The sequence below is a fragment of the Bacillus halotolerans genome (assembly GCF_001517105.1).
Taxonomy (GTDB): domain Bacteria; phylum Bacillota; class Bacilli; order Bacillales; family Bacillaceae; genus Bacillus; species Bacillus halotolerans.
Genome location: NZ_LPVF01000009.1, coordinates 1 through 57671, shown reverse-complemented (window position 1 = coordinate 57671; position 57671 = coordinate 1). Strand labels below are relative to the sequence as shown.

General features: G+C 45.3%; 60 protein-coding genes and 4 pseudogenes (1 of these 64 running past the window's edge). 54 read left to right on the top strand and 10 right to left on the bottom strand.

Annotation, left to right across the window (positions count from 1 at the left end):
• Both AU387_RS07930 and AU387_RS07925 read right to left on the bottom strand, forming a co-directional pair.
• A pseudogene (locus AU387_RS07930) lies at positions 1 to 259 on the bottom strand (SA1362 family protein); it reaches 136 nt to the left of the window's first position.
• A 39-nt stretch (positions 260 to 298) separates the two neighbouring features.
• Positions 299 to 1252 carry a DUF1385 domain-containing protein gene (locus AU387_RS07925; protein ID WP_059335403.1) on the bottom strand — a complete coding sequence of 318 codons (954 nt, stop codon included), beginning with the start codon at positions 1250 to 1252 and terminating at the stop codon, positions 299 to 301.
• 231 nt (positions 1253 to 1483) lie between these two features.
• Here AU387_RS07925 and AU387_RS07920 point away from each other — a divergent pair, with 231 nt between their 5' ends.
• The 28 genes and pseudogenes from AU387_RS07920 (at position 1484) to AU387_RS07785 (ending at position 24603) form a co-directional block, all read left to right on the top strand.
• Positions 1484 to 2017, top strand: a complete 534-nt coding sequence (locus AU387_RS07920; protein ID WP_044154633.1) for a YqhR family membrane protein — start codon at positions 1484 to 1486, stop codon at positions 2015 to 2017.
• 87 nt (positions 2018 to 2104) lie between these two features.
• Complete coding sequence (gene aroQ, locus AU387_RS07915) at positions 2105 to 2545, top strand: type II 3-dehydroquinate dehydratase (protein WP_024122024.1); 441 nt, start codon at positions 2105 to 2107, stop codon at positions 2543 to 2545.
• Positions 2546 to 2547: 2 nt separating this feature from the next.
• Positions 2548 to 3609, top strand: coding sequence for an aminopeptidase PapA (gene papA, locus AU387_RS07910; protein WP_059335402.1), 1062 nt, complete (start codon positions 2548 to 2550; stop codon positions 3607 to 3609).
• Between the two features lie 24 nt (positions 3610 to 3633).
• Positions 3634 to 4191 carry an elongation factor P gene (efp, locus tag AU387_RS07905; RefSeq protein ID WP_024122022.1) on the top strand — a complete coding sequence of 186 codons (558 nt, stop codon included), beginning with the start codon at positions 3634 to 3636 and terminating at the stop codon, positions 4189 to 4191.
• 143 nt (positions 4192 to 4334) lie between these two features.
• A complete protein-coding gene (locus AU387_RS07900; RefSeq protein ID WP_010334901.1) occupies positions 4335 to 4616 on the top strand; it encodes a YqhV family protein in 282 nt (93 codons plus the stop codon).
• Positions 4617 to 4691: 75 nt separating this feature from the next.
• Positions 4692 to 5615, top strand: a complete 924-nt coding sequence (gene spoIIIAA, locus AU387_RS07895; protein ID WP_059293615.1) for a stage III sporulation protein AA — start codon at positions 4692 to 4694, stop codon at positions 5613 to 5615.
• Complete coding sequence (spoIIIAB, locus tag AU387_RS07890; RefSeq protein ID WP_024122020.1) at positions 5609 to 6124, top strand: stage III sporulation protein SpoIIIAB; 516 nt, start codon at positions 5609 to 5611, stop codon at positions 6122 to 6124. Before spoIIIAA ends, spoIIIAB begins: the two co-directional genes overlap by 7 nt.
• A 22-nt stretch (positions 6125 to 6146) precedes the next feature.
• A complete protein-coding gene (spoIIIAC, locus tag AU387_RS07885; protein ID WP_003153142.1) occupies positions 6147 to 6353 on the top strand; it encodes a stage III sporulation protein AC in 207 nt (68 codons plus the stop codon).
• A gap of 12 nt (positions 6354 to 6365) precedes the next feature.
• The gene (spoIIIAD, locus tag AU387_RS07880; RefSeq protein ID WP_081638335.1) at positions 6366 to 6761 is read left to right on the top strand and encodes a stage III sporulation protein AD; all 396 of its coding nucleotides are present in this window, start codon (positions 6366 to 6368) and stop codon (positions 6759 to 6761) included.
• 18 nt (positions 6762 to 6779) lie between these two features.
• Positions 6780 to 7979 (top strand): stage III sporulation protein AE, encoded by a 1200-nt coding sequence (gene spoIIIAE, locus AU387_RS07875; protein ID WP_059335401.1) that lies wholly within the window; start codon positions 6780 to 6782, stop codon positions 7977 to 7979.
• A 13-nt stretch (positions 7980 to 7992) separates the two neighbouring features.
• Positions 7993 to 8614, top strand: a pseudogene (gene spoIIIAF, locus AU387_RS07870) (stage III sporulation protein AF).
• Positions 8607 to 9296, top strand: coding sequence for a stage III sporulation protein AG (gene spoIIIAG / locus AU387_RS07865; protein WP_059293618.1), 690 nt, complete (start codon positions 8607 to 8609; stop codon positions 9294 to 9296). The pseudogene spoIIIAF and the gene spoIIIAG overlap by 8 nt, the downstream one beginning before the upstream one ends.
• On the top strand, positions 9297 to 9947 hold the full coding sequence (gene spoIIIAH / locus AU387_RS07860; RefSeq protein WP_024122016.1) for a stage III sporulation ratchet engulfment protein SpoIIIAH: 651 nt from the start codon (positions 9297 to 9299) through the stop codon (positions 9945 to 9947).
• 151 nt (positions 9948 to 10098) lie between these two features.
• Complete coding sequence (accB, locus tag AU387_RS07855) at positions 10099 to 10581, top strand: acetyl-CoA carboxylase biotin carboxyl carrier protein (RefSeq protein WP_024122015.1); 483 nt, start codon at positions 10099 to 10101, stop codon at positions 10579 to 10581.
• 11 nt (positions 10582 to 10592) lie between these two features.
• Positions 10593 to 11945, top strand: a complete 1353-nt coding sequence (accC, locus tag AU387_RS07850; protein WP_059293619.1) for an acetyl-CoA carboxylase biotin carboxylase subunit — start codon at positions 10593 to 10595, stop codon at positions 11943 to 11945.
• Positions 11946 to 11965: 20 nt separating this feature from the next.
• Complete coding sequence (gene yqhY, locus AU387_RS07845; protein WP_059293620.1) at positions 11966 to 12373, top strand: fatty acid biosynthesis protein YqhY; 408 nt, start codon at positions 11966 to 11968, stop codon at positions 12371 to 12373.
• Between the two features lie 264 nt (positions 12374 to 12637).
• Entirely contained in the window at positions 12638 to 13033 is a 396-nt protein-coding gene (gene nusB / locus AU387_RS07840; protein ID WP_024122013.1) for a transcription antitermination factor NusB, read from the top strand.
• Positions 13034 to 13044: 11 nt separating this feature from the next.
• Complete coding sequence (gene folD / locus AU387_RS07835) at positions 13045 to 13896, top strand: bifunctional methylenetetrahydrofolate dehydrogenase/methenyltetrahydrofolate cyclohydrolase FolD (protein WP_024122012.1); 852 nt, start codon at positions 13045 to 13047, stop codon at positions 13894 to 13896.
• 138 nt (positions 13897 to 14034) lie between these two features.
• The gene (gene xseA, locus AU387_RS07830) at positions 14035 to 15381 is read left to right on the top strand and encodes an exodeoxyribonuclease VII large subunit (protein WP_059335400.1); all 1347 of its coding nucleotides are present in this window, start codon (positions 14035 to 14037) and stop codon (positions 15379 to 15381) included.
• Positions 15378 to 15632, top strand: coding sequence for an exodeoxyribonuclease VII small subunit (locus AU387_RS07825; protein ID WP_024122010.1), 255 nt, complete (start codon positions 15378 to 15380; stop codon positions 15630 to 15632). Before xseA ends, AU387_RS07825 begins: the two co-directional genes overlap by 4 nt.
• On the top strand, positions 15622 to 16512 hold the full coding sequence (locus AU387_RS07820) for a polyprenyl synthetase family protein (RefSeq protein WP_059293622.1): 891 nt from the start codon (positions 15622 to 15624) through the stop codon (positions 16510 to 16512). The genes AU387_RS07825 and AU387_RS07820 overlap by 11 nt, the downstream gene beginning before the upstream one ends.
• 177 nt (positions 16513 to 16689) lie before the next feature.
• A complete protein-coding gene (gene dxs / locus AU387_RS07815) occupies positions 16690 to 18591 on the top strand; it encodes a 1-deoxy-D-xylulose-5-phosphate synthase (protein ID WP_044154645.1) in 1902 nt (633 codons plus the stop codon).
• Positions 18588 to 19433, top strand: coding sequence for a TlyA family RNA methyltransferase (locus AU387_RS07810; protein ID WP_044154647.1), 846 nt, complete (start codon positions 18588 to 18590; stop codon positions 19431 to 19433). The genes dxs and AU387_RS07810 overlap by 4 nt, the downstream gene beginning before the upstream one ends.
• 96 nt (positions 19434 to 19529) lie before the next feature.
• On the top strand, positions 19530 to 19979 hold the full coding sequence (gene argR, locus AU387_RS07805; protein ID WP_010334883.1) for an arginine repressor ArgR: 450 nt from the start codon (positions 19530 to 19532) through the stop codon (positions 19977 to 19979).
• A gap of 35 nt (positions 19980 to 20014) precedes the next feature.
• Positions 20015 to 21745 (top strand): DNA repair protein RecN, encoded by a 1731-nt coding sequence (recN, locus tag AU387_RS07800; RefSeq protein WP_059335399.1) that lies wholly within the window; start codon positions 20015 to 20017, stop codon positions 21743 to 21745.
• Positions 21746 to 21919: 174 nt separating this feature from the next.
• Positions 21920 to 23197, top strand: a complete 1278-nt coding sequence (spoIVB, locus tag AU387_RS07795) for a SpoIVB peptidase (protein WP_024122004.1) — start codon at positions 21920 to 21922, stop codon at positions 23195 to 23197.
• Between the two features lie 275 nt (positions 23198 to 23472).
• Entirely contained in the window at positions 23473 to 24276 is an 804-nt protein-coding gene (spo0A, locus tag AU387_RS07790; protein ID WP_010334880.1) for a sporulation transcription factor Spo0A, read from the top strand.
• Positions 24277 to 24423: 147 nt separating this feature from the next.
• Positions 24424 to 24603, top strand: coding sequence for a hypothetical protein (locus AU387_RS07785; RefSeq protein ID WP_024122003.1), 180 nt, complete (start codon positions 24424 to 24426; stop codon positions 24601 to 24603).
• Between the two features lie 253 nt (positions 24604 to 24856).
• On the opposite strand, the gene AU387_RS07780 is transcribed toward AU387_RS07785, so the two are convergent.
• The gene (locus AU387_RS07780) at positions 24857 to 25975 is read right to left on the bottom strand and encodes an NADH-dependent flavin oxidoreductase (protein WP_059335398.1); all 1119 of its coding nucleotides are present in this window, start codon (positions 25973 to 25975) and stop codon (positions 24857 to 24859) included.
• A gap of 72 nt (positions 25976 to 26047) precedes the next feature.
• Entirely contained in the window at positions 26048 to 26182 is a 135-nt protein-coding gene (locus tag AU387_RS21570) for a hypothetical protein (protein WP_024122000.1), read from the bottom strand.
• Between the two features lie 327 nt (positions 26183 to 26509).
• Here AU387_RS21570 and AU387_RS07775 point away from each other — a divergent pair, with 327 nt between their 5' ends.
• The 9 genes and pseudogenes from AU387_RS07775 (at position 26510) to prpB (ending at position 35156) form a co-directional block, all read left to right on the top strand.
• A complete protein-coding gene (locus AU387_RS07775; protein ID WP_059335655.1) occupies positions 26510 to 26803 on the top strand; it encodes a hypothetical protein in 294 nt (97 codons plus the stop codon).
• Between the two features lie 22 nt (positions 26804 to 26825).
• Positions 26826 to 27446: an N-acetylmuramoyl-L-alanine amidase family protein gene (locus AU387_RS07770; protein WP_082687862.1), complete on the top strand. Its 621-nt coding sequence runs from the start codon at positions 26826 to 26828 to the stop codon at positions 27444 to 27446.
• Positions 27447 to 27535: 89 nt separating this feature from the next.
• Positions 27536 to 28280: pseudogene (locus AU387_RS07765) on the top strand (glycerophosphodiester phosphodiesterase).
• 123 nt (positions 28281 to 28403) lie between these two features.
• On the top strand, positions 28404 to 29585 hold the full coding sequence (locus tag AU387_RS07760) for an acetyl-CoA C-acetyltransferase (protein ID WP_059335397.1): 1182 nt from the start codon (positions 28404 to 28406) through the stop codon (positions 29583 to 29585).
• Between the two features lie 25 nt (positions 29586 to 29610).
• On the top strand, positions 29611 to 30477 hold the full coding sequence (locus AU387_RS07755; RefSeq protein WP_059293629.1) for a 3-hydroxybutyryl-CoA dehydrogenase: 867 nt from the start codon (positions 29611 to 29613) through the stop codon (positions 30475 to 30477).
• A 28-nt stretch (positions 30478 to 30505) separates the two neighbouring features.
• On the top strand, positions 30506 to 31645 hold the full coding sequence (locus AU387_RS07750) for an acyl-CoA dehydrogenase (protein ID WP_059335396.1): 1140 nt from the start codon (positions 30506 to 30508) through the stop codon (positions 31643 to 31645).
• A gap of 31 nt (positions 31646 to 31676) precedes the next feature.
• Complete coding sequence (gene mmgD, locus AU387_RS07745) at positions 31677 to 32801, top strand: citrate synthase (RefSeq protein WP_059335395.1); 1125 nt, start codon at positions 31677 to 31679, stop codon at positions 32799 to 32801.
• A 14-nt stretch (positions 32802 to 32815) separates the two neighbouring features.
• Entirely contained in the window at positions 32816 to 34234 is a 1419-nt protein-coding gene (locus tag AU387_RS07740) for a bifunctional 2-methylcitrate dehydratase/aconitate hydratase (RefSeq protein ID WP_059335394.1), read from the top strand.
• 16 nt (positions 34235 to 34250) lie between these two features.
• Positions 34251 to 35156, top strand: a complete 906-nt coding sequence (gene prpB / locus AU387_RS07735) for a methylisocitrate lyase (protein ID WP_059335393.1) — start codon at positions 34251 to 34253, stop codon at positions 35154 to 35156.
• 35 nt (positions 35157 to 35191) lie between these two features.
• Here prpB and AU387_RS07730 read toward each other — a convergent pair whose 3' ends face one another.
• Positions 35192 to 35434 carry a DUF2627 domain-containing protein gene (locus tag AU387_RS07730; protein ID WP_024121990.1) on the bottom strand — a complete coding sequence of 81 codons (243 nt, stop codon included), beginning with the start codon at positions 35432 to 35434 and terminating at the stop codon, positions 35192 to 35194.
• Positions 35435 to 35585: 151 nt separating this feature from the next.
• Between AU387_RS07730 and AU387_RS07725 the strand changes: the two are divergent.
• The 8 genes and pseudogenes from AU387_RS07725 (at position 35586) to AU387_RS07690 (ending at position 45646) form a co-directional block, all read left to right on the top strand.
• Positions 35586 to 37665 (top strand): annotated as a pseudogene (locus AU387_RS07725) (sigma 54-interacting transcriptional regulator).
• A gap of 124 nt (positions 37666 to 37789) precedes the next feature.
• On the top strand, positions 37790 to 38689 hold the full coding sequence (gene yqiS, locus AU387_RS07720) for a phosphate butyryltransferase (protein ID WP_044154664.1): 900 nt from the start codon (positions 37790 to 37792) through the stop codon (positions 38687 to 38689).
• Positions 38690 to 38700: 11 nt separating this feature from the next.
• Positions 38701 to 39795, top strand: coding sequence for a branched-chain amino acid dehydrogenase (bcd, locus tag AU387_RS07715; protein WP_059335392.1), 1095 nt, complete (start codon positions 38701 to 38703; stop codon positions 39793 to 39795).
• Between the two features lie 23 nt (positions 39796 to 39818).
• Positions 39819 to 40904: a butyrate kinase gene (gene buk / locus AU387_RS07710; RefSeq protein ID WP_044154667.1), complete on the top strand. Its 1086-nt coding sequence runs from the start codon at positions 39819 to 39821 to the stop codon at positions 40902 to 40904.
• A 19-nt stretch (positions 40905 to 40923) separates the two neighbouring features.
• Positions 40924 to 42348 (top strand): dihydrolipoyl dehydrogenase, encoded by a 1425-nt coding sequence (gene lpdA / locus AU387_RS21490; RefSeq protein WP_059335391.1) that lies wholly within the window; start codon positions 40924 to 40926, stop codon positions 42346 to 42348.
• A 21-nt stretch (positions 42349 to 42369) separates the two neighbouring features.
• Complete coding sequence (gene bfmBAA / locus AU387_RS21485; protein ID WP_044154670.1) at positions 42370 to 43362, top strand: 3-methyl-2-oxobutanoate dehydrogenase subunit alpha; 993 nt, start codon at positions 42370 to 42372, stop codon at positions 43360 to 43362.
• Between the two features lie 13 nt (positions 43363 to 43375).
• Entirely contained in the window at positions 43376 to 44359 is a 984-nt protein-coding gene (gene bfmBAB / locus AU387_RS07695) for a 3-methyl-2-oxobutanoate dehydrogenase subunit beta (protein WP_059335390.1), read from the top strand.
• A 21-nt stretch (positions 44360 to 44380) separates the two neighbouring features.
• Positions 44381 to 45646, top strand: a complete 1266-nt coding sequence (locus tag AU387_RS07690) for a dihydrolipoamide acetyltransferase family protein (RefSeq protein ID WP_059335389.1) — start codon at positions 44381 to 44383, stop codon at positions 45644 to 45646.
• Between the two features lie 61 nt (positions 45647 to 45707).
• Here the strand turns inward: AU387_RS07690 and AU387_RS07685 are convergent, their stop codons facing one another.
• The 3 genes from AU387_RS07685 to AU387_RS07675 form a co-directional block, all read right to left on the bottom strand.
• Positions 45708 to 46544, bottom strand: a complete 837-nt coding sequence (locus AU387_RS07685) for a MerR family transcriptional regulator (RefSeq protein ID WP_059335388.1) — start codon at positions 46542 to 46544, stop codon at positions 45708 to 45710.
• 71 nt (positions 46545 to 46615) lie between these two features.
• On the bottom strand, positions 46616 to 47785 hold the full coding sequence (gene bmr / locus AU387_RS07680) for a multidrug efflux MFS transporter Bmr (protein ID WP_059293638.1): 1170 nt from the start codon (positions 47783 to 47785) through the stop codon (positions 46616 to 46618).
• Between the two features lie 123 nt (positions 47786 to 47908).
• Positions 47909 to 48802 carry a YegS/Rv2252/BmrU family lipid kinase gene (locus AU387_RS07675; protein WP_059335387.1) on the bottom strand — a complete coding sequence of 298 codons (894 nt, stop codon included), beginning with the start codon at positions 48800 to 48802 and terminating at the stop codon, positions 47909 to 47911.
• A 161-nt stretch (positions 48803 to 48963) separates the two neighbouring features.
• Between AU387_RS07675 and brxB the strand changes: the two genes are divergently transcribed.
• The 6 genes from brxB (at position 48964) to AU387_RS07645 (ending at position 53515) form a co-directional block, all read left to right on the top strand.
• Positions 48964 to 49401 carry a bacilliredoxin BrxB gene (gene brxB, locus AU387_RS07670; protein WP_024121978.1) on the top strand — a complete coding sequence of 146 codons (438 nt, stop codon included), beginning with the start codon at positions 48964 to 48966 and terminating at the stop codon, positions 49399 to 49401.
• Positions 49402 to 49670: 269 nt separating this feature from the next.
• Positions 49671 to 50438: an arginine ABC transporter substrate-binding protein ArtP gene (gene artP, locus AU387_RS07665; RefSeq protein WP_059335386.1), complete on the top strand. Its 768-nt coding sequence runs from the start codon at positions 49671 to 49673 to the stop codon at positions 50436 to 50438.
• Positions 50439 to 50518: 80 nt separating this feature from the next.
• On the top strand, positions 50519 to 51178 hold the full coding sequence (gene artQ, locus AU387_RS07660; protein WP_014664528.1) for an arginine ABC transporter permease ArtQ: 660 nt from the start codon (positions 50519 to 50521) through the stop codon (positions 51176 to 51178).
• Complete coding sequence (gene artM / locus AU387_RS07655; protein WP_059335385.1) at positions 51171 to 51893, top strand: arginine ABC transporter ATP-binding protein ArtM; 723 nt, start codon at positions 51171 to 51173, stop codon at positions 51891 to 51893. The genes artQ and artM overlap by 8 nt, the downstream gene beginning before the upstream one ends.
• A 71-nt stretch (positions 51894 to 51964) precedes the next feature.
• The gene (locus tag AU387_RS07650) at positions 51965 to 52933 is read left to right on the top strand and encodes an aromatic acid exporter family protein (RefSeq protein ID WP_044156725.1); all 969 of its coding nucleotides are present in this window, start codon (positions 51965 to 51967) and stop codon (positions 52931 to 52933) included.
• A 51-nt stretch (positions 52934 to 52984) separates the two neighbouring features.
• On the top strand, positions 52985 to 53515 hold the full coding sequence (locus AU387_RS07645; protein ID WP_059335384.1) for a L,D-transpeptidase: 531 nt from the start codon (positions 52985 to 52987) through the stop codon (positions 53513 to 53515).
• A gap of 20 nt (positions 53516 to 53535) precedes the next feature.
• Here AU387_RS07645 and prli42 read toward each other — a convergent pair whose 3' ends face one another.
• Positions 53536 to 53628, bottom strand: coding sequence for a stressosome-associated protein Prli42 (gene prli42 / locus AU387_RS21565; protein ID WP_003226489.1), 93 nt, complete (start codon positions 53626 to 53628; stop codon positions 53536 to 53538).
• An 89-nt stretch (positions 53629 to 53717) separates the two neighbouring features.
• Here prli42 and mce point away from each other — a divergent pair, with 89 nt between their 5' ends.
• From mce to AU387_RS07630, 3 genes are read left to right on the top strand one after another with little or no spacing between them, the layout of a single operon-like run.
• Positions 53718 to 54140, top strand: a complete 423-nt coding sequence (gene mce, locus AU387_RS07640) for a methylmalonyl-CoA epimerase (protein ID WP_059293642.1) — start codon at positions 53718 to 53720, stop codon at positions 54138 to 54140.
• Positions 54133 to 55656: an acyl-CoA carboxylase subunit beta gene (locus AU387_RS07635; RefSeq protein ID WP_082687879.1), complete on the top strand. Its 1524-nt coding sequence runs from the start codon at positions 54133 to 54135 to the stop codon at positions 55654 to 55656. The genes mce and AU387_RS07635 overlap by 8 nt, the downstream gene beginning before the upstream one ends.
• 17 nt (positions 55657 to 55673) lie before the next feature.
• The gene (locus tag AU387_RS07630) at positions 55674 to 56789 is read left to right on the top strand and encodes a tripeptidase T (RefSeq protein WP_044154721.1); all 1116 of its coding nucleotides are present in this window, start codon (positions 55674 to 55676) and stop codon (positions 56787 to 56789) included.
• A 48-nt stretch (positions 56790 to 56837) separates the two neighbouring features.
• Here AU387_RS07630 and AU387_RS07625 read toward each other — a convergent pair whose 3' ends face one another.
• Complete coding sequence (locus AU387_RS07625; protein ID WP_059335382.1) at positions 56838 to 57566, bottom strand: YqjF family protein; 729 nt, start codon at positions 57564 to 57566, stop codon at positions 56838 to 56840.
• Positions 57567 to 57671: the final 105 nt, after the last annotated feature.

The following is a 57671-nucleotide window of genomic DNA, read 5'->3' as shown; positions in this document are numbered from 1 at the left end:
TATGCCCGGCGCGGTGCTTTGCTTTTTGTTCTTTCAGCCGGCGCCGCGATTGTTTGGCCGCTTTTTTAAAAGCCGCTCCTTCACTGCCAGTATTTCGCTTCATTACATATTTCACAATAAAATAAATAATGATACCTGCCAAGATGACGGTTATCGCCATTTTTGCCATTTCTCCGGGATTGGTTACCAGCACATAGAGGAAACCGAACGCTCCCAGCGCAATTAATACAGCAATAATAGGTTGTACACGATGATTCATAACTGTCCACCTCCGAAAGTAATAGCAGGGCAACGGATATTAGATGACGTTGTGAGAGGGCTGCTCTTTTTGTTCAGATCTTTCTTCGAGTCTGAGAAGCTCGTTAAAGCTTTCGATTGCAACTTCTACTTGGTCATCCTTAGGTTCTTTCGTCGTTAACAGCTGAAGCCAGAGGCCCGGGTACCCGAGACATTTCAAACCGGGAATATCACGCACTTTATTTGTCAGCTGCAGCACTTCAAAGGAAATCCCAAGTACAATCGGTATGAGAGCGACACGATCTATAACACGCAACCAAAGCGGATCTGTCGGAACAAGCAAGTATACAAACATACCGACAATAATGGTAAATAAAATAAAGCTGGACCCGCAGCGGTAATGAAGCCGTGATTGATTTTGAACGTTCTCTACAGTAATTGGCAAATTCTGTTCATAACAGTTTATGACCTTATGTTCGGCTCCATGATATTGAAACACTCTTTTAATCAGCGGTGTCATGGATAAAAAATAAATATAACCGAGCAGCAAAATCAATTTGAATAGACTTTCAACTGCGACTTGCGCTGTGTCCGATGGAAAAACCGGTCTTGTCAGTTCAGCTAAGAAAACAGGAACCAATGTAAATACGAATTTACTGAACAAAAATGATAAGACACCGATCACTGCAAGGCTGAGATACATTGACAGCCCCGAGGTTTTTTTTTCTTCCTTAAGCGTCTCGTCCTCAGACGGATCAAGTCCGTAGCGTTCACTCGAGAAATTCAAATGCTTTGTGCCGTTAGCGCTCGCTTCAATAATAGCGGCGATCCCTCTTATAAATGGTATTTTTTTTACCCTGTTCAGCTTCGGATTGTGTTTCCGGGGAAGTTTGAAGAAATCAATGCTTCCGTCTGTTCTTCGTATGGCCGTAACGTAATTGTGTTTTCCGCCAAACATAACGCCTTCCACAACCGCCTGCCCGCCGTAAGCGGGCGGAATTTTATGTTTTGACATATTCATCAACCTGCCTATTTCTTTAGGATTGCTAACTATTTCCTTTCACTCTATTGTACAGGAAACAGCGCGAAACCTCTAGATTGACGGGCTGAAAATTTGCCAGAGCCTTGCTTTTTCTACATGCAGTATACCCGTTATTTTCAAATTTTACTCGCTGCTGTCAAAATGTGTGAGCTTTTTTATTGACATTTCATTTTTTGGGCACACTTTAACAAGGAGGTGGCCGTTATGACTAGTGAAAAAAATACAGATCAAAACGAACAAACAAAAGAGAATCAGGGACCGCCTGTGCCAATGGGCGGCAGGGTAGCGGCGACGGGTTTTTGCGGAGGCGTATTATGGAGTTTCGTCGGTTATATCGCCTACTTATTTCATTTTTCCGAAATCAGCCCCAATATGATATTGCAGCCGTTTGTACTCGGAGAGTGGAAAAAACATGGTTTAGGAACGATTATCAGCATCATTGTGATTGGCATCATTTCGATTGGCGGGGCGTTTCTTTATTATCTTCTCTTGAAACGCTTGAAAACGATGTGGCCTGGTATGTTATACGGCTTGCTGCTTTGGCTGCTCGTGTTTTTTGTGTTTAATCCGATTTTCCAGGATGTGCGCGCCGTAACTGAATTGAAATCAGATACGATTATTACAACGATCTGCATCTATCTGCTTTACGGTCTGTTTGTCGGATATTCAATTTCATTTGAATATAATGAGCTGAACTCGGAAAAGCTGGCACGTGCGCTGGGAACACAGAGAGAATAGTGTATTATCCTTTTTTGTTATGATAAAATGTTCACGAGAAGTGAACATTTTTTACATGAGAAACCCTCGCGAAAAGGAGAGAGCCATGTGCCTCATTTTTTGATTTTGAACGGCCCGAATGTCAATCGGCTGGGGAAGCGTGAGCCGGATGTATTTGGGCGTCACACACTGACAGATATTGAAACAGATCTTTTTCAATTTGCTGAAGCCTTACATATTCAGCTTACTTTTTTCCAGTCTAATCATGAAGGCGATTTGATAGACGCCATACACGAGGCTGAGGAACAATATGACGGAATTGTTTTGAATCCGGGCGCGCTGAGCCATTACAGCTATGCCATCAGGGATGCTGTTTCAAGCATCAGCCCTCCTGTGGTTGAGGTGCATTTATCAAATTTATACGCCAGAGAAGAATTCAGGCATCAGTCAGTGATCGCTCCTGTTGCGAAAGGGCAGATTGTCGGCCTCGGATCTGAAGGCTACAAGCTTGCTGTTCGCTATTTATTAAGCCGGCAAGGGGGAGAATAAAGATGAAACTTGAGAAATTAAGAAACTTGTTCGAACAGCTGGGGATAGACGGAATGCTGATTACAAGCAGCATCAATTTGCGCTATATGACCGGTTTTACAGGGTCAGCGGGCTTAGCTGTCATATCCGGAGACAGGGCTGCGTTTATTACGGATTTCCGTTATACGGAGCAGGCCAAGGTTCAGCTAAAGGGCTTTGAAATCATTGAGCACGGCGGCAGCCTGATTCAAACCACTGCCGACACAATTGAAAAGTTCGGCATCAAACGCCTCGGTTTTGAACAAAACAGTATGACCTACGGCACATACGCGTCTTACAACGCGATTATCAGTGAGGCTGAATTAGTGCCTGTGGCTGAATCCGTGGAAAAGTTGCGCTTGATTAAGTCTAATGAAGAGATTAAGATATTAGAGGAAGCTGCGAAGATTGCAGATGATGCTTTCAGCCATATCTTGACGTTTATGAAACCCGGCATTTCTGAAATAGCTGTTGCCAATGAATTGGAGTTTTATATGAGAAGCCAAGGAGCGGACAGCTCTTCTTTTGATATGATTGTCGCCTCGGGCCTTCGGTCAAGCCTTCCCCATGGAGTGGCAAGTGACAAACTGATTGAAAGCGGGGATCTTGTTACGCTGGATTTTGGCGCTTACTATAAAGGATATTGTTCTGACATTACCCGAACGGTCGCTGTAGGCCAGCCTAGTGATCAATTGAAAGAAATTTATCAGGTCGTATTTGATGCTCAGGCACTCGGCGTCGAACATATTAAGCCGGGTATGACAGGCAAAGAGGCTGACGCCCTGACAAGGGATCATATCGCTGCAAAAGGCTACGGCGAGTACTTCGGCCATTCAACCGGGCATGGGCTCGGCATGGAAGTTCATGAGTCGCCGGGGCTGTCCGTCAGATCTTCAGCTATCCTTGAACCGGGCATGGTGGTTACAGTGGAGCCGGGCATTTACATACCAGAAACAGGCGGTGTCCGAATTGAAGATGACATCGTGATGACAGAAAACGGCAACCGGACAATTACCCATTCCCCAAAAGAACTCATTATTTTGTGATTGGAATATAGGAGGACATTAAACATGATTTCAGTAAACGATTTCCGTACAGGATTAACAATCGAAGTGGATGGCGGCATTTGGCGCGTCGTTGACTTCCAGCACGTAAAACCGGGTAAAGGTGCGGCATTTGTCCGTTCTAAACTTCGCAACCTGCGTACTGGCGCGATTCAGGAAAAAACATTCCGTGCTGGTGAAAAAGTGGCAAAAGCGCAAATCGAAACAAAAACAATGCAATACTTATATGCAAACGGAGATCAGCACGTATTCATGGATACAAGTTCTTATGAACAGCTTGAATTGAGTGAAACTCAAATTGAAGAGGAATTAAAGTATCTGCTTGAAAATATGTCTGTACACATCATGATGTACCAAGATGAAACACTCGGAATCGAACTTCCGAACACGGTTGAGCTGAAAGTGGTAGAGACTGAACCTGGCATTAAAGGTGATACGGCATCAGGCGGTACAAAACCTGCGAAAACCGAAACTGGTCTTGTTGTAAACGTGCCGTTCTTTGTCAATGAAGGCGACACTCTTGTAGTCAACACATCAGATGGTTCTTACGTTTCAAGAGCGTAAGGAGAAAAAAGAGGCCTGTTCCCAATTGGGAGCAGGCTTTTTTTGTGCGCAAAAACAGAATCTTTCTTTTATACGAAAATGGCAAGACTACTTCCGCCAGCTAGAGCATATCATATAAAAAAATGGGAGGTTGGGAGAGTGCTATGAAATTTTTTCTTGGAAATATTAATTCTACTGTTTTGACAATGGCCGGATTGCGAGTTTTATCCTCCATGATTGAGCTGACGGCCGCGATTGTGATGCTTGTGACAAATGATGTCCGCAAAGCGGTTGTGGTCAACAGCATTCTTGCTATTGTCGGTCCGCTGATTTTTATCATCACCATGACTGTGGGAATCTACCAAATTGCCGGGCAGCTGTCATATGCAAAACTGATCTTGATTTTTACGGGTGTCGTGTTGATTTTAGCGGGTGTCCACAAATAAAGAGAGGCTTGTCATAAAGTCTGCCTCACATCATACATTTTAAAGAAGCCGATCGGTAGAAAGGAGGAGACTCTGTTGAATGAAATTGCTGACGTTCTCCCTGAATCCATGAAAAACGCCCTTTCTGAAATACCGGAACATCAATGGCTGGAAATCGAAGAAATCAGAATTCGGGTTAACCGCCCTGTTGAACTGATACGAAAAGGACAACCTCTTTTTTTGTCCTATGCGGGCACGGCCGAGGATGCCCACCTGATCCTCAGCCGGCTGAGCAATTATAGTATGTATACGCTCGAAGAAGAGCTGAAGAAAGGGTATGTCACCATCAGGGGCGGCCACAGAGTCGGACTTGCAGGCAGAGTCATTACAGAAAACGGAGGGGTGAAGGGCCTCCGCGACATTGCGTCTTTTAATATACGAATTGCCCGGCAAAAGCTTGGTATTGCAGAACCGCTGCTGCCTTATCTGCATCAAAACGGCTGGCTGAATACATTGATTATCGGTCCGCCGCAAACCGGTAAAACAACGCTGCTTCGGGATCTTGCCAGACTTGCGAGCAGCGGCAAGAACCGGATTCCGCCCGTAAAGACAGGCATTGTCGATGAACGGTCGGAAATTGCCGGGTGCCTGCGCGGCATTCCGCAGCATCAATTCGGACAGAGAATTGACGTGTTAGATGCCTGTCCGAAGGCTGAGGGGCTGATGATGATGATCCGGTCAATGAGTCCCGAGGTGATAATCGTTGATGAAATCGGAAGAACGGAGGATACAGAAGCACTTCTCGAGGCGCTGCATGCCGGTGTTTCGGTCATTGTATCCGCGCATGGCTGGAGTATTTCTGATCTGACGAAGCGGCCTTCATTAAAGCGTCTGTGGGAAGAAAAAGCCTTTGACCGCTATTTGGAATTATCCAGAACGAAGGGACCGGGCACGGTAAGCCGTATTTATGACAAAGACGGAAACGTGCTTTCGGGAACGAGGGACGTGAAAACATGCTGAAGCTGTTAGGCGCTGTATTCATTGTAGCTGCGACAACATGGACAGGTTTCGAGACGGCGAAAATTTATACAGAACGGCCAAGGCAAATCCGTCAGCTGCGTGCGGCGCTCCAATCTCTCGAGGCGGAAATTATGTACGGCCATACACCGCTTCATACCGCTTCACAGCAGATCGCAAAACAGCTTGCACAGCCTGTTTCGGCTCTGTTTCTCAGTTTTAGCGAACAGCTGGAGAAAGGCAGTGATTCCGCTAAAACGGCATGGGAGCAAAGCTTAAAAAAAGTGTGGGACAACATGTCACTGAAAAAAGCCGAATATGATGTGCTGAAGCAATTCGGCGAGACGCTTGGGATTCACGATCGAATCTCACAGCAAAAACATATCAAGCTGGCACTTACACACTTAGAGGCATCGGAAGCGGATGCTGAGCAGGCACAAGCGAAAAATGAAAAGATGATAAAAAGTTTAGGCTTTTTAGCGGGCTTGTTACTCATTCTTCTATTGATGTAAACGTGAGGGGAGCAAAAATAAAATGGGAGTAGACGTTAATGTCATTTTTCAAATCGCCGGAGTGGGAATCGTGGTCGCTTTTTTACACACGATTTTGGATCAGATGGGAAAAAAAGAATACGCCCAGTGGGTGACGCTGTTAGGTTTTATCTATATTTTATTTATGGTCGCCACCATTGTGGATGACCTCTTTAAAAAGATAAAAGCTGTGTTTTTATTTCAAGGATAGGGGGGCTTACAGATTGACATTGTTCAAATTGTAGGTTTAGGGCTGATCGCCACCTTCCTTTCTTTGATCGTAAAAGAACAAAAGCCGACATTTGCCTTTTTAATTGTCGTATTTGCCGGATGTGTTATTTTTCTCTATTTGGTAGATCAAATCTACGACATTATCAGAATGATTGAAAAAATAGCCGTTAACGCCAATGTCAACATGGTATATGTTGAAACGATTTTAAAGATTATCGGAATCGCCTATATTGCTGAATTCGGGGCGCAGCTCACCAAGGATGCCGGTCAAGGGGCCATCGCCTCGAAAATAGAATTGGCGGGGAAAATTCTGATTCTCGTTATGGCTGTTCCTATTTTAACCGTGATTATTGAAACGATTCTTGGACTTATACCTTCCATGTCATAACCGAAAGGAGGCGGCAGATTGAAGCGTTTTCGATGGGCGTTGGTTCTTGCAGTGCTGCTCGTATTCGGCTGCACAGAAATTGTACAAGCAGCAGACGATTCGGTCCAAACAGAAGAACATACCGAAACGCCGGAGCAATTGGCTGAAAAAACGGCAGAGTCGCTTGAAACAGACAAGATCGGTGAATTTTGGAATGACATAATGACGGAGTACGGCGGGCTTCTGCCGGAAAGTCAAAAAGGAAGTTTGCTTGAGTTTATAAACGGCGATAAATCTTTTTCACCGCAAGAATGGCTGAAGGCTCTCTTTTCTTATTTGTTTCATGAAGTGCTTGCCAATGGAAAGCTTCTCGGCACGTTGATTTTGCTGACAATTTTTTGCGTCATTCTTCAGCTTCTGCAAAATGCATTTCAGCAAAGCACAGTCAGCAAGGTTGCGTACGCAATTGTTTATATGGTGCTGATTATCCTTGCACTGAACAGCTTTCATATAGCGATCAATTATGCGACAGAGGCGATTCAGACGATGACCAGTTTTATTTTGGCTCTCATTCCTCTCCTGCTGGCGCTTTTGGCTTCCTCTGGAGGAGCTGTATCTGCGGCCTTCTTTCATCCTGTTATTCTCTTTCTAATGAATACGAGCGGTCTGCTGATTCAAAATATCGTCATGCCGCTGATTTTCTTATCAGCGATTCTGAGCATCGTCAGTACAATGACTGAACAATACAAAGTAACGCAGCTGTCCAATCTTCTCAGAAATATTGCCATAGGAGCGCTGGCAGTCTTTCTCACTGTGTTTCTCGGCGTCATTTCTGTGCAGGGTGCCTCGGCGGCAGTGACAGACGGCATTACGCTCAGGACGGCTAAGTTTATTACCGGCAACTTCATTCCTGTTCTTGGAAGAATGTTTACTGACGCAACAGATACAGTGATCAGCGCTTCCTTATTGCTGAAAAATACGGTGGGAATCCTGGGTGTCGCCATTTTGATTTGTATTGCGGCTTTCCCGGCAATCAAAGTGCTTTCTCTCGCTTTTATTTACAAGCTGGCAGCCGCGATTCTCCAGCCGCTCGGCGGCGGTCCGGTCATTACCTGTCTCGATGTCATCAGCAAAAGCGTCATTTATATTTTTGCGGCTCTCGCTATTGTGTCTCTCATGTTTTTTTTAAGCCTTACCGTCATTATTACTGCCGGAAACCTCACGATGATGATGAAATAAAGGAGGCTGACGGATGAGTTTTTTAACTGAATGGCTTACCAGCATCGTCTTATTTATCCTATTTGCAATCGTCATTGATATGCTGCTGCCGAGCTCCAGCATGCAAAAGTACGCAAAAATGGTAGTCAGCCTGCTGCTGATCGTCGTCATGCTTACTCCAATCTTTAAGCTTTTCAAAACAGACCCCGAAGTCATCTTTGAATACCTCACAAAAAACGGGCAATCGGAATCTGCCGAAATAAAAAATCAGATCAATTCAAAAAAAAATAGAAATACAAGCTTCCCAGCGCGCATATATTTTAGAAGAAATGGCTGTCCAACTAAAAAAGAAAGCGGAGGAGATGTTCAGTCATGACGAATATAAAGTAGACCAAATCAAGATCACGGCAGGAGAAAAAGTAGATTCAGAAGAGGATATCAAAACAATCAGCGTGTATATGGCCCCGTCTTCTGAAAAAACGGTCCAAACGGTCGCGCCGATCGACATTAATACGGATCATGCATACGTCACGAAAGAAAAAGCGGAACAAAAAGAAGCTAAACAGATTGAGACAAAGCTTGCGGACATTTGGGAAATCGGCAGTGAGAAAATTACGGTTCATATGGAAGGCGGGGAGAGGATCGGCAATGAATAAAAACGGATTATGGAACGTATTGAAAAAGCAGTTTCTTCCGGGGCAATCGAAGGACGGCGAAAAACCGAAGCTGACCAAATATCATTACTTTCTGTTCGTTTTTGTTCTCGGCGTCTCCTTTATGCTTGTCAGCCAGCTCTTTTCTTCAACGGAGAAAACGGAAAACGCCCAGACGATAACAGCACCGGCATCAGCTGATTCGGCGGACAGCAAAGAGAAAACAGCTGAAGTGTTTAAAGCCTCTAAATCTGATGATCCTAAAAACTCTATTGGCGATTATGAAAAAGAATATGAAAACCAGCTGAAAGAAATTCTTGAAACCATTATCGGCGTGGAGGATGTCTCGGTTGTGGTCAATGTAGACGCAACGTCACTGAAGGTTTATGAAAAAAACAAATCAAGCAAAAATACAACAACTGAAGAAACAGACAAAGAAGGCGGAACTAGAAGTGTGACGGATCAAACATCAGAGGAAGAAATCGTCATGATCAGGAATGGGGATAAAGAAACCCCTGTTGTGGTTCAAACGAAAAAACCTGACATACGCGGTGTACTCGTTGTTGCTCAAGGAGTGGACAACGTTCAAATAAAACAAACCATTATTGAAGCGGTGACACGGGTCCTGGATGTTCCAAGCCACCGGGTTGCGGTTGCCCCTAAAAAAATAAAGGAGGATTCATAAATGCTCAAAAAACAAACCGTTTGGCTGTTAACAATGCTCAGTCTTGTTGTGGTGTTAAGTGTTTATTATATCATGTCACCGGAAAGTAAAAACGCGGTGCAGATGCAAAGTGAAAAAAGCCCGTCTGACAGCGGTGAGGTAGCAACTGAAAAAACACCTGCCAAGGAAGACACAAAGGAAAAAAACGGTGCTGAAACAGAAAAAGAAGACGGAACAAAGGGTACGAAAGATTCTTCATCAGACAAAGAAACTTCCGCTGAAGCGAGTGAAAAAGGAACAGTTGTGACCGAAACCGCCGATGATGATCTCTTCACAACGTACCGCCTTGATTTAGAGGACGCCAGAAGCAAGGAAAGGGAAGAACTGAATGCGATCGTATCCAGCGACGATGCAACAGCAAAGGAAAAGAGCGAAGCATATGATAAAATGACAGCCCTCAGTGAAGCGGAAGGAACAGAAAAACAGCTTGAAACACTGATTAAAACACAAGGCTATGAAGATGCCCTCGTAAATGCGGAAGGAGACAAAATCAACATCACGGTCAAGTCTGACAAACACTCCAAATCTAAAGCTACAGCCATCATAGACCTTGTTGCCAAAGAAATTAAAACGATGAAAGACGTTGCTGTCACATTTGAGCCTTCCAAATAGTTAATGAACAACCGCCCGCCGAAACGCGGGCTTTTTGCATGCCAATCATATTAGAGTTGAATTCAAAAGTCCGCTCCTGTAAGATAAACATAGTATGTACTTTTAGTAGTAACCTATAAAAAGAAATTTCAATACATAGGAGTGCGATGGAATGTTAAATATTAAAGAAATCCATGAGCTGATTAAAACAATTGACGAATCTTCAATTGATGAATTCGTATATGAAAATGAAGGTGTTTCCCTAAAACTGAAAAAACACGAAGCGGGTACAGTGCAAGTGATGCAGCAAGCACCGGCAGCACCTGTACAAGCAGCGGCTCCGCAAACGGCACAGCCGCAAGCGCAGCAAGCAGCGCCGGCACCTGCACAAGAGGCGCCGAAACAAGATGAAAACCTGCATCAAATCAAATCGCCGATGGTGGGAACATTTTATGCTTCTTCATCACCGGAAGCCGGTCCTTATGTAACTGCAGGCTCTAAAGTAAATGAAAACACAGTTGTCTGCATTGTGGAAGCAATGAAGCTATTCAACGAAATCGAAGCGGAAGTAAAAGGCGAAATCGTTGAAGTATTAGTTGAAAACGGCCAGCTGGTTGAGTATGGACAACCTCTATTTCTTGTAAAAGCAGAGTAAGGAGACTTAACATGATAAAAAAGCTATTGATCGCCAACAGAGGAGAAATTGCTGTCAGAATCATCAGAGCCTGCAAAGAGCTCGGCATTGAGACTGTCGCTGTTTATTCAGAAGCTGATAAAGATGCCCTGCATGTGCAAATGGCTGATGAGGCTTTTTGTATCGGACCGAAAGCGTCAAAAGACAGCTATCTAAACGTTACAAATATCGTAAGTGTCGCCAAGCTTACCGGCACAGACGCTATTCATCCGGGATACGGATTTTTAGCTGAAAACGCCGACTTCGCGGAATTATGTGAAGAAGTGAATGTCACGTTTGTCGGACCTAGCGCTGAGGCCATTTCAAAAATGGGAACAAAAGACGTTGCGCGGGAGACGATGAAACAGGCGGGCGTGCCGATCGTTCCAGGTTCACAAGGAATTATAGAAAATGTGGAAGAAGCGGTTTCGCTGGCTAATGAAATTGGGTATCCTGTAATTATAAAAGCCACCGCAGGCGGAGGCGGAAAAGGAATCAGGGTTGCGCGCACCGAAGAGGAATTGATTAACGGCATTAAGATTACTCAGCAGGAAGCTGCAACTGCATTTGGAAATCCTGGAGTTTACATCGAAAAATACATAGAGGATTTTCGTCATGTTGAGATCCAAGTGCTTGCCGATAATTATGGAAATACCATTCATTTGGGCGAACGCGACTGCTCGATTCAAAGACGCCTTCAAAAGCTTTTGGAAGAATCACCATCTCCTGCGCTTGATTCAGAAATCAGAGAGCAGATGGGTGAAGCAGCGGTTAAGGCTGCAAAAGCAGTTGGCTACACAGGCGCGGGAACAGTTGAATTTATTTATGACTACAGAGAACAGCGCTACTACTTCATGGAAATGAACACAAGAATTCAAGTGGAGCATCCAGTCACAGAAATGGTGACAGGAACAGACCTGATTAAGGAACAAATCAGAGTCGCATCAGGAATGGAACTCACCCTCAAACAAGAAGATGTTCTATTTGAAGGCTGGGCCATCGAATGCCGAATTAATGCGGAAAACCCTAGCAAAAATTTCATGCCGTCACCTGGTGAAATCAAAATGTATCTGCCGCCGGGCGGTTTAGGTGTCCGTGTAGATTCAGCCGCGTATCCGGGCTATACCATCCCTCCGTACTACGACAGCATGATTGCGAAAGTAATCACATACGGAAAAACGAGAGATGAAGCGGTTGCCCGCATGAAGCGCGCATTAAGCGAATTCGTCATCGAAGGCATAGAAACAACAATCCCGTTCCACATCAAACTGCTTGAACACGAAACATTTGTCAGCGGAGAGTTTAATACGAAGTTTTTAGAAACATATGATGTAATGGGCTCATAATTTTTACGGAGGTGAATTGAATGAAAGACAACAGCTTGCTTAAAATGGATCAGGAAGACACGCATTTAGGTAAGGTTGAGATCGCGCCGGAAGTCATTGAGGTGATTGCGGGTATCGCAGCTTCTGAAGTTGACGGCGTTGCTGAAATGCGCGGGAACTTTGCGACAGGGGTCGTCGAGCGCTTCGGCAAAGTAAACCACGGCAAAGGCGTAAAAGTCGACTTGGCGGATGACGGAATTACGATCGATGTCTACTGTGTTGTCGCATTCGGCGTTTCCATTCCGAAAGTCGCAGCGGCCGTTCAGGAAAACATTCGTCAAACCTTATTAAATATGACGTCTCTTTCAATTAACGAGATCAATATTCACATCGTCGGCATTCAATTTGACACAAAAGCCCAGGAAGTCGAAATCGACGAAGAAATGTAAATGGCTTAACAGAAAACCAAGGGGAGGGCGGCCCTTTGGTTTTTTTACACGTTACCCTTTATTTCAAAGCATGAAGAAAGCCGGCTCGAGGCAGCCGAGTTTCTTCATGATCGTGAAATCCGAATGATCATATGAAGGTGTGTAAAAATATTCGGTAATAGGGTCGAAAAACCTTGATTTCAATATGCGGATACGAAAAAAATATGTTATGATCTCTTTATGGCTTAACGACAAGCGGATAAAGAGGATCAAAGGAGAAAGAAAATGAAAAGAAGAACAGCAAGAGAAAAAGCTTTGCAGGCACTATTTCAAATTGATGTCAGCGATATTGCAGTGAATGAAGCCATTGAACACGCATTAGATGAAGAAAAGACAGATCCTTTCTTTGAAAAGCTTGTATACGGTGTACTTGAACACCAGGTTCAGCTGGATGAAATGATTTCGAAACATCTGGTGAATTGGAAGCTTGACCGGATTGCCAATGTTGACCGTGCTATTTTGCGTCTGGCAGCATACGAAATGGCATATGCCGAAGACATTCCGGTAAATGTCTCCATGAACGAAGCGATTGAGCTGGCGAAACGGTTTGGTGATGACAAAGCGACAAAATTTGTAAACGGGGTTCTTTCTAACATTAAATCTGATATTGAACAATCATAGGAGGAAAGAAAATGACTGCAACAATCATCGACGGAAAAGAAACGGCAAAAGAAAAACGCGAACAATTGGCAAAAGAAGTAGAAGAGCTTAAAAAGCAAGGCGTCACTCCCGGCCTGGCGGTTATTTTGATTGGAGATGACCCAGCTTCTCATTCTTACGTGCGGGGAAAGAAAAAAGCAGCAGAAACAATGGGCATGAATTTTAAGCTTGATCAATTCGACAGCAGCCTCACAGAAGCTGAACTGCTTTCGATTATTGACAAATACAATGAAGACCCTGAGTTTCACGGAATTCTCGTTCAGCTTCCGCTTCCAGACCATATTTCTGAAAAAGCGGTGATTGAACGTATTTCTCCTGATAAGGATGTAGACGGTTTTCATCCGTTAAATGTAGGAAAAATGCTGCTAGGCGAAGATACATTTCTTCCTTGTACGCCGCACGGAATTGTTGAGCTTTTGAAGAAAACCAATATTGACCTTTCCGGTAAAGAGGTTGTTGTAGTCGGCCGAAGCAATATTGTCGGTAAACCTGTCGGCCAGCTTTTATTAAATGAAAACGCGACAGTGACATACTGTCATTCAAGAACAAAAGATATATCTGAACATACGAAAAAAGCGGACATCCTGGTGGTGGCGGTCGGTAAAGCCAACTTCATCACTGCTGACCAGATGAAAGAAGGCGCCATCGTTATTGACGTCGGCGTTAACCGTTTGGAAAGCGGAAAGCTTTGCGGAGACGTTGAGTTTGAAGGTGCGAAGGAAAAAGCATCCTTTATTACACCTGTTCCGGGCGGAGTCGGTCCTATGACCATCACGATGCTTGCGCATAATACTGTTAAATCTGCGAAACGTACGTTATCATAGATCTTTGGAGATATTCAGAGACAGGCTAAAACCCTGCCTCTGTATAATGAGCACGATACCCGCTTCTTCAGGCTCCTTAAGCCAGAGCGGGTTTTCTTTAGTTATGGTGCAGGAATGCTTACGAGAGGAGTTTGAGACATGGGTGAAACAGCGTATGTTACTGTCTCAGCGCTGACAAAGTATATAAAACGAAAATTCGATGTAGATCCTCACCTTGAAAATATTTGGATTAAAGGCGAATTATCGAATGTAAAGATACACACGAGAGGCCATATTTACTTCACGTTAAAAGACGAAAACGCCCGGATGCAGTCGGTCATGTTCGCCAGACAGAGCGAGCGTCTTCCTTTTAAACCTGAAAACGGTATGAAAGTGCTGGTGAGAGGCGGAATTTCCGTATACGAACCGAGCGGAAACTATCAATTATATGCAAAAGAAATGCAGCCTGACGGGGTCGGAGCGCTTTATTTAGCGTATGAAGAATTAAAAAAGAAGCTAGCCGGAGAAGGTTTATTTGACGAACGCTACAAAAAACAAATCCCCGCATTTCCAGCCACAATCGGGGTTGTGACATCACCCACAGGTGCTGCTGTCAGAGATGTCATTACAACTCTAAAAAGAAGATATCCCCTTGTAAAAGTCATTGTTCTTCCAGCGCTCGTTCAGGGTGAAAATGCGAGCAGATCAATCGTTAGGCGCATTGAAGAGGCGAATGAAAAACAGGCGTGCGACGTATTAATTGTCGGAAGAGGCGGCGGATCGATTGAGGAACTGTGGGCGTTTAACGAAGAAATCGTAGCGCGTGCGATCTTTGCTTCCAACATACCGATCATATCGGCAGTCGGGCATGAGACGGATTTTACCATCAGTGATTTTGTTGCGGATATCAGAGCGGCGACACCTACAGGAGCAGCTGAGATTGCAGTGCCCCATACCACTGATTTAATGGAACGGACGAAAACGGCGGAAGTCAGAATGACAAGAGCGATGCAGCAGCATCTCATCCAAAAAAAAGAACGGGTTCAAACACTTCAATCCTCATATGCATTTCGCTTTCCTAAGCGGCTGTTTGAGCAAAAAGAGCAGCAGTTTGACCTTGCATACCAGCAGTTTCAAGCTCAGCTTACCGCGCTGTTGGACCGGAAAAGCAGACAGCTTGAGCGCGAAACATACAGATTAGAGGCGCTGCATCCCCATGAACAGCTGAAACAGGCGAGAAAACGGTATGAGGATCAGACGAATCAGCTGAAAAAAAATATGAATATCCAAATGAAGCAGCTGCATTCTCAGTTTCAAACCGTTCTGGGCAAGCTGAACGCGCTAAGTCCCCTTCAAATTATGGAAAGAGGATACAGCTTGGCTTATAAGGAAGATGAACTCATAAAAAGCGTCAGTCAGGTAGAAGAGAAAGACCAGCTTGAGGTAAAGCTGAAGGATGGCGTGCTGACCTGTGAAGTATTAAATAAGAGAGGGGAAGAAAAATGACAGACATGAAAAAAAATGAAAGCATGACGTTTGAAGAAGCGATGAAAGGCTTAGAAAGCATTGTATCAAAGCTTGAAGAAGGCGATGTGCCTCTGGAGCAAGCAATTAACTACTTTCAAGAAGGAATGGCTCTTTCAAAAATGTGCCATGAAAAGCTTCAAAAAGTAGAAAAGCAAATGGACTTCATTTTAAAAGAAGACGGCGAACTGGCACCTTTTAGTGTTCAGGAGGAAGACGAAGGTGACAAATAAATTAGCTAGCTTTCTGGCGGAGCGTAAAAAAACGGTTGAAAAACAGCTCTTTGTATATACAGAAAACCTTAATATCCCGGATTCATTAAAAAAATCTATGCTGTATTCCCTTGAGGCCGGAGGGAAACGGCTGCGGCCTCTCATCGTGCTGGCGGTTTTGAACGCGTACGGAAAAAGTGAAAAAGACGGTATCCCAGTCGGGTGCGCTGTTGAAATGATTCACACGTATTCATTAATTCATGATGATCTGCCTTGCATGGATGATGATGATCTGCGCCGCGGAAAGCCGACAAACCATAAAGTATTTGGTGAAGCCACGGCTGTTTTAGCGGGAGACGGGCTGCTGACGGAAAGCTTTAAGCTGATTACGTCCCATGTGTCAGACGAAGTATCCGCAGAAAAGCGGCTGCGTCTTGTGAACGAACTGATTTCAGCAGCGGGAACCGAGGGCATGGTCGGGGGGCAGATCGCCGATATGGAAGCAGAAAACCGTCAGGTCACGCTTGAAGAACTTGAATCCATTCATGAACGGAAAACAGCCAAACTGCTCGGTTTTGGCGTCATCGCCGGCGCTATTTTGGCGGATGCGCCTGAGGAAGAAATTGAAACATTGCGCGTCTTCAGCAGCCACATTGGAATCGGTTTTCAAATCAGAGACGACATTTTAGATTTAGAAGGCAGTGAAGAGAAAATCGGCAAACGTGTCGGCTCGGATACAACGAACGACAAATCAACTTATCCGTCACTTCTGTCACTGGAAGGGGCCAAAAAGAAATTGGACGGTCACATAAAAGAAGCAAAGCGCTTGATCGACGGGCTCTCCCTTCAAAAAGACCTTTTGTATGAGCTTTGTGATTTAATTGCGGCAAGAGACCACTAAAACGATCCTTATTTGAAGCGGCTGCACGACATATGGTAGAATGTAAGCAGTTTCGATGAAAATCAAAAGGAAGAGCGCGTTTGTCTTTTTTTATGCCTGAGAAATGATCTGAGTTCAGCTCGGCATTTAAGACATATATCAATGCAGAAATTCATGCTGAAAGTGAGTTGATCCGCTTTGGATCTTTTATCAATACAGGACCCGTCGTTTTTAAAAAACATGTCCATTGATGAATTAGAGAAATTAAGTGATGAGATCCGTCAGTTTCTGATTACGACTTTATCGGCTTCTGGCGGTCACATTGGCCCTAATTTGGGTGTCGTTGAGCTTACCGTTGCATTGCATAAGGAATTTAACAGCCCGAAAGACAAGTTTTTGTGGGATGTAGGCCATCAGTCTTATGTCCATAAGCTGCTGACGGGCCGGGGAAAAGAATTTGAGACCCTTCGTCAGTATAAAGGGCTTTGCGGATTCCCGAAGCGGAGCGAAAGCGAACATGACGTATGGGAAACCGGTCACAGCTCAACTTCCTTGTCCGGTGCGATGGGGATGGCGGCCGCTCGCGATATTAAAGGAACGGATGAGTTTATCATTCCGATTATCGGTGATGGTGCGCTGACCGGCGGAATGGCGCTTGAAGCGCTGAACCATATCGGTGACGAGAAAAAAGACATGATTGTTATCCTCAACGATAATGAAATGAGTATCGCTCCGAATGTCGGTGCTATTCATTCCATGCTCGGACGGCTGCGAACAGCCGGGAAATATCAATGGGTGAAAGATGAGCTTGAATACCTGTTCAAGAAGATTCCGGCTGTTGGGGGCAAGCTTGCCGCCACGGCAGAACGTGTCAAAGACAGCCTGAAGTATATGCTTGTCTCAGGCATGTTTTTCGAGGAACTCGGATTTACTTATTTAGGCCCTGTGGACGGACACTCTTATCATGAGCTGATTGAGAATCTTCAATACGCTAAAAAAACAAAAGGCCCTGTCCTGCTGCATGTGATCACCAAAAAAGGAAAAGGGTACAAACCTGCTGAAACCGATACGACCGGTACGTGGCACGGAACCGGACCATATAAAATTAATACAGGTGACTTTGTAAAACCAAAAGCCGCAGCGCCTGCATGGAGCAGCCTTGTCAGCGGCACAGTACAGCGAATGGCACGTGAGGACGGGCGAATCGTGGCGATAACACCGGCAATGCCTGTCGGTTCGAAGCTTGAAGGCTTTGCGCAGGAATTTCCTGACCGAATGTTCGATGTCGGAATTGCAGAGCAGCATGCCGCTACAATGGCAGCTGCTATGGCATTACAAGGGATGAAGCCGTTTCTGGCTATCTATTCAACCTTCCTGCAGCGTGCATATGACCAGGTTGTTCATGACATCTGCCGTCAAAACGCCAATGTGTTTATCGGAATTGACCGTGCCGGATTAGTCGGTGCAGATGGCGAGACGCATCAAGGCGTATTTGATATCGCGTTTATGCGCCACATTCCAAATGTGGTCTTAATGATGCCAAAGGATGAAAATGAAGGGCAGCATATGGTTCATACAGCGCTCAGTTATGACGACGGTCCGATCGCCATGCGCTTTCCGCGCGGAAACGGCCTCGGCGTCAAAATGGATGAACAGCTTAAAACAATCCCAATCGGCACGTGGGAGGTGCTGCGTCCGGGTAACGACGCGGTCATCTTAACATTTGGAACAACAATTGAAATGGCGCTTGAAGCTGCTGAAGAGCTGCAAAAAGAAGGCCTTTCCGTACGCGTCGTTAACGCGCGATTCATTAAGCCGATTGATGAAAAGATGATGAAGGATATACTAAATGAAGGCTTGCCGATTCTAACGATTGAAGAAGCGGTCTTAGAAGGCGGATTCGGAAGCGCGGTTTTAGAATTCGCTCATGATCAGGGGATGTATCATACGCCGATCGACAGAATGGGCATACCGGATCGATTTATAGAACATGGTAGCGTAACGGCGCTTCTTGAAGAAATAGGCTTAACGAAACAACAGGTGGCAGACAGAATTCGATTGCTGGCACCGCCGAAGACACATAAAGGAATTGGATCATGACGGCTAAGAAAGAACGATTAGATGTATTACTAGTGGAAAGAGGGCTTGCGGAAACGCGGGAAAAAGCGAAACGGGCCATTATGGCAGGGATCGTGTATTCGAATGAAAACCGCTTGGACAAGCCTGGTGAAAAAATTGACCGCGAGCTTCCGTTGACTATCAAAGGAAACCCGCTGAAATATGTGAGCAGAGGCGGCTTAAAGCTTGAAAAAGCGCTGAAAGAATTTCCTGTCTCTGTTCAGGACAAAATTATGATTGATATCGGTTCCTCCACCGGCGGCTTTACAGACTGTGCTCTGCAAAACGGCGCAAAACAGTCGTACGCGGTGGATGTAGGCTATAATCAGCTTGCATGGAAGCTAAGACAGGACGAACGTGTCGTCGTGATGGAACGCACGAATTTCCGTTATGCGACTCCGGCAGACTTCACAAAGGGCATGCCGGAGTTTGCTACGATTGATGTATCCTTTATTTCACTTCGGCTGATCCTGCCTGTTTTAAAAACATTGCTTGTACCGGGCAGCGATTGTATTGCGCTTGTCAAGCCTCAGTTTGAAGCAGGCCGGGAATCTGTTGGCAAAAAAGGCATTGTCAGAGATCCGAAGGTGCATGCAGATGTCCTGCGGCGTATGGTCAGTTTTTCGGCTGGCGAGGGCTATATCTGCAAAGGCCTGTCATTTTCTCCAATTACGGGAGGAGACGGAAATATTGAATTTCTCCTTCATTTGCACTGGCTGGGAGAAGGTCAAGAAGGTGCAGGTTTGCCTGAGGAGGAAATCAGCCGTATAGTGGAAGAAGCACATAAGACGTTAAAAGAAAAAAAAGCAGATGTACCGGAATAATAGGGCGCTATTATTCCTTTTTTCTGCATTCATGTACTTTTTGCGGAGAATCATATACCATATAAGAACAGATAAGCTGGAAATAGAGGTGCTTACATGAACAAAGGCCAGAGGCATATCAAAATCAGAGAAATCATTACAAGCAATGAAATCGAAACCCAAGATGAATTGGTCGACATGCTGAAGCAGGATGGATACAAGGTGACACAAGCCACGGTTTCACGTGATATTAAAGAGCTTCACCTTGTGAAGGTGCCGACAAATAACGGCTCATATAAATACAGCCTACCGGCGGACCAGCGTTTCAACCCGCTGTCTAAGCTGAAACGGTCACTGATGGATGCTTTTGTGAAAATAGACTCAGCAAGCCATATGATTGTGCTGAAAACCATGCCGGGCAATGCCCAGGCAATCGGAGCGCTTATGGACAATCTGGACTGGGACGAAATTATGGGGACCATTTGCGGAGATGACACCATTTTAATTATTTGCCGGACTCCTGAAGATACCGACGGCGTAAAAAGCCGGCTCCTAGAGCTGCTGTAAAGGAAATCTAACAAAGATAAGAGGTGTAATGCTGTTTGTTAGCTGAATTATCGATTAAAAATTTTGCCATTATTGAGGAACTGACGGTTTCTTTTGAACGCGGGCTTACGGTTTTAACAGGAGAAACCGGAGCCGGCAAATCCATCATCATAGATGCCATTTCACTTTTGGTCGGTGGCCGCGGTTCATCTGAATTTGTCAGATATGGAGAAACAAAAGCCGAGCTTGAAGGGCTGTTTCTGTTAGATAGCGGCCATCCCGTTTTTGACGTTTGTGCTGAACAGGGGATTGACGTTTCAGATGAAATGATCGTCATGAGAAGGGATATCAGCACGAACGGAAAAAGCGTATGCCGGGTTAATGGCAAACTTGTAACGATTGCGTCGCTTAGAGAAATCGGCAGGCTTTTATTAGATATTCACGGGCAGCACGATAACCAGCTGTTAATGGAGGACGAAAACCATCTTCAGCTTTTGGACAAGTTTGCGGGAGCCGAAGTGGAAAGCGCACTTCAAGCGTATCAGGAAGGCTATCAGCGATATATGAAGCTGCTTAAAAAGCTGAAGCAGCTTTCTGAAAGTGAGCAGGAAATGGCACACCGGCTTGATCTGATTCAATTTCAGCTGGAAGAAATCGAATCAGCAAAGCTTGAACTGAACGAAGATGAGCAGCTGCAAGAAGAGCGCCAGCAAATTTCAAATTTTGAGAAAATATTTGAATCACTGCAAAATGCTTATAACGCGCTGCGCAGCGAGCAGGGCGGTCTGGACTGGGTCGGAATGGCGTCGTCTCAGCTTGAAGATTTATCCGATATTAACGAACCGCTGCAAAAACTTTCTGAGAGTGTTTCGAACTCCTACTACCTTTTAGAGGACGCTACATTTCAGATGAGAAATATGCTGGATGAGCTTGAATATGACCCGGAGCGCTTGAATTTTATTGAGACGCGTCTTAATGAGATCAAGCAGCTGAAGCGGAAATACGGGGCAACCGTTGAGGATATTTTAGAATATGCTTCTAAAATTGAAGAAGAGATTGATCAAATTGAAAACAGAGACAGCCATCTGCAAAGCCTGAAGCAGGAGTTGGATTCGGTTGGTAAAGATGTTGCAGTGGAAGCGGCAAACGTTTCCCGAATCCGAAAAACGTGGGCGAAAAAGCTGGCTGAGGAAATCCATCGTGAACTGAAAAGCTTATATATGGAAAAGTCGACTTTCGATACGGAGTTTAAGGTCAGAACGGCGACCCGCAGTGAGGAAGCGCCGGTCGTAAACGGACAGCCTGTTCAGCTCACTGAACAAGGGATTGATCTGGTGAAGTTTTTAATTTCCACCAATACGGGCGAGCCGCTGAAATCTCTTTCTAAAGTCGCTTCCGGCGGAGAGCTGTCGAGGGTCATGCTTGCCATTAAAAGCATTTTTTCCTCACAGCAGGACGTAACCTCGATTATATTTGACGAGGTAGATACAGGCGTAAGCGGCAGGGTCGCTCAGGCTATTGCTGAAAAGATTCACAAAGTATCGATGGGATCACAAGTGCTATGCATTACGCACCTGCCTCAGGTAGCAGCCATGGCCGATACCCATCTTTACATTGCGAAAGAATTAAAAGACGGAAGAACGACGACGCGTGTAAAGCCGCTGACTAAACAAGAGAAGGTGACGGAAATCGGACGCATGATAGCAGGAGTCGAAGTTACAGACTTGACGAAACGCCATGCGAAAGAGCTGTTAAAACAAGCGGATCAAGTCAAAACAACTGGGTAAGCTGCGCGATATGCGCAGCTTATTTTTTTGTATACACATCCATTCGTTCATCAGTATATCCAATGTTTTTCTTTATAAGACAGTTATAAATAAGGGCTGAGAAGGCAAAAGTAATGATGTAGCAGCAATTCATAAAGAAGGTGTGGGGTAGGAGCGAGGAGAGTGAAGTAGTGAATGCCGGATAACATCAGAAAAGCAATAGGTTTAATTCTCCTTGTTTCGTTATTAAGTGTAGGTTTATGCAAACCATTAAAAGAGTATTTACTGATTCCAACGCAAATGAGAGTATTTGAAACCCAAACACAAGCCATAGAAACGAGTTTATCGGTAAACGCCCAGGAAAAATCATCAGAAGCGTTTACAGTTGAGAAAGACCCGCATGAAATCAAAGTCACAGGCAAAAAATCAGGCCAGTCAGAATTAGTATATGATCTTGCCGGATTTCCAATCAAAAAAACAAAAGTGCAAGTTCTTCCGGATTTAAAAGTCATACCGGGCGGGCAATCCATCGGTGTCAAACTTCATTCCGTGGGAGTGCTTGTCGTCGGATTTCATCAAATTAACACAAGCGAAGGGAAAAAATCCCCTGGTGAATCGGCTGGTATTACAGCAGGCGACATTATTATTGAGATGAATGGACAGAAAATTGAAAAAATGAATGATGTTGCCCCGTTTATTCAAAAAGCGGGAAACACCGGAGAGTCACTTGATTTGCTGATCAAACGTGATAAACAGAAGATCAAAACAAAGCTGATTCCTCAAAAGGATGAAGCTGAAGGCAAATACCGAATCGGTCTATATATCAGGGATTCTGCCGCAGGCATCGGCACGATGACCTTTTATGAGCCGAAAACAAAAAAATACGGAGCGCTTGGCCACGTGATCTCCGATATGGATACGAAAAAACCAATCGTCGTGGAAGATGGAGAAATTGTCAAATCGACTGTGACATCAATTGAAAAAGGGACAGGCGGAAATCCTGGAGAAAAACTGGCGCGATTTTCCTCTGAACGCAAAACGATCGGGGACATTAACAGAAACAGCCCATTTGGAATCTTCGGCACGTTACATCAGCCGATTAAAAACAAAATCTCAGATAAGGCGCTGCCGGTTGCCTTTTCAAATGAAGTGAAAAAAGGGCCTGCGGAAATCTTAACGGTCATTGATGATGATAAGGTAGAAAAATTTGATATCGAAATCGTCAGCACGACACCGCAAAAATTTCCGGCTACAAAAGGAATGGTCTTGAAAATTACCGATCCGAGACTGCTGAAGGAAACAGGCGGCATTGTACAAGGCATGAGCGGGAGCCCAATCATTCAAAATGGAAAGGTTGTCGGCGCTGTCACCCATGTGTTTGTCAACGACCCGACAAGCGGTTACGGTGTGCATATTGAATGGATGCTGTCTGAAGCAGGAATCGATATTTACGGAAAAGAAAAAGCAAGCTGACTGCCGGATCTCCGGCAGTTTTTTGCTTTTCCCCCTCTTCACTTCTCATCATACATACGTTAAAATGAACAAAAGAAGATTTTTCGACAAATTCACGTTTCCTTATTTGTCAAATTTCATTTTTAGTCGAAAAACAGAGAAAAACATAGAATAACGAAGATATGCCACTATTATTGTTAGTTATGATTTTTTTTAGAGGGTATATAGCGGTTTTTGTCGAATATAAACATGTAGCAAGGTGGAATCCTGTTAACTACATTGGGGGAGGAAGAAACGTGGAGAAAATTAAAGTTTGTGTTGCTGACGATAATCGAGAGCTGGTAAGCCTGTTGAGTGAATATATAGAAGGACAGGAAGACATGGAAGTCATCGGAGTTGCGTATAACGGACAGGAATGCCTGTCGCTATTTAAAGAAAAAGATCCTGATGTGCTCGTCTTGGATATTATTATGCCTCATTTGGACGGACTTGCTGTTTTAGAGCGACTGAGAGAATCCGATCTGAAAAAACAGCCAAACGTCATCATGCTGACAGCCTTCGGGCAGGAAGATGTCACGAAAAAGGCCGTCGATTTAGGAGCGTCCTACTTTATTCTCAAACCGTTTGATATGGAAAACCTTGTCGGCCATATTCGCCAGGTCAGCGGAAATGCCAGCAGTGTGACGCATCGCGCACCGTCATCACAAAGCAGCATTATACGCAGCAGCCAGCCCGAACCAAAAAGGAAAAATCTCGACGCGAGCATCACAAGCATTATCCATGAAATCGGCGTCCCTGCACATATTAAAGGCTATCTCTATCTGCGTGAAGCGATCTCAATGGTGTACAACGATATCGAGCTGCTCGGCAGTATTACAAAAGTCCTCTATCCGGACATCGCCAAAAAATTCAACACAACCGCTAGCCGTGTAGAAAGAGCGATCCGCCACGCGATTGAAGTGGCATGGAGCAGAGGGAATATTGATTCCATTTCCTCATTGTTCGGCTATACGGTCAGCATGACGAAGGCAAAACCTACAAATTCAGAGTTCATTGCGATGGTTGCAGACAAGCTGAGATTAGAGCATAAGGCTTCTTAAGCATGATCAGCACAAGCACTTAAATCAAACGTCTTTTATTTATTGGTTTCCGCTGATAAATAGGAGGCGTTTTGTTTTTGGATAAATCTGTTATAATGAATGCGGCAGATGGGTGAATATTTGTTTTTACGATTGGAGTGATCGAAAATGTGTGAAAAGTACGGGCTGCTGATGGCTATATTTATCCTTTCCCTTTGTGTCAATTCAAACATCATCGTGGAGTCACACAAAATAGGCATGCTGATTGACTTCATTTCATTTGCTGCAATGGTCGTATGTATATTCGTTGGCTGGACCATGAGAAACAGAAAGTCAAAAACGGATTGACACCCTTTACGCTGTATGTTCGTAGTAAAAAGAGCAATATGAGGTATAAAGGAGACATAAAATGAAAAAGAGAAAAAAGAAAAACAGAAAACGTGACGGACTGCTGTTCGATTTTCTAACCGAAGGAATTGGTCAGCTTCTCATTTTGCCATTTAAATATGTGCACAAACTATTCGATTGACGAAAAGGACCCTTTCTTAAGGGTCTTTTTTTATAAAAAAGACTGCCGAAACATTCCGGCAGTCACGTCAAATTAATCTTTATAAGGAACCCATCCGGGTGTGTTCACAATCGCTTGCCATAGCGGCTCAGACAAGTGATATTTTTCTTTGTCTGTCCCTTTTATCACTGTTTCAATTTGTTTTTCGCGTCCTTCTTTTACTTTTACAGCCCAATCAGGATCAACTAAAATTTCACGCCCCATCGCCACCAGCGGAATACCGTTTTCAATCACAGCAAGCGCGTCATCAGCAGAATGGATGGAACCAACAGCAATCAGAGGCACCTTGTGTCCGACACGTTCATTCAATAAGTCCATGCGCGTACGTGTCGGGTCTGCCCCGCGGCGCGCTTTGGAGTTGACGTCCATCAATGAAATATGGAGGTAATCCAGTTCTTTTTCCACTAAGGCATCAACAAGCGTGAAGGTTTCTGTCATTGTCAGTCCCGGTGTATCTGGCTCTTCCGGAGACGGGCGGTAGCCGACTAAAAATGCACCCTTCGCGTGATCGGCAATTGCTTCTTTCACCTCATCCACAATAGCAAGCGGGAAGGCTAATCGTTTCTCATCGCTTCCTCCCCAGCGGTCTGTGCGCTGATTTGTTTTTGGAGAATAAAACTGCTGAATCAAGTAGCCGTTTGCACCGTGAATTTCGACACCGTCAAATCCGGCTTCAATGGCGCGTCTTGTCGCTTCTCCAAAAGCCTTCACAATATTTTCAACCTCTGCTTCTGTTAAGGCGCGGGCCATTTGTTTGCCGTTATCAGACACGTCACTTGGCGCTACAACATCCTGATTCGGAACGAGCTCAGCAGGGCATTCAATTCCGCCGTGATGAATTTGCACAATCGCTTTTGACCCTTGTGCTTGAATGGCTTGGGCTAATCTTTTTAGCCCGGCAATATGTGAGTCGTCATGGATGGCTGGCTGTCCGGAAAACGCTTTTCCATCAGGCGTGACGTTTGCGCATGCTGTAATCACCATTCCCATTTCTTTTGAACGGGGGATGATATAGTCCAGCTCCGCTTCAGAAATCGTACCGTCTTCATTGGAAGAATAATGGGTCATTGGAGCAACCGCGATCCGGTTGTCAATCGTAACGCCGCTTCGGAATGTAAATGATTCAAAGAGCGGTTTGTACTTTGGATTCATAAGATCATCTTCTTTCGTTTGGATTCGCACATATTCTAGCCTATATGTAAAATTTGATGCAATCAATCTGCTTCACCGGCTGAATATCTTGAGTGCCGAATGTGGTTTTCTTCGCTCTTTTTCGGGGCTTTTGTAGCCGCCTTTGATTTGATGGCCAATGGAGCAAGTGATGACCGCCGCGGCTAGCAGCAGAACGAATTTTTTCATGAGCTGTAACTTCTTTCTGTAAAGTAAATATTCTTTAAAGCTTACCCCTGCCCAACCCTTCCGTCAAACCATCTGCTCACCGTATTCATCAATTTTTTTTAAAATGAATATAAAGTTGCTTCTTTCAGCTAATTTTTTCTAAAATGCTGCTCTTTTAGAGACATCCTCATAGACAAATCCGCTTGCTTTCTTTCTAACAACAGGAAATCAGCAGGTCAGATAGCCCTTTTGAAAATCATGGAAAAGTTGTACCGGCTTTTGTGCAAGCTTTACAAATCCGCCATTCTGGTCAAAGATAAAAGCCAAACATCAGGAAGAGGTGATCATGTGAAACAAACTGGTCTATTTCTGTTTACTGTACTGCTGCTTTCCGGATGCAGTATTGCAAGCGCGGATGAATCAGCTCCGAGGTTTACAGAAGAGGGCAAATACATTGGCTCGGCCGATCCTCATACAATCGCTGTTTCCCTTAACGGAGAAGAAACCATGATACAAGTTCCGAGAGACAAGCGTGATGATTGTGAGGATCTGCTAGATCATACAAATGTCCAGGTGAAATATATAAAAAAAGAGAACGGAACCTTACAGCTGGAAGATATTCAGCAGCAAAAGAATTCGTAATGACAGACCGGAGGGAGAAACGTTGAGAATGTTATGGAGGAGTTTAGCGATATGCGGATTGGCTTTTATGCTCGCACCCTGTGCGCAAGCGGCAGAGCCGGTAGCAGGGAAGACGGTATATATTGATGCCGGCCATGGCGGCAAAGACAGCGGGGCAGTCGGAAACGGGCTCTTAGAGAAAAATATTAATTTGGCTGTCTCCCGTCATATTGTGGACAAGCTGAAAGCGGAAGGAGCGAATCCTGTCGCTACAAGGACAGATGATCATTTTCTGACCTTGGAGGAAAGAGTGGCAAAAGCAAGTGCAAACCATGCCGATCTTTTTGTGAGTATTCATGTGAATTCGGGCGTTTCCTCCGCTTCAGGCACGGAAACGTACTTTCAGTCTGATTATGAAGCGGAAAACAGTCAGCGGCTGGCATCAGATATTCAGTCAGAGCTGGTATCATCCTTGCAAACAAGAAACAGGGGTGTGAAAGAATCAGATTTTTATGTCATTACATATTCACAAATGCCGAGCGTGCTGGCTGAGCTTGGATTTATTACAAACAGCTCTGATGCGGACAAGCTTGGGAGTGAAGTATATCAGGAAAAAGCTGCAGACGCGATTGTCGCGGGGATCGATTCTTATTACGCGCAATAGTCTGAGTACAAGAAACCTTAATTCTAGAGTGACAAGGCCAAAATCAGTATAATGAAGAAAACGGGCAACTTTAGGCTTGAGGTGAAACAATGACAAAGATTTTTGCCCATCGGGGGGCATCAGGTCATTATCCCGAAAATACAATGATTGCATTTGAAAAAAGGGATTGAAGACGGAGCAGACGGAATAGAGCTTGATGTTCAGCTGACAAAAGACGGACGTATTGCCGTTATTCATGATGAAAGGCTCGACCGGACGACATCCTTAAAAGGTTTCGTAAAGGACACGGTGTACGATGTCTTGAAAACCGCGGATGCGGCTGCCGGTCATCATCAAACAGTCGGCGATGTAAGGGTGCCGCTGCTTGAAGACGTGCTCTCGTGGGCTGAAAAAAAGGATTTTCTGATTAACATTGAATTGAAAAACAGCGTGATCCGCTATGAAGGAATGGAAGAAAAAGTGCTTGAGGCAGTAAAGCGATTTAAAATAGAAGAAAGAACGATTCTGTCCGCATTTAATCATGAAAGCTTAGCCTTATGCGGCCGGCTGGCACCCCATATTGAGCGGGCGGTGCTGACCTCAGATGTGCTTTATCAGGCTGATCAATATGTAAAATCCATTCCGGCAGCCGGCTACCACCCAAAGCTGCATAGCCCGGCGATAACGGATGAAGTGCTGCATCAAATGCGGAACAGTTCGATTAAGGTAAGGCCTTTTACAGTCAATCGGCCAGACGATATGGAGCATTTGATGAAAATGGCAGCAGACGGCATTTTCACAGATTTTCCTGAGCGGGCTGCTGCCATCGCTAAGAAATTGAATAGAAGAAATTAGTTTTCAAGAAGGCTGCCGGAGCAGCCTTCTTTTTTCATTCATTCATACCTGTTTCAAAGCATACATTCATAGAAGACATCAAGAAATGTAAGCGCTGTCTATCTTCCGATTTGAGGTGACACTATGAGGAAAACAGTTATTGTAAGTGCTGCGAGAACCCCGTTTGGTAAATTTGGCGGGGCATTAAAAGAAGTAAAAGCTGCTGAACTCGGGGGCGCTGCTATGAAAGAGGCGTTAAAGCGTGCCGGAGTCTCTGGAGATCAGGCGGAAGGCGCGGTCATGGGTATGGTTGTCCAAGCCGGTGCGGGCCAGATACCTTCCCGGCAAGCTGCCCGTATAGCCGGACTGCCTTGGAGTGTGCCATCGGAAACGCTGAATAAAGTTTGCGCCTCCGGCCTTCGCGCTGTCACTCTATGTGACCAAATGATTCGGGCGCATGATGCGGACATTCTTGTTGCCGGAGGCATGGAGAGCATGAGCAATATTCCGTATGCTGTTCCCGCTGGCCGCTGGGGCGCGCGGATGGGTAACGGTGAGCTAAGGGATTTAATGGTTTATGACGGATTAATGTGCGCCTTTGATGAAGTGCACATGGCCGTTCACGGAAATACGGCGGCCAAGGAATATGGAATTTCACGTAAAGAGCAGGATGAATGGGCCCTTCGAAGCCACAAGCGGTCGGCCGAGGCGGCCGATGAAGGAAAGTTTGATGAAGAAATTGTTCCTGTCAGCTGGCTTGGCCGGAAAGGAAAAACAAACATTGTTGACAAAGATGAAGCGATTCGCCGCGATACCACTCTCGATCAGCTTGCGAAACTTTCTCCGATTTATTCAAGTGACGGATCCATTACAGCCGGCAATGCACCGGGAGTCAACGACGGAGCGGGAGCATTTGTATTAATGTCTGAGGAAAAAGCAGCTGAACTAGGAAAGCGTCCTCTTGCAACCATTCTTGGTTTTTCAACAGCCGGAATGCAAGCGCATGAGCTTGCGGCCGCTCCGGGATACGCAATAAACAAGCTGCTCCAAAAGACCGGTTTTACATTACAGGATATTGATCTTTTTGAAGTCAATGAAGCATTTGCTTCCGTTGTATTAACATGTGAAAAAATCGTCGGATTTGATCTTGAAAAAGTAAACGTAAATGGCGGAGCGATTGCGCTGGGCCACCCGATCGGCGCTAGCGGTGCGAGAATTTTGATGACACTTGTGTACGAATTAAAGCGCCGGGGAGGCGGACTGGGTATTGCTGCTATTTGCAGCGGGGCGGCTCAGGGAGACGCTGTCTTGGTTCAAGTTCATTAAAACATTGACGGAGAAGGGGATTTGAATGGAAATCAAACATATCATGGTAGCCGGCGCCGGACAGATGGGAAGCGGAATTGCCCAAACAGCGGCTGAAGCCGGCTTTTATGTGCGGCTGTATGATTTGAATCCGGAGGCAGCGGAATCGGGGTTTCAGCACATAAAAAAGCATTTGAACCGCGCTGCTGAAAAAGGAAGAAAGACGGAAGCTGAAGTGAAGGCTGTTATCAGCCGCATTTCGCTTTCCCCCGCGCTGGAGGAGGCGCAGCATGCGGATGTTGTGATTGAAGCAATTGCAGAAAACATGACGGCAAAAACTAAATTGTTCAAAAACCTTGATCATATTTGCCCGGCTCATACGCTTTTGGCCAGCAATACATCTTCCTTGCCTATAACAGAAATTGCAGCTGTCACAAATCGTCCAGAACACGTCATTGGCATGCATTTTATGAACCCCGTCCCTGTTATGAAACTGGTTGAAGTTATTCGCGGCCTGGCGACATCAGATGAAACGGCATTAACCATTACGGCATTAGCAGAAAAAATGGGGAAAACACCGGTGGAAGTCAATGATTTTCCCGGATTTGTCTCCAACCGTGTGCTTCTGCCAATGATTAATGAAGCCATCTATTGTCTTTATGAGGGGGTAGCTGAGCCAAACGCAATAGACCAGGTCATGAAGCTTGGTATGAATCACCCGATGGGCCCGCTTAAATTAGCTGATTTTATCGGGCTGGACACGTGTTTGTCGATTATGGAAGTCCTTCACTCCGGGCTTGGAGACTCCAAGTACCGTCCTTGCCCGCTGCTTCGTAAGTACGTCAAAGCAGGGTGGCTCGGCAAAAAGAGCGGACGCGGCTTTTATCATTACGGCGAGGAGAAGAATACCTGAAGTCAATTCCAATCCGGGGGTGGCCGAGTTGCATTTAACCCAAGAGCAAGTCATGATGCGAAAGATGGTGCGGGATTTTGCCCGAAAAGAAATTGCTCCTGCTGCGGAGGTCATGGAGAAAACAGATGAATTTCCATTTCAGCTAATGAAGAAAATGGGTGAACACGGCTTGATGGGAATACCAGTGCCGGAACAGTATGGCGGCGCTGGAGCGGACGTTGTTTCTTATATTTTGGCCATTCATGAGATTTCTAAAATCAGCGCGGCGGTCGGTGTCATTCTTTCGGTTCATTCCTCAGTGGGCACAAATCCGATTTTGTACTTCGGAAACGAAGAGCAAAAAGTGAAATATATACCGAAACTCGCTTCAGGCAGCTATTTGGGTGCATTTGCGCTGACTGAGCCATACTCTGGATCGGATGCCGGGAGCCTTCGCACCACAGCAATCAAAAAGAACGGCAAATATATTTTAAACGGATCGAAAATTTTCATAACAAACGGCGGTGCCGCCGACCTCTATATTACGTTTGCTTTAACAGCCCCAGGCCAAAACAGGAACGGGATTTCGGCTTTTATCGTTGAAAAGAACACACCGGGTTTTACAGTCGGCAAAAAAGAAAGAAAGCTGGGGCTTCACGGGTCCAATACAACAGAGCTGATATTTGAAAATGCGGAAGTGCCGGAAGAGAATTTGCTGGGCGAAGAGGGCGATGGATTTAAAATCGCGATGGCGAATCTGAATGTGGGGCGCATCGGCATTGCAGCACAAGCGCTGGGAATCGCAGAGGCTGCCCTGGAATATGCGGTTGCTTACGCGAAACAGCGTGTCCAATTCAACAGGCCTATCGCAGCCAATCAAGGCATATCGTTTAAGCTCGCCGATATGGCGACAAGAGCAGAGGCGGCAAGGCACCTTGTCTATCATGCGGCAGATCTCCATAACCGCGGCCTGGCCTGCGGAAAGGAAGCGTCCATGGCTAAACAATTTGCTTCCGATTCAGCGGTGAAGGCTGCCCTTGAGGCAGTCCAGATTTATGGAGGATATGGTTATATGAAGGATTATCCGGTCGAACGGCTGCTTAGGGATGCAAAGGTAACACAAATTTATGAAGGCACAAATGAAATTCAAAGACTCATTATTTCCAAGCACCTGCTTGGCGCAATCTGACAGATAATAACGCAAAGCGGAGGTTGAGAATATGGATGGTAAACAGCCTTTTTCTCCAGGTCTGGACGGGGTCGTCGCGGCAGAAACGGATATTTCTTATCTTGACACACAGTACAGCCAGATATTGATTCGAGGCTATGATTTAATTGATCTTTCAAAAACCAAAAGCTATCTAGAACTGGTGCATCTATTGCTGGAGGGGAGGCTGCCGGATGAAAATGAAACGGAAACTGTCAAAAGGAAGGTCAACAGCGCTTCAAACCTGCCGGCTGACCTTGTCCGTCTTCTTGAGCTGCTGCCTGAACATACACATCCGATGGATTGTCTGCGAACCGGGGTATCGGCTCTTGCCGGCTACGACCGCCAAATTGACGATCGGTCGCCTTCTGCAAACAAGGAGCGCGCCTATGAGCTTTTAGGGAAAATGCCTGCGCTCACAGCAAGCAGCTATAGAAAGATAAATAAAGGAAAACCGATTCCTCCGCTTCAGCACCTTTCCTACAGTGCGAATTTCCTATACATGATGACAGGGAAAATACCGTCCGCATTGGAAGAGCGGATCTTTGACCGTTCACTCATTCTGTACAGTGAGCATGAGATGCCGAATTCAACCTTTACGGCCAGGGTGATCGCTTCAACACAATCGGATCTTTATGGCGCATTGACAGGAGCAGTAGCTTCTTTGAAGGGGAATCTTCATGGAGGCGCAAACGAAGCGGTCATGTATATGCTTTTGGAGGCAAAAACAAAGGCTGATTTTGAACAAATCCTGTTATCGAAACTGAGAAGAAAAGAAAAAATCATGGGCTTCGGCCACCGGGTGTACATGAAAAAAATGGACCCGAGAGCGCTTATGATGAAAGAAGCGCTTCAGCAGTTATGCGATCAAGCCGGAGATCACCGTTTATACGAAATGTGTGAAGCAGGGGAGCAGCTGATGGAGCGGGAAAAAGGGCTTTATCCAAATTTGGATTATTACGCCGCCCCGGTATATTGGATGCTGGGTATACCAATTCCATTGTATACACCTGTCTTTTTCAGTGCGAGAACGGCAGGCTTATGCGCACATGTGATTGAACAGCATACCAATAACCGCTTGTTCCGCCCGCGTGTCCGCTATACAGGTCCGCGATATGAGAACAAATCCAACTCATGAAAGGAATGGGGCGAATGCTGAAAACGGATCATGTCATTGAAGAAATAACAGACTATGTGCTTGAGAAAGAGATTACGAGTTCAGAAGCGTTTACAACGGCAGGTCACGTTTTGCTGGATACACTCGGCTGCGGGATTTTAGCGCTCCGCTATCCCGAATGCACCAAGCTGCTCGGCCCGATTGTCCCCGGAACCATTGTGCCAAACGGAAGCAGAGTGCCGGGAACGTCATATGTTCTTGATCCTGTACGGGCGGCATTTAACATAGGATGTATGATCCGCTGGCTTGATTACAACGATACGTGGCTTGCGGCGGAGTGGGGGCATCCGTCAGATAACTTGGGGGGCATTCTTGCGGCGGCTGATTATGTATCAAGAGTGAGGCTGTCTGAAGGAAAAGAGCCATTAACGGTTCGCGACGTCCTTGAAGCGATGATCAAGGCTCACGAAATTCAAGGTGTGCTGGCTTTAGAAAACAGCTTAAACCGTGTCGGGCTTGATCATGTGTTGTTTGTCAAGGTGGCAACGACGGCTGTAGCCGCAAAGCTGCTGGGCGGCGGAAGGGAAGAAATCAATCATGCGCTTTCGAATGCTTGGATTGACAATGCCGCCTTGCGGACATACCGGCATGCGCCTAATACAGGCTCGCGCAAATCGTGGGCCGCAGGAGATGCGACCAGCAGGGGCGTTCATCTCGCACTGATGGCGTTAAAAGGCGAAATGGGTTATCCGACAGCTTTGACTGCTCCGGGCTGGGGCTTTCAAGACGTCTTATTGAACAAGAAAGAGATCAAGCTCGCCCGCCCGCTTGACGCGTATGTCATGGAAAATGTGTTGTTCAAAGTCTCTTATCCTGCGGAATTCCACGCCCAGACAGCGGCAGAGTGTGCCGTCATTCTTCATCCGCATGTCAAAGACCGTATCGATGAAATTGACCGTGTTGTTATCAAAACGCATGAATCAGCTATCCGCATCATTGATAAAAAAGGCCCGCTGCATAATCCCGCGGATCGCGATCATTGTCTGCAATACATCACAGCGATTGGTTTGATATTCGGTGATATCACTGCACAGCATTATGAGGCTGATACGGCAAGTGATCCAAGAATAGATAAACTTCGAGAAAAAATGGAAGTGACTGAAAACAAAGCATATACGGAAGATTATCTCAAACCAGATAAACGCTCCATTTCAAATGCCGTTCAGATTCATTTTAAAGACGGAACGAGTACAGAGATGGTTGAATGTGAATTTCCGCTGGGCCATCGTTTTCGAAGAGACGAGGCTGTGCCAAAATTGTTAGAAAAGTTTTCTGCGAATCTTAAAACCCATTTTCCAGAGAAGCAGCAAAAACATATTTACAAGCGCTGCACCAGCTCTGAAACATTACAAACGATACGCGTAAACGATTTTGTCGATATGTTCTGTATGTGAAAGGAGGACTCATATCTTGTCTTGGATCGTCAATGAGCAATCGTCACAAGAAGAACTTGCTGAACGCTTCCGCAAGCTGATGTGTGCGCCGGAAATATTGCAAATTCCCGGCGCTCATGACGGGATGGCCGCCTTGCTTGCGAAGGAGGCCGGTTTTTCTGCCTTATACTTATCGGGTGCGGCTTATACGGCCAGCAGGGGGCTGCCTGATCTTGGAATTGTTACGTCGGCAGAAATGGCCGAGCGGGCAAAAGATCTCGTGCGCGCAGCAGACCTGCCTTTGCTCGTTGATATCGATACGGGTTTTGGCGGGGTATTAAACGCTGCCCGCACCGCCCGCGAGATGCTGGAAGCAAGGGTGGCAGCAGTGCAAATAGAGGACCAGCAGCTTCCGAAAAAATGCGGGCATTTGAATGGCAAACAGCTTGTCCCGGCTCAGGAATTGGTGCAAAAAATAAAAGCCATGAAACAAGCGGCACCATCGCTTGTGATTGTCGCCCGTACAGATGCAAGAGCGCAGGAAGGACTTGAATCCGCAATAAAACGCGCTTTGGCATACATTGAGGCGGGAGCGGACGCAATTTTCCCTGAAGCGCTTCAAACGGAAAACGAATTTCGCCAGTTTGCTGAACAGATCCCTGTCCCGCTTCTTGCCAATATGACTGAGTTTGGGAAAACGCCGTATTATCATGCAGATGAATTTGCTGCTATGGGGTTTCAGATGGTGATCTATCCGGTCACCTCGCTCAGAGCTGCGGCAAAGGCTTATGAACGGATGTTTAGCTTGATAAGGGAGCGCGGATCGCAAAAAGAAGGGCTTGATGATATGCAGACGCGTAAGGAGCTGTATGAAACGATTTCTTATTATGATTATGAAGCGCTGGACAAAACGATTGCCAAGACCGTCTTGCCTGATAAATAATGCGAACAAAAAAGCCGGAGCATTCTCCGGCTTTTTTACATCTTTTGTTTTCTGAATCGCGGACTGACTTGATTGCGTTTTCTGTCTCTGTACAAGATGAACCCGGCCAGCACATACAGGCCGAAAACGAAAAAGATTAATCCTGATAAACCTTGGAGCCAAAGAGAAGAAAATGGCTTTACCGTATGGCCGAAAAGCATATCTCTCATCAGTTTAATGCCTAAAGCAGAAATGGCGCCGGGGAGCACTAAAATCAAAAGCGCAAGAAGTCGGCTCATGTTCAGAAAACCCCTTTATTTTTCATTTCCTTTATTGTCCAGCGGAAAAAATATTTTGTCAAGAGAAGAAAACGTGGTAACATAGGGTTGTGCAAATTATTGCAACGGAAAAAACAGGTATGCAAATTTTTTCATACAAAGGGGTATTGGGATGCAGAAGGTACTGATCGTAGGTGCCGGTAAAAGGGGAACGGCGTTATTACAAATTCTCATTAAAACAGCCATCATAGACATTATTGCCGTGGTTGACAAAAACCCCGAAGCGCCGGGATTAAAAGAAGCAAAACATTATGGAATTGCCGTTTCATCTGATTGGAAACCATACATACAACAAAAGCCGGATATCGTTATTCATACAACGGGTGAACAAGCTGTACTTGACGAACTCCTTCAGGAAAAACACGAGCAGACCATTGTTATGCCGGGAAAGATGGCTTACATTGTGTTTCAGCTTATGGAAGAAAAACAGCAGCTGATTCAAATGCTAAAAGAACAAACATACAAACATGACCGAATCTTTAATTCCACCCACGACGGAATGATTTTTATTGATATCAATGAAGAGATCATTCTGTTTAATCATATGGCTGAAAATATGGTGGGAAAACAACGTGAGGAAGTCATTGGACGTCCGATCAAAGAAGTCATCCCGAGCACAAAGATGCCTCGGATTTTAAAAACGAGAGAGCCTGAATACAATCAAAAACAGCTCTTGGGTGAAAATTTGCAAATTGTAACAACAAGGCTGCCGATCATTGATGAAGGCGGACGTCTGCTCGGAGCACTCAGTGTATTTAAGGATATTACAGATGCGGTCGAACTGGCGGAGGAAGTGACAAATCTAAAACAGGTGCGCACGATGCTGGAGGCGATTATACAATCCTCCGACGAGGCGATTTCTGTCGTTGATGAAAACGGCATTGGCCTGTTGATCAATAAAGCATACACAAAAATGACTGGGCTTTCTGAAAAAGAAGTCATCGGCAAGCCGGCGAGCACTGATATTTCTGAAGGGGAAAGCATGCATTTAAAGGTGCTTGAGACAAGACGCCCAGTGCGCGGCGTCAGAATGAAGGTCGGCCCGAATGAAAAAGAGGTCATCGTCAATGTAGCGCCGGTGATTGTGGATGGCATTTTAAAAGGCAGTGTCGGCGTGATCCATGACGTGTCAGAAATTAAAATGCTGACCGCGGAGCTTAACAGGGCCAGGCAGATTATCCGCACGCTCGAAGCGAAATATACTTTTGACGACATTATCGGCAAAAGTGAGCAAATGCTGGTTGCGCTTGAACAGGCGAAGCTTGGCGCGAAAACGCCGGCAACGATTTTGCTGCGCGGAGAATCGGGCACGGGCAAAGAGCTGTTTGCCCATGCCATCCATAACGAAAGCGACAGGAAATACAATAAATTCATCCGCGTAAATTGCGCCGCTCTTTCAGAAAATCTTCTGGAATCAGAACTGTTTGGCTACGAGGAAGGCGCGTTTTCGGGAGCGAAGCGCGGCGGCAAGAAGGGCTTATTTGAAGAAGCCAATAACGGCAGTATTTTCTTAGACGAAATCGGCGAGCTGACGCAAAATATGCAGGCGAAACTGCTGCGCGTCCTTCAAGAAAAAGAGATCGTTAGAGTGGGAGGCACGAAGGCAATCCCTGTTAATGTGAGAATTATTGCAGCCACAAATGTAAATATCGAAAAAGCAATGGCGGATGGGACGTTCCGTGAAGATCTGTACTACCGCATCAATCGCTATCCCATCTCTATCCCTCCTTTGCGTCACCGGATTGAAGACATTGAAGCGCTCAGTGAAAGGCTCATTCAAAAAATTAACCGCGATTACGGCCGGAATGTAAAGGGACTGACCCAGCAGGCTTTGCGGGCATTGTCGGCTTACCATTGGCCGGGAAATGTCCGCGAGCTGGAAAATGTCCTTGGACGAGCAATGATTTTTCTGAAGCCGCACATGGAATGGATTGAAAAAGAGCATTTGCCTGTATTTGAAATAGAACAAAAAAGAAAGCAGCGCAGAACAGGGAGCCGGTTTTGATTTTCCTGACATCGAAGGCGAAAAGCTGTCTAAGGCCGTTGAAAAATTTGAAGCGCACTTGATTCAGCAAACGCTGGAAAAGCATCATTTTAACCGTACGAAAACAGCGAAAGCCCTCGGCGTCAGCATTCGAAATTTATATTACAAAATGGATAAATACGGCCTTGCAAATGAAGGCATGCAATAACTTGCAGAATAAGCGCAAACGCCTGCACGAATCTTTCTTCGCATCCATCATGACAGCATCGCACCGAGCTGGCATAGAACTTGCATAATAAAAAGCGGAGTCGAGACAAGAAAGGTGGTAACTGATGAAGCTGAAAGATTTGATCGGCAAAGCGTCGATGTACAAAAACAAGACCATTGCGGTTGCTCATGCTGAGGATGAGGAAGTGATCCGGGCTGTGAAACTGGCAGCCGAGCATTTGTCCGTCCGTTTTTTATTAGTGGGCGACAGCAAAAAACTGAACGACCTGACATCCTCCATGCAAGGGCATCAAGTGGAAATCATGCATGCCAATACGCCGGAGGAATCGGCGAAGCTAGCGGTTCGCGCTGTTCATCAAAAAAAAGCAGACGTCTTAATGAAAGGAAATGTGCCGACTTCTGTTTTGCTTAAAGCGGTATTAAACAAACAGGAAGGGCTGCGGAAATCCCGTGTCCTTTCGCATGTGGCCGTGTTTGATATTCCTGACTTTGAGAGACTCATGTTTGTGACAGATTCGGCTATGAATATTGCCCCTTCGCTGGAGGAGCTTCAGCAGATTCTTCAAAATGCTGTTCATGTCGCGCGTGCAGTAGGGAACAATATGCCAAAAGCGGCTGCCCTTGCAGCGGTAGAAACGGTAAATCCGAAGATGGAAGCGACGGTCAATGCAGCTGCTCTCGCCCAAATGTGCAAAAGAGGGCAGATTAAAGGGTGCATTGTAGATGGACCGCTTGCCTTGGATAACGCAGTATCGCAAATTGCCGCGGCTCAGAAAAAGATTTCGGGAGACGTAGCGGGCAGCGCCGATATCCTTCTTGTCCCTTCGATTGAAGCGGGAAATATTTTATATAAATCACTGATTTATTTTGCGAAAGCACACGTGGCGGCTGTCATTACGGGGGCCAAAGCGCCGATTGCATTAACGAGCAGAGCGGATTCCGCTGAAAACAAACTGTATTCGATCGCGCTGGCATTATGCGCATCTGAAGAATACACACTTTAGGAGGAACTGATATGGAACTTTTTAAATATATGGAGCAATACGATTATGAGCAATTGGTTTTCTGCCAAGACGAACAATCAGGATTAAAGGCAATTATCGCAATTCATGATACAACATTGGGACCAGCGCTCGGTGGAACGAGAATGTGGACGTATGAAAATGAAGAAGCTGCGATTGAAGACGCACTGAGACTTGCAAGAGGCATGACTTATAAAAACGCGGCGGCAGGCTTAAACCTGGGTGGCGGAAAAACGGTTATCATCGGCGATCCGCGCAAGGATAAAAATGAAGAAATGTTCCGCGCGTTCGGCCGTTATATTCAAGGGCTTAACGGCAGATACATTACGGCTGAGGATGTCGGCACAACGGTTGAGGATATGGATATCATTCATGATGAAACAGATTTTGTCACAGGTATTTCTCCTGCATTCGGCTCTTCAGGAAATCCGTCTCCTGTTACGGCTTACGGGGTGTATAAAGGCATGAAGGCTGCGGCTAAAGCTGCATTCGGTACGGACTCTCTTGAAGGAAAAACCATCGCTGTACAGGGTGTTGGCAACGTGGCTTACAATCTATGCCGCCACCTTCATGAAGAAGGAGCAAGCTTAATCGTTACGGATATCAACAAGCAATCAGTTGAACGTGCGGTACAAGATTTTGGTGCACGTGCGGTTGATCCAGAAGATATTTATTCACAAAACTGCGATATTTATGCGCCGTGTGCTCTTGGTGCAACCATTAATGACGATACTATTAAGCAGCTGAAAGCTAAAGTGATTGCAGGCGCGGCTAACAATCAGCTGAAAGAAACTTGCCACGGCGATCAAATTCACGAAATGGGCATTGTTTACGCACCGGACTACGTCATCAACGCGGGCGGCGTTATCAACGTGGCGGATGAGCTTTACGGCTATAATGCGGAACGTGCACTGAAAAAGGTTGAGGGCATTTACGCCAATATTGAACGCGTCCTTGAAATTTCCCAGCGTGACGGCATTCCGACGTATTTAGCGGCTGACCGCTTGGCTGAAGAACGAATTGAACGCAATCGCCGCTCAAGAAGCCAGTTTTTGCAAAATGGCCACCATATATTAAGCAGACGCTAAGAAATTGATCTGGAGGTTTTGAAATGCTACATGATGAAAAACGCATTCTCACCATTAATCCAGGCTCAACTTCAACGAAAATCGGTGTTTTTCATAATGAACGCAGTATTTTTGAAAAAACACTGAGACACAACATAGAAGAGCTGCAGCAGTTCGACCATATTATTGACCAGTATGAGTTTCGAAAAAAGCATATCCTCGAAACGCTTCATGAACAGGGCATCAATATTTCAAAATTTGATGCTGTCTGTGCCAGAGGCGGTCTTCTCCGTCCGATAGAAGGAGGGACATATGAAGTGAATGACGGCATGATTGAGGACTTGAAAAGCGGTTATGCAGGACAGCATGCCTCCAATTTAGGAGGCATTATCGCAAGAGAAATTGCTGACGGCCTCAACATTCCATCTTATATTGTAGACCCTGTTGTAGTTGACGAAATGTCAGAGCTCGCTAAAATATCAGGCATGCCGGAAATTGAACGGAAAAGCATCTTTCATGCGTTAAACCAAAAAGCTGTCGCCCGTAAGGCGGCAGCCTCTCTTGGCAAACGATATGAGAATATGAAAATGATCATTACTCATTTGGGCGGCGGCATTACAATAGGTGTACATGACCGGGGCCGGGTGGTGGATGTCAACAACGGCCTTCACGGAGAGGGGCCGTTCAGTCCTGAACGCGCAGGAACAGTGCCTGCGGGGGATCTCGTCAATTTATGCTTTTCAGGAGAATATACAAAAGAAGAAATGATGAAAAAACTGGTGGGAACCGGCGGACTCTCCGGTTATCTCGGTACAAATGACGCTGTGAAAGTAGAACAAATGATTCAGGAGGGCGATGAAAAAGCCCGCTTAATTTTTGACGCCATGGCGTATCAGGTAGCGAAGGAAATCGGAGCAGCAAGCGCCGTTTTAAAAGGCGAAGTCGAGGCCATTGTTCTGACAGGAGGTCTGGCTTACGGCAAAAGCTTTGTTTCCAGCATCAGATCATACATAGATTGGATTTCGGACGTTTTAGTATATCCGGGAGAAAACGAACTGCAATCTCTGGCCCAGGGAGCGCTCAGGGTATTGCAGGGCGAAGAGCAATCCAAACAATATCGCATTGAATAGACAGACAGGAGTGAGTCAGATGGCAACTGAGTATGATGTAGTCATTCTGGGCGGCGGTACAGGCGGTTATGTCGCGGCGATCAGAGCGGCGCAGCTCGGCTTAAAAACAGCCGTTGTAGAAAAAGAAAAGCTCGGCGGAACATGCCTGCATAAAGGCTGTATTCCGAGTAAAGCGCTGCTGAGAAGCGCGGAAGTGTACCGGACAGCCCGTGAAGCCGATCAATTCGGAGTCGAAACGTCTGGCGTTTCCCTCAACTTTGAAAAGGTACAGCACCGTAAGCAGGCTGTTGTTGATAAGCTTGCAGCAGGCGTCAATCATTTAATGAAAAAAGGAAAAATTGACGTGTATGACGGATATGGGCGCATCCTCGGACCGTCTATTTTCTCTCCGCTGCCGGGAACGATTTCTGTTGAACGGGGAAATGGCGAAGAAAATGACATGCTGATTCCGAAGCAGGTCATTATAGCAACAGGCTCAAGGCCGAGAATGCTTCCGGGTCTGGAAGCGGACGGAGAGTTTGTTTTGACCTCGGATGAAGCGCTCCAAATGGAGAAGCTTCCAAAATCGATGATCATCGTCGGCGGAGGGGTCATTGGAATCGAATGGGCATCCATGCTTCATGACTTTGGCGTAAACGTAACGGTTATTGAATATGCGGACCGGATATTGCCGACTGAAGACCAGGACATTTCAAAAGAGATGCAAAGCCTTCTTACGAAAAAAGGAATTCAGTTTGTCACAGGAGCTAAAGTGCTGCCTGATACGTTGAAAAAATCGTCAGGCGAAATCAGCATACAAGCGGAAAAAGACGGAGAAACCGTTACCTACTCTGCTGAAAAAATGCTCGTTTCCATCGGCAGACAGGCAAATATCGAAGGAATCGGGATAGAAAACACCGATATTGTCACTGAAAATGGCGTCATTTCAGTAAATGAAAGCTGCCAAACGAAGGAGTCTCATATTTATGCAATCGGAGACGTAATCGGTGGCCTTCAGCTAGCTCATGTTGCATCGCATGAAGGAATCATTGCCGTTGAGCATTTTGCGGGTCTCAATCCGCATCCGCTTGATCCAACACTTGTACCGAAGTGCATTTACTCAAGTCCTGAAGCTGCCAGTGTCGGCTTAACAGAAGATGAGGCAAAAGCGAATGGGCATAATGTCAAGATCGGCAAGTTCCCATTTATGGCAATTGGAAAAGCGCTTGTATATGGAGAAAGCGACGGATTTGTAAAAATCGTGGCGGACCGTGAAACGGATGATATTCTCGGCGTGCATATGATAGGCCCGCATGTCACTGACATGATATCAGAGGCAGGTCTTGCAAAAGTGCTGGATGCGACGCCATGGGAGGTCGGACAAACGATCCACCCGCACCCGACGCTGTCTGAAGCGATTGGAGAAGCAGCGCTTGCTGCAGATGGCAAAGCCATTCATTTTTAAAAGCATAAAGGAGGCGCTTGAATGAGTACAAACCGACATCAAGCATTAGGGCTGACTGATCAGGAAGCCGTTGATATGTATAGAACCATGCTGTTAGCAAGAAAAATCGATGAAAGAATGTGGCTGTTAAACCGCTCTGGTAAAATCCCGTTTGTTATCTCTTGTCAAGGACAGGAAGCAGCACAAGTAGGAGCAGCTTTCGCCCTTGACCGTGAAACAGACTATGTGCTGCCTTACTATAGAGACATGGGTGTCGTGCTTGCGTTTGGCATGACCGCGAAGGACTTAATGATGTCCGGGTTTGCCAAAGCAGCAGATCCAAACTCAGGAGGCCGCCAAATGCCGGGGCATTTCGGTCAAAAGGAAAACCGGATTGTGACGGGGTCATCTCCGGTAACAACGCAAGTGCCGCATGCGGTCGGCATTGCGCTGGCTGGACGCATGGAGAAAAAAGATATCGCGGCTTTTGTCACATTTGGAGAAGGATCTTCAAACCAAGGCGATTTCCATGAAGGGGCAAACTTTGCCGCTGTTCATAAGCTTCCGGTTATTTTTATGTGTGAAAACAATAAATACGCGATTTCGGTCCCTTACGATAAGCAAGTGGCATGTGAAAATATTTCAGATCGTGCCGTAGGCTATGGAATGCCTGGCGTAACTGTGAATGGAAACGATCCGCTCGAAGTTTATCAAGCGGTGAAAGAAGCGCGTGAACGGGCGAGCAGAGGAGAAGGCCCTACCTTAATTGAGACGATTTCTTACCGCCTGACACCGCATTCCAGCGATGACGACGACAGCAGCTACAGAGGCCGTGAAGAAGTAGAGGAAGCGAAAAAAAGTGATCCCCTGTTTACTTATCAAGCTTACTTAAAGGAAATAGGCCTGCTGACCGAAGAGATAGAACAAACCATGCTGGACGAAATCATGGCAATCATAAACGAGGCGACAGATGAAGCGGAGAACGCTCCTTATGCAGCTCCTGAGTCAGCGCTCGATTATGTGTATGCGAAGTAGGGAGGAAGTACAAATGTCAGTAATGTCATATATTGATGCGATCAATTTGGCAATGAAAGAAGAAATGGAACGAGATTCACGTGTCTTCGTTCTTGGGGAAGATGTAGGAAAAAAAGGCGGGGTATTTAAAGCCACAGCCGGTCTGTACGAACAATTTGGAGAAGAGCGTGTCATGGATACGCCGCTTGCTGAATCAGCGATCGCCGGAGTTGGTATCGGAGCGGCTATGTACGGCATGAGGCCGATTGCTGAAATGCAGTTTGCTGATTTTATAATGCCGGCGGTAAACCAGATTATTTCCGAGGCTGCTAAAATCCGCTACCGCAGCAACAATGACTGGAGCTGTCCGATCGTTGTCAGAGCGCCGTACGGTGGCGGCGTGCACGGAGCGCTTTATCATTCTCAATCAGTCGAAGCGATTTTCGCCAATCAGCCCGGACTGAAAATTGTGATGCCTTCAACGCCATATGACGCGAAAGGACTCTTAAAAGCCGCAGTTCGTGATGAAGACCCGGTGCTGTTTTTTGAGCACAAACGCGCGTACCGTCTGATCAAAGGAGAGGTTCCGGCAGATGATTATGTACTTCCTATCGGCAAAGCTGATGTAAAAAGGGAAGGCGACGACATCACGGTGATCACATACGGGCTTTGTGTCCACTTTGCTTTACAGGCTGCAGAACGTCTCGAAAAAGACGGCATTTCTGTACATGTGGTGGATTTAAGAACGGTATACCCGCTTGATCAAGAAGCGATCATCGAAGCCGCATCCAAAACCGGAAAGGTCCTTTTGGTCACAGAAGATACAAAAGAGGGCAGTATCATGAGTGAGGTGGCTGCCATTATATCCGAGCATTGTCTGTTCGACTTAGACGCGCCGATCAAACGGCTTGCAGGTCCTGATATTCCGGCTATGCCTTATGCGCCGACAATGGAAAAATACTTTATGCTCAACTCTGATAAAGTAGAAGCGGCGATGAGAGAATTAGCGGAGTTTTAAAGACGTAAGGAGGATACGATCATGGCAATAGAACAAATGACGATGCCGCAGCTTGGCGAAAGTGTAACGGAGGGCACAATCAGCAAATGGCTTGTCGCCCCTGGAGATAAGGTGAACAAATACGATCCGATTGCGGAAGTCATGACAGATAAGGTAAACGCGGAGGTTCCGTCCTCTTTTACCGGTACAATAACAGAGCTTGTGGGAGAAGAAGGCCAGACCCTGCAAGTCGGAGAAGTGATTTGCAAAATCGAAACAGAAGGCGCAAAGCCGGCTGAACAAAAACAAGATCAGACGGAAGTGCCAACTGCCGGGCAAGCTGCTCCTGAAAGCCACACTGAAGCAGCCAGCCAGGCCAATAAGAAACGTTTTTCTCCAGCCGTACTTCGTTTGGCCGGAGAGCACGGCATTGATCTTGAGCATGTGACAGGAACGGGCGCCGGAGGAAGGATTACGAGAAAAGATATTCAGCGTATCATTGATTCAGGCGGCGTTTCCGAACGGACTGAGGAGCCAAAAGCAGCTGCTCCTGCACCAGTGCAAAAACAGGAGACGAAAGAAGATGTTTCTCATCCTGCTTCAGCAGCCGGTGATAAAGAAATTCCTGTCACAGCTGTTAGAAAAGCGATCGCTTCAAATATGAAACGAAGCAAAACAGAAATTCCTCACGCTTGGACGATGATGGAAGTCGATGTCACAAACATGGTGGCATACCGAAACAGTATAAAAGATTCCTTCAAGAAAACTGAAGGCTTTAATTTAACTTTTTTCGCTTTTTTCGTAAAAGCGGTCGCTCAGGCGTTAAAAGAATACCCGCAAATGAACAGCATGTGGGCGGGGGACAAAATCATTCAGAAAAAAGATATCAATATTTCAATCGCGGTTGCCACGGAAGATTCTTTATTTGTTCCAGTGATCAAAAACGCTGATGAAAAAACAATTAAAGGCATTGCGAGAGAAATTACCGACCTTGCCAAAAAGGTAAGAGACGGAAAACTGTCAGCAGACGATATGCAGGGAGGAACGTTTACCGTCAACAATACAGGTTCTTTCGGATCTGTTCAGTCGATGGGAATCATCAATTATCCTCAGGCTGCGATTCTTCAAGTGGAATCGATCGTCAAACGCCCGGTTGTCATGGATCACGGCATGATTGCAGTCAGAGATATGGTCAATCTGTGCCTGTCTTTAGATCACAGAGTGCTTGACGGCCTCGTGTGCGGAAGATTCCTGGCACGTGTCAAAGAAATTTTAGAATCTATAGATGAGAAAACCTCTGTCTACTAAACAAACAGAAAGAGCATTTTTTGAACGATAACTTCAAAAAATGCTCTTTTTCTATGTATCATTAATCTGCGATTCGAATTTTCATCTCAACCCGATATTCTTCTTGTTTTTTCGGCGAATAATGAATCGGTATGATTAACTCGTATACATCACTGATAACCGTTAATTGATGGTCCGCGATATACTTAATCAGCTTCTGTAAGTTGAGAAAATAATGCTCCGGCGAGAAATTATAAGCGATACAAACATATTTGCCTTTTGGTATCGTTGTGATTTCCATATCCGGCGTAATCGAAGAAATTTGTTTATTCGTTAAGACAGGCGTGAAAATATGACGGTAAGTCATTTCATCAATGTTGTTGTACGGCTGAAACGAGAAAGTAGCACCGTAGCTATTGTTCGTAAAACCATCAGCTGATTCGATAAAGGTTTTTAGTTTGCTGTATGAAGCGTTGAGCACGTTTTCAGGCCCGATTCCCTCTGCCTCTGTCTGTATAATCCGTATTTCTTCTTCATCTAGAACAAACACCTCACCGAGCGCAGGATATTCCATCTGCCGCTTCATTCGCTTTTTCACCAGAGCAATGGTCTGCTCCAATGTTGATAAAAAATCTAATTTCTCCTTGATTTGCTTTTCCTGCTCTGTATAAAAAGAAAACAGTTCTTCCATCTCTAATTCCTGTGCCTTTTTCATCTCTTCTAAAGGTGTGCCGATATATTTTAATGATTTAATCAAATCAAGATGATAGAGCTGGGAGTCTGTATAAAAGCGGTATTTGGTATCCGGGTCGACGTAGGCGGGTTTAAATAAATCAATCTTATCGTAATACCGAAGCGCTTTAATCGACACATTTGCCAGTTTTGAAACTTCTCCAATTGAGTAAAACGAGTCCTTCATGCCATCACTCCCCTTATGATCAGTATAACAAAAAAGCGCATCCTTTGCAGTACACAAAGAATACGCTTTTTTTACATGCTGGCTTTTATATGGGCAGGGGCTTTCCAGGCAATGGTCAGCGCAATGCCAATGGCTAAAGCTGCTGTTGCAAAATAGAATGGATAGTTTAAGTCAATATCGAATAGCATTCCCCCGATAATAGGGCCGAACACATTACCGATGCTCGTAAACATTGAATTCATCCCGCCGGCAAACCCCTGTTCATTTCCCGCAATTTTTGACAGATAGGTTGTTACGGCCGGCCGCATAAGATCGAATCCGACAAATACGGTGAAGGTAACTAATAAAATCGCAGCATATGAATTTACGAGGGTCAGCAAAAACACAAGACTAGTTGAGAGAATTAAGCTGTAGCGGATTAAACGGATTTCCCCAAACCACCTTGTGAAGCGGTCGAATAACACGACTTGCGTGATGGCTCCGACAATTGCTCCACCAGTTATCAAAATGGCAATGTCACTGGCCGTAAATCCGAATTTATGATCAACAAATAACGCAAATAAAGATTCAAACGATGCTAATCCAAAAGACGATATTAAAATGATGAGAAAAGCAATGAAATACATAGGTGCAAAAATCCGCTTGAATCCTGTCTTTTGGCCCTCTATTTTCTCATTCTCAGGATTTCGCTCCGGTTCCCGAAGCGTCAGCATCGATAAAATGGCTGCTATTAACGCAAAGGCTGCCGCAAAGAAGAAAGGCAGACGGGAATGGATTTCCGCTAAAAATCCGCCAATGCCGGGACCGATAATAAAACCTGTTGAAATAGCGGCTGACATATAGCCGAGCGCTTTCGGCCGTGTTTTAACAGTAGTGATATCGGCGATAAAAGCCGTGACCCCGGGCATAATGAAAGCAGCACTGATACCGCCAAGCATACGGGATATAAATAAAATGTCAACTGTTTTTCCGATGCCGAATAAAAACTCTGAAACACTAAAAAACAACAGGCCAATCACGATCATAATTTTGCGTCCGAAGCGGTCAACCCAGCGTCCGGCGATTGGTGACACAATAAGCTGCGTAACAGCGAAGCATGCAACCATATAGCCGACCGCGGTACCGGATAAATGCAATTCATTCATAATCGCGGGCGTTACCGGAATCACAAGCCCGATCCCTAAAAAAGCAATGAATAAATTGGTTAATAATATAGCTAATGTGATGTTCTGTTTCTTCATGTGACTTCCCCTTTTTACGAAAGTGTATCCCTTATACTGTAAGACCTCCTCTTAGGGGAGAGTCAACGGATTTCTTTCTATGAAGCTATTCGCACTTTATAAACGTCCATGATCAGCGGACAGTTATTCATTGCGGGGATTAAGCATGTCAATGTGCTGCGGAAGGACTTGAATCACAGCCGGTGTATGTGTATACACTTCTCCATCTGTATCAGCCTTTTTAACGGTATCCGTTTCAATTTCGACGCGAGAGGCCTGAACATAGGACAGCTCTCCGGTGAATCGCTCTATTGTACCCTGTTCCATATTCATCAGCTCGCGCAAAGCGGAGAGATTGGTGCTGCGGCAAATGAGGATATCGAGTAATCCGTCACATATACTGGCATCCGGCAGGGGAATTCGATTCGTTCCGATGTACTGTCCGTTCATGACAAGCAGCATAACGGCTTCATCTTTTATCTCTTGCCCATCGATTGTCAATGAAATAGGAAAGGATTCAGCAGATGAGACGGTCCGTAACGCGCTTGTAAAATAGCTGATTTTTCCTAATAGCGCTTTTTCCGTTTCGTTGATTTGATTCGATGTTTCTGCGATCAGGCCGATCCCCCAGAAATTCAAAAAATAACGATCGTTCATCTGGCACACATCAACCTTGGATTTTTTTCCTGACACAAGTGCTTCGGCTGCCTTTGCAAGATTTTGAGGAATGCTCAGGACTCTTGAAAAGTCATTGCACGTTCCGCCGGGCAAAATACCGACAGCTGGCCTTCTTTCTAAAGTACTGATGCCGTTGATGCATTGATGGACTGTACCGTCGCCGCCGAGAATAAAGACAGTCTCGATAGAATCATCTATTGAACGGCAAAAATGATAGGCATCGTCTTTTTTCTTTGTCTGTTTAATGATCACCTCATCTAACGATTGTGATAAAACCGGCACAACAGCTCCTAATGCTTTTTCTATATTTTTGTTGCCGGCGTTTCCGTTATGAATAAGTAAAGCTTTCCTGTGGCTCATACAAAACTGCTCCTTTATTTATACATCTGATCATATAATTCCCTTTTCTTGTAAGCAGTAAACGGAAAGCAAAAAATCCTCCGATATAAGCGGTGGCATTTGCCGATAAGGAGGTTTCCTTGCTATCATAGGAACAGATGATGAAAAAGGAGAGGTCTTCATTGAACATGGACTTTAATTTATTTATGAATGATGTTGTCCGCCAAGCGAGACAAGAAATTACGGCTGCCGGATATACCGAGCTGAAAACAGCTGAAGAGGTGGACGAGGCACTTACGAAAAAAGGAACGACGCTTGTCATGGTCAACTCTGTCTGCGGATGCGCGGGCGGGATCGCAAGACCGGCTGCATACCATTCCGTTCATTATGACAAAAGACCTGACCAGCTCGTGACTGTGTTTGCGGGACAGGATAAAGAAGCGACGGCAAGAGCGCGCGAATATTTCGAAGGATATCCGCCATCCTCTCCGTCATTTGCTATTCTAAAAGACGGGAAAATCATGAAAATGGTGGAGCGTCATGAAATTGAAGGCCATGAGCCGATGGCAGTTGTCTCAAAACTGCAGGAAGCCTTCGAAGAATATTGCGAAGAAGTATAAGATAATAAAACCCCGGATGCCCGAGCGGCACGGGGTTTTTTTGTGCATAAAATTCCAAGTGATAATGAATAAATATTAGAGTTTATTCAATAGCTACGCTACAGAAGATGTCCTTTTATATAGTAATATGAAAAGAGATTGCTGGAAAAATAAGCTTCGAGATAATTTTTAAAAATAGTATTGCATAAAAATAAGAAAGTGTTTAAAATACAAATTAACGAATAAATATTCAAATATGATAAAAGTAATGAATATGGGGGAAATGGATCATGAAAAAATGGCTCTTATTACTGATAGCTGCGTGCATCACCTTTGCATTATCTGCTTGCGGCTCAAGCAGTTCAGGTTCAGAAAGCGGCAAGAAAAAATTAGTTATGGGAACTTCGGCGGATTACAAACCGTTTGAATATAAAGATGGCGATAACATTGTCGGTTTTGATGTAGATTTGGCAAAGGCCCTTGCGAAGAAAACCGGCTACGAAATTGAAGTGCAGGATATGGACTTTAACAGCTTAATTACAGCACTGAAATCAAAGCAAGTTGATTTGGTTTTGTCAGGAATGACACCGACGCCTGATCGTAAAAAACAAGTTGATTTTTCCGATGTATATTACACAGCGAATCATATGATTGTCAGCAAAAAAGACAGCGGCATTAAGTCTTTAAAAGATCTGAAAGGAAAAACAGTCGGCGTTCAGCTTGGCTCCATTCAGGAAGAGAAGGGGAAAGAGCTTTCTCCGGAATATGATTTTAAAACAGAAGACCGCAACAGAATTTCTGATTTGGTGCAGGAAATCAAATCTGACCGCTTTGACGCCGCGATTATTGAAGACATGGTGGCAGAAGGGTATTTCAAATCAAATGATGACCTGCAGGGCTTCGTGATTCCTGATGCGAAAGCGGAAGAAGCCGGTTCTGCGATTGCTTTCAGAAAAGACAGTGAACTGACGGACAAATTCAATAAAGCGCTCAAAGAAATGCAAGATAACGGAGAGCTCGAAAAATTGAAGAAAAAATGGTTCACTGGCGAGAAGTAAAAAAAGCGGCTCAACTTTTTCGTTGAGCCTTTTTATTGAATAGGAAATCTTTTTTCCTGTAAGAAAAGGAGACAAAGGCTATGAATTTGGATTTTTCAGCAACGATTCCCCAAATTCCTTTTATATTAGAAGGCTTAGCAATCACATTAAAAATTGTTGTTGTATCTGCTATTATCGGACTTATATTAGGGATTGTGCTAAGCTTATGCAAGATCAGCACATTCCGCCCGCTGATCTGGATTGCTGATTTTTACACATCAGTATTTCGCGGCACGCCTTTAGTGCTGCAGCTTATGATTGTTTATTTTGGGCTCCCACAGCTGCTCGGCTTTCAAATTGACCAGTTTTGGGCGGCGGTTGTCGCATTGTCACTGAATTCCGCTGCTTATGTATCGGAAATTATCAGAGCGGGAATCAACGCAATTGATAAAGGGCAAAAAGAGGCTGCTGTCGCACTGGGTGTTCCGTACGGCAAAATGATGAAGGATCTGCTTTTGCCGCAGGCCTTCAAAAATATATCACCTGCCATTGTAAATGAATTAATTACGTTAACAAAAGAATCGGCGATCGTTACAGTTATTGGTCTTGGCGATGTCATGAGACGCGCGTATCAAGCTGGCGCCGCCACTTACAATTACCTTGAGCCGCTGATTATCGCCGGTTTGATTTATTATGTGCTTGTCCTTATTTTAACGTTTATCGGCAAGGCTGTAGAAAGGAAGCTGAAATCCAATGATTAAGGTTGAAAAGCTGTCAAAATCATTTGGGAAACATGAAGTATTAAAAAACATTTCAACAAACATCGCTGAAGGTGAGGTTGTTGCCGTCATCGGCCCTTCAGGCTCAGGCAAATCAACATTTCTTCGCTGTTTGAATCTCTTGGAGAAACCTAACGGCGGAACCATCACAATTAAAGACAAAGAGATTACGCAGCCGAAAACCAATTCATTAAAGGTACGAGAAAACATCGGAATGGTATTTCAGCATTTTCATCTTTTTCCGCATAAAACGGTTCTCGAAAATATCATGTACGCGCCTGTAAATGTCAAAAAAGAATCCAAGCAGACTGCACAGGGAAAAGCCGAGGAGCTGCTGCGCAAAGTCGGATTGTTTGAAAAGCGAAATGACTATCCAAACCGTTTATCAGGCGGACAAAAGCAGCGTGTCGCCATCGCCCGTGCTTTGGCAATGAATCCTGAAATCATGCTGTTCGACGAGCCGACATCCGCGCTTGACCCTGAAATGGTCAAAGAAGTGCTCCAGGTCATGAAAGAACTGGTCGAAACCGGTATGACCATGGTAATCGTTACACACGAAATGGGCTTTGCAAAAGAAGTGGCCGACCGCGTGTTATTTATGGATGAAGGGATGATTGTCGAGGACGGCAATCCGAAAGAATTTTTTCTTTCGCCAAAATCCAAAAGAGCGCAGGACTTTTTAGAAAAAATATTATAGAATATAGGGAAAAAGGAGAAGGCTTGTGCTTCTTCTTTTTTGTTGAAGAAACAAATAGAATGGAGTCCGACATGTTTAAAATTGGTTACCGCACAATAAAGACAGCACTTGGAACAGCTCTGGCTATTTATATAAGCCAGCTATTGCATTTGCAAAACTTCGCATCAGCAGGAATCATCACCATTTTGTGCATACAAATCACACAAAAACGGTCGCTTCAAGCGTCATGGGCCCGATTTGCAGCATGCTGTCTGGCAATTCTCTTTTCCTATCTCTTTTTCGAACTGATTGGCTATCATCCGTTTGTCATTGGATTGCTTTTGCTGATTTTCATCCCAACAACAGTTGTATTAAAAATCAACGAAGGCATCGTCACCAGCTCTGTTATTATCCTTCATCTGTATATGTCCGGCGGCATTACGCCCCAATTCATCTGGAATGAAGTCCAGTTAATTACGGTGGGAATCGGCGTCGCTCTTTTAATGAATCTGTATATGCCGAGCCTTGACCGAAAGCTGATCGCCTATCGAAAAAAGATAGAGGACAATTTTGCTGTCATTTTCGCAGAAATCGAACGGTATTTGCTAACTGGTGAGCAAGATTGGACAGGAAAAGAAATTCCGGAAACACACCAGTTAATCACTGAAGCCAAAAACCTGGCGTACAGAGATGTACAAAACCACATACTGCGCCACGAAAATCAGCACTATCATTATTTTAAAATGAGAGAAAAACAATTTGAAATCTTCGAGCGCCTTCTTCCTAAAGTGACATCCATCTCCATTACGGTGGATCAGGGAAAAATGATTGCTGAATTTCTTCGCGATCTGCGGGAAGCAATTCACCCGGGGAATACAGCCTACAAATTTTTGAAAAGACTTGCTGACATGAGAAAAGAATTCGAAGAGATGCCGCTTCCTGCGACAAGAGAAGAATTTGAAGCGAGAGCCGCACTCTTTCATCTTCTTGGGGAAATGGAGCAATATTTAGTGATCAAAAGTTATTTCAAAGGAATCAAACAAGAAAAATCGCTCGCTTAACTCGCATGAGCTCATCCTACATTGGTCAACCTAATGGAAAAGGAGGAGCTTATGCGTTTTTTCTTATGTTCAATATTGATGATTATTTCTCCGATATGGCCTCTTGGCGAAAATCCGCTTCCGGGTGACCCGTATGTCATCGTCAACAAGAAAACAAATGAGCTTGCTGTCATCATCGACAACAAAATTGAAGGCGTTTATCGTGTGGCAACCGGAAAGTCGGATGATTTGACGCCCGAGGGAGAATTTTCGATTACAGTAAAAGCGTCGAATCCTTATTACAGAAAGAAAAATATTGAAGGCGGAGCTTCTGAGAATCCGCTTGGGGCAAGATGGATTGGGTTTGATGCGAGAGGGACAGACGGCCGGATCTACGGTATTCACGGGACAAACCGGGAAGAATCTATCGGTCAATTTGTATCTAACGGCTGTATACGTATGCATAACGATGAAGTTGTCCATCTGTTTCAAGAGATTCCGGTGGGGACGAGAGTGCTGATCACGAAAGACTCCCGGTCTTTTGAGGAGATTGCCATTGAGCATAAAGCCCTGATAAAAAAGCAGGATGTTCCCGTTCAATAAGGCCGCCTGCTTTTTTATCATTATAAAAACATAACGATTCCTGAGAGTACTGTTGAAAGAATAAAAACTCCCAAAATCACGATTAAAACGCTTTTCATCAGTTTTTGAGACATGGTTTCACTCCTTAGACAATCTGATTATATTTTAACGTGTTTTGTATGGGCGGACAAGCGATATCTATTGCCGGAAAGCAGGGATGAAAATGACCGGACTTGACCATATTGGGATTGCCGTTTATTCGATAAAAAAAGCCAGAACTTTTTATGAAGATGTATTGGGATTAACGTTTCTTCATCAAGAAACGGTTGAAGAGCAAAAGGTGATCATTGCTCTGTTTCAAGCGGGAGGTGTTTATTTGGAGCTGATCGAGCCGTTAACGCCTGACAGCCCTGTCCGTACATTTTTAGATAAAAAAGGAGAGGGGCTGCACCATGTTGCGTTTTTATGCAGCGGCTTAACAGATCAGCTTCAAGCATTATCAAACCGGCAAATTGACGTAATAAACAGGCAGCCGAGACAGGGAGCAAACGGGAAACGAATCGCGTTTATTTCTCCGCGGGAAACAAATGGCGTGCTTGTAGAGCTCTGTGAACCGAAAGGAGATCAAGACATTGAACATGAATGAACATATCGGTCATCTATACAACAGGCGCAGGCAGGCGGAAGAAGGCGGGGGACATGCAAAGCAGGCTGAACAGAGGAAAAAGGGAAAGCTCACAGCACGGGAAAGGATCGCCTATCTCCTGGATGAGGATAGTTTTATCGAATTATATCCTTTCATGGAGAGCCGAAGTTTAACTAGGGAGCAGCGTATATTGGGAGATGGAGTCGTGACGGGCTACGGGACGATTGACGGCCGCTCTGTATATGTGTTTGCGCAGGATTTTACCGTATTCGGCGGGGCGCTTGGCGAAACCCATGCGAAAAAAATCACCTCTCTGATGGATCTTGCAGCAAAAAATAAAGCACCGATTATCGGGCTGAACGACTCAGGTGGTGCGAGAATTCAAGAGGGTGTGGTATCATTAGATGGATACGGTCACATATTTTACCGAAACGTCTTATATTCCGGAGTCATTCCGCAAATCTCGGTTATATTAGGGCCGTGCGCTGGAGGCGCTGTGTACTCTCCGGCACTTACTGATTTTATCTTTATGGCAGAACAGACGGGCCGAATGTTTATTACCGGTCCGAAGGTCATTGAAAAAGTAACAGGAGAACAGGTTGATGCGGAGAGCTTAGGAGGAGCGGGAATACATAATGCCGTCAGCGGAAATGCCCACTTTTCCGGAAAAACGGAAGAGGAGGTTCTGGCAGGAGTGAAGAAGCTGCTGTCTTATTTGCCGCTCGACAAACAGATATCACTACCTTCATCTGGGGATGAGGCCTCCAGCTCGTTAATAAACCGCCTCGTGCCGGCTGACAGCACAAAGCCGTATGATGTTCGGGCGGTGATTCAGGAATTGGCTGATCCGCAGTCTTTTTTTGAGATTCAGCCGTATTTTGCGAAAAATATAGTCATCGGATTTGCAAAGCTTGGCCAAAAAACGATCGGAATTGTGGCAAACCAGCCGAAACATTTAGCAGGAAGCCTGACGATTGACGCGGCTGATAAAGCAGCGAGATTTATCCGGTTTTGTGACGCCTTTGACATCCCGCTGTTAACTGTCGAAGATGTTCCGGGGTTTTTGCCCGGCATTCAGCAGGAGCATAACGGCATTATCAGACACGGAGCCAAATTGCTGTTTGCTTATGCAGAAGCGACGGTCCCCAAAGTAACGCTCATTATAAGAAAAGCGTATGGCGGGTCGTATGTCGCCATGAACAGCAAATCCATCGGAGCGGATCTCGTGTTTGCTTGGCCAAATGCTGAAATCGCAGTGATGGGTGCTGAAGGTGCGGTATCTATTTTGTATCATAAGGATATTGAAGCGTCAGCTGACCCGCAAAAAACAAAATGCGAAAAAACAGCTGAATACAAAAAACAAAACGCCAGCCCTTACAAAGCGGCGGCATGCGGAATGGTCGATGACATCATTTTGCCGGAAGAATCAAGGAAAAGACTCATCCAAGCTTTTCACATGCTTGCACATAAGACAGAAGAGAGACCGAAAAAAAAGCACGGTAACATACCGCTTTAACATGGAGGGACTTACAAATGGTGAATGAAAAACGCCTGCTGGAAGAATTTTTAGAGCTTGTTCAAATCGATTCAGAAACGAAGCATGAAGCTGAAATCTGCAAAGTGCTGAAACAAAAATTTTCTGATTTAGGTGTAGACGTAAAAGAAGACGATACAATGGATATCACTGGCCACGGAGCCGGCAACCTGATCTGCACATTAAAAGGGACGAAAAAGACAGATACAATTTATTTTACATCTCATATGGACACAGTCGTACCCGGAAACGGCGTAAAACCGGTTGTTGAGGACGGATATGTCAAAACAGACGGCACAACGATTTTAGGCGCCGATGACAAAGCCGGATTGGCTGCCATGTTTGAAGCAATTAAAGTGCTCAAAGAAGAAAACATTGAGCACGGCACGATTGAATTCATCATCACTGTAGGTGAAGAATCAGGTCTGATCGGGGCAAAGGCGCTTGACCGTTCCATGATGACAGCATCCTACGGTTATGCTCTTGATTCAGACGGAAAAGTCGGCAATATCATTGTTGCGGCACCGACTCAGGCGAAGGTAAGAGCGGCGATTTACGGTAAAACTGCACACGCCGGAGTTGAACCAGAAAAAGGTATATCAGCGATTACAATCGCAAGCAAGGCGATTTCAAAAATGCCATTGGGCCGCATCGATGAAGAAACAACAGCAAACATCGGCCGGTTTGAAGGCGGCACACAAACGAACATTGTGTGCGACGAAGTTCATATTCTTGCTGAAGCCCGTTCTTTAGTTCCTGAAAAAATGGAAGCGCAGGTTCAAAAAATGAAAGCTGCTTTTGAAGAGGCGGCAGCTGATATGGGCGGACGTGCAGAAGTTGAAATCGAAGTCATGTATCCAGGGTTTAAATATCAAGATGGCGACCAGGTCGTTGAAATCGCGAAAAAAGCGGCTGCGAAAATCGGACGCACAAGCGAGCTGCAAACGAGCGGCGGCGGAAGCGACGCAAACGTAATCGCAGGCCATGGCATCCCAACGGTCAATCTTGCAGTCGGGTATGAGCAAATTCATACGAAGAACGAAAAAATGCCGATTGAAGAGCTGGTGAAAACAGCAGAAATGGTTGTTGCCATTATTGAAGAAGCAGCAAAATAATGAAGAAAACCCGAGTGCGGATCTGGCATTCGGGTTTTTTTCTGACAGTCAGCGCCATTGTCGAAGCGGCCAAAATAACACGTCTTGTTTTTTGGCATAATGAAGCAGCGGTTCTGAGTCTGGTAAAGTGATTTCGTGAGCATCAGCCACTGTATTGATTGAAAACTGGGCCTCGGCTCTTTGAAGAAGCCAAGGATGATGGTGAATGTCCTCATAATAGAGCTTGTCACGATGGGCGGTGTAGAGTCTGTAGCGCTCCGTCAGCCAGTAATCAAGCGAATCCTCTTGCGCTGTAAAAGGCGGAGAGAGCGGCCGGTACTTGGCGCCGAATTCTGCTTTTCCGGCATCTCTCCGTTTGCTTCTATATTCCATATTATCCCCATTTTTTTCAGCTTTCATATCGGCGTAAAAATAAGGCAAATGAAAGAAAGTCCGTGCACCTTGAACTGCCAGCCGATGATCAGCATCTAAGCTGAAGAAATAAATGCCCGGCTTGCCTTTATAGGTGACATAAGTACGCAGGTTAAGCTCTGGAAAGGACTGGGCTCCGGGAATAGGAGGGAGAAAACGCGCGCGAAGGTTTGTGAGCATAAAGGGAAGCACGCTGACCCAAGCTTGTCCGTTATATGTATCTATGTCCAATATCGGCGGAATCTTAGCTCGAAGGGTAGAGTAATTAACCGGCCAATGAGCAAATAAGACATCATTCCATGTTTGTTTCATGATCCAAATTCCCTCAGGCACAGAAATATTTTTTTGTTGAGACTGTTCCGTCACGACACCAGCTCCTTTCGTTTGGATGTGAGTAAAGGTATTCCCGATTTTCTTCTTTTTAAACGAATGCAGGTTCTAAAACGTGATGGAAATAAAAAAACAACTCCG

Bases quoted from the DNA above. Each gene is read 5' to 3' on its own strand.
- accC (WP_059293619.1), top strand. From the start codon at position 10,593: ATGATAAAAAAGCTATTGATCGCCAACAGAGGAGAAATTGCTGTCAGA.
- bfmBAA (WP_044154670.1), top strand. From the start codon at position 42,370: ATGAGTACAAACCGACATCAAGCATTAGGGCTGACTGATCAGGAAGCC.
- mce (WP_059293642.1), top strand. From the start codon at position 53,718: ATGACCGGACTTGACCATATTGGGATTGCCGTTTATTCGATAAAAAAA.
- lpdA (WP_059335391.1), top strand. From the start codon at position 40,924: ATGGCAACTGAGTATGATGTAGTCATTCTGGGCGGCGGTACAGGCGGT.
- argR (WP_010334883.1), top strand. From the start codon at position 19,530: ATGAACAAAGGCCAGAGGCATATCAAAATCAGAGAAATCATTACAAGC.
- AU387_RS07785 (WP_024122003.1), top strand. From the start codon at position 24,424: ATGTGTGAAAAGTACGGGCTGCTGATGGCTATATTTATCCTTTCCCTT.
- AU387_RS07810 (WP_044154647.1), top strand. From the start codon at position 18,588: ATGACGGCTAAGAAAGAACGATTAGATGTATTACTAGTGGAAAGAGGG.
- mmgD (WP_059335395.1), top strand. From the start codon at position 31,677: ATGGATGGTAAACAGCCTTTTTCTCCAGGTCTGGACGGGGTCGTCGCG.
- accB (WP_024122015.1), top strand. From the start codon at position 10,099: ATGTTAAATATTAAAGAAATCCATGAGCTGATTAAAACAATTGACGAA.
- AU387_RS07920 (WP_044154633.1), top strand. From the start codon at position 1,484: ATGACTAGTGAAAAAAATACAGATCAAAACGAACAAACAAAAGAGAAT.
- spoIIIAC (WP_003153142.1), top strand. From the start codon at position 6,147: ATGGGAGTAGACGTTAATGTCATTTTTCAAATCGCCGGAGTGGGAATC.
- AU387_RS07780 (WP_059335398.1), bottom strand. From the start codon at position 25,975: ATGAATCCAAAGTACAAACCGCTCTTTGAATCATTTACATTCCGAAGC.
- AU387_RS07900 (WP_010334901.1), top strand. From the start codon at position 4,335: ATGAAATTTTTTCTTGGAAATATTAATTCTACTGTTTTGACAATGGCC.
- folD (WP_024122012.1), top strand. From the start codon at position 13,045: ATGACTGCAACAATCATCGACGGAAAAGAAACGGCAAAAGAAAAACGC.
- yqhY (WP_059293620.1), top strand. From the start codon at position 11,966: ATGAAAGACAACAGCTTGCTTAAAATGGATCAGGAAGACACGCATTTA.
- artQ (WP_014664528.1), top strand. From the start codon at position 50,519: ATGAATTTGGATTTTTCAGCAACGATTCCCCAAATTCCTTTTATATTA.
- spoIIIAG (WP_059293618.1), top strand. From the start codon at position 8,607: ATGAATAAAAACGGATTATGGAACGTATTGAAAAAGCAGTTTCTTCCG.
- AU387_RS07740 (WP_059335394.1), top strand. From the start codon at position 32,816: ATGCTGAAAACGGATCATGTCATTGAAGAAATAACAGACTATGTGCTT.
- bfmBAB (WP_059335390.1), top strand. From the start codon at position 43,376: ATGTCAGTAATGTCATATATTGATGCGATCAATTTGGCAATGAAAGAA.
- artP (WP_059335386.1), top strand. From the start codon at position 49,671: ATGAAAAAATGGCTCTTATTACTGATAGCTGCGTGCATCACCTTTGCA.
- AU387_RS07685 (WP_059335388.1), bottom strand. From the start codon at position 46,544: ATGAAGGACTCGTTTTACTCAATTGGAGAAGTTTCAAAACTGGCAAAT.
- AU387_RS07755 (WP_059293629.1), top strand. From the start codon at position 29,611: ATGGAAATCAAACATATCATGGTAGCCGGCGCCGGACAGATGGGAAGC.
- prli42 (WP_003226489.1), bottom strand. From the start codon at position 53,628: ATGTCTCAAAAACTGATGAAAAGCGTTTTAATCGTGATTTTGGGAGTT.
- nusB (WP_024122013.1), top strand. From the start codon at position 12,638: ATGAAAAGAAGAACAGCAAGAGAAAAAGCTTTGCAGGCACTATTTCAA.
- AU387_RS21570 (WP_024122000.1), bottom strand. From the start codon at position 26,182: ATGAAAAAATTCGTTCTGCTGCTAGCCGCGGCGGTCATCACTTGCTCC.
- AU387_RS07925 (WP_059335403.1), bottom strand. From the start codon at position 1,252: ATGTCAAAACATAAAATTCCGCCCGCTTACGGCGGGCAGGCGGTTGTG.
- AU387_RS07690 (WP_059335389.1), top strand. From the start codon at position 44,381: ATGGCAATAGAACAAATGACGATGCCGCAGCTTGGCGAAAGTGTAACG.
- spoIIIAH (WP_024122016.1), top strand. From the start codon at position 9,297: ATGCTCAAAAAACAAACCGTTTGGCTGTTAACAATGCTCAGTCTTGTT.
- xseA (WP_059335400.1), top strand. From the start codon at position 14,035: ATGGGTGAAACAGCGTATGTTACTGTCTCAGCGCTGACAAAGTATATA.
- AU387_RS07650 (WP_044156725.1), top strand. From the start codon at position 51,965: ATGTTTAAAATTGGTTACCGCACAATAAAGACAGCACTTGGAACAGCT.
- AU387_RS07730 (WP_024121990.1), bottom strand. From the start codon at position 35,434: ATGAGCCGACTTCTTGCGCTTTTGATTTTAGTGCTCCCCGGCGCCATT.
- spoIIIAB (WP_024122020.1), top strand. From the start codon at position 5,609: ATGCTGAAGCTGTTAGGCGCTGTATTCATTGTAGCTGCGACAACATGG.
- AU387_RS07825 (WP_024122010.1), top strand. From the start codon at position 15,378: ATGACAGACATGAAAAAAAATGAAAGCATGACGTTTGAAGAAGCGATG.
- bmr (WP_059293638.1), bottom strand. From the start codon at position 47,785: ATGAAGAAACAGAACATCACATTAGCTATATTATTAACCAATTTATTC.
- yqiS (WP_044154664.1), top strand. From the start codon at position 37,790: ATGAAGCTGAAAGATTTGATCGGCAAAGCGTCGATGTACAAAAACAAG.
- AU387_RS07635 (WP_082687879.1), top strand. From the start codon at position 54,133: ATGAATGAACATATCGGTCATCTATACAACAGGCGCAGGCAGGCGGAA.
- efp (WP_024122022.1), top strand. From the start codon at position 3,634: ATGATTTCAGTAAACGATTTCCGTACAGGATTAACAATCGAAGTGGAT.
- spoIVB (WP_024122004.1), top strand. From the start codon at position 21,920: ATGCCGGATAACATCAGAAAAGCAATAGGTTTAATTCTCCTTGTTTCG.
- AU387_RS07630 (WP_044154721.1), top strand. From the start codon at position 55,674: ATGGTGAATGAAAAACGCCTGCTGGAAGAATTTTTAGAGCTTGTTCAA.
- artM (WP_059335385.1), top strand. From the start codon at position 51,171: ATGATTAAGGTTGAAAAGCTGTCAAAATCATTTGGGAAACATGAAGTA.
- AU387_RS07645 (WP_059335384.1), top strand. From the start codon at position 52,985: ATGCGTTTTTTCTTATGTTCAATATTGATGATTATTTCTCCGATATGG.
- AU387_RS07760 (WP_059335397.1), top strand. From the start codon at position 28,404: ATGAGGAAAACAGTTATTGTAAGTGCTGCGAGAACCCCGTTTGGTAAA.
- AU387_RS07675 (WP_059335387.1), bottom strand. From the start codon at position 48,802: ATGAGCCACAGGAAAGCTTTACTTATTCATAACGGAAACGCCGGCAAC.
- bcd (WP_059335392.1), top strand. From the start codon at position 38,701: ATGGAACTTTTTAAATATATGGAGCAATACGATTATGAGCAATTGGTT.
- buk (WP_044154667.1), top strand. From the start codon at position 39,819: ATGCTACATGATGAAAAACGCATTCTCACCATTAATCCAGGCTCAACT.
- papA (WP_059335402.1), top strand. From the start codon at position 2,548: ATGAAACTTGAGAAATTAAGAAACTTGTTCGAACAGCTGGGGATAGAC.